At 73.4% G+C, this 57,449-nt stretch carries 49 protein-coding genes (1 of these 49 running past the window's edge); 27 read left to right on the top strand and 22 right to left on the bottom strand.

From position 1 onward, the window contains the following. Positions 1–120 precede the first annotated feature (120 nt). A complete protein-coding gene (locus tag ACSU53_RS23000; protein ID WP_362089104.1) occupies positions 121–522 on the top strand; it encodes a hypothetical protein in 402 nt (133 codons plus the stop codon). Between the two features lie 45 nt (positions 523–567). Here the strand turns inward: ACSU53_RS23000 and ACSU53_RS22995 are convergent, their stop codons facing one another. The 4 genes from ACSU53_RS22995 to ctaC form a co-directional block, all read right to left on the bottom strand. Then, the gene (locus tag ACSU53_RS22995) at positions 568–1,830 is read right to left on the bottom strand and encodes an Ig-like domain-containing protein (protein WP_437030546.1); all 1,263 of its coding nucleotides are present in this window, start codon (positions 1,828–1,830) and stop codon (positions 568–570) included. A gap of 139 nt (positions 1,831–1,969) precedes the next feature. Next, positions 1,970–2,368, bottom strand: coding sequence for a cytochrome c oxidase subunit 4 (locus ACSU53_RS22990; RefSeq protein ID WP_437030544.1), 399 nt, complete (start codon positions 2,366–2,368; stop codon positions 1,970–1,972). Next, positions 2,365–4,101, bottom strand: a complete 1,737-nt coding sequence (gene ctaD / locus ACSU53_RS22985) for an aa3-type cytochrome oxidase subunit I (RefSeq protein WP_437030542.1) — start codon at positions 4,099–4,101, stop codon at positions 2,365–2,367. The genes ACSU53_RS22990 and ctaD (ACSU53_RS22985) overlap by 4 nt, the downstream gene beginning before the upstream one ends. Beyond that, positions 4,098–5,090 (bottom strand): aa3-type cytochrome oxidase subunit II, encoded by a 993-nt coding sequence (ctaC, locus tag ACSU53_RS22980; RefSeq protein ID WP_437030541.1) that lies wholly within the window; start codon positions 5,088–5,090, stop codon positions 4,098–4,100. Before ctaC ends, ctaD (ACSU53_RS22985) begins: the two co-directional genes overlap by 4 nt. 291 nt (positions 5,091–5,381) lie before the next feature. Here ctaC and ACSU53_RS22975 point away from each other — a divergent pair, with 291 nt between their 5' ends. Next, complete coding sequence (locus ACSU53_RS22975) at positions 5,382–6,770, top strand: cysteine desulfurase/sulfurtransferase TusA family protein (RefSeq protein WP_437030539.1); 1,389 nt, start codon at positions 5,382–5,384, stop codon at positions 6,768–6,770. Between the two features lie 22 nt (positions 6,771–6,792). Here the strand turns inward: ACSU53_RS22975 and ACSU53_RS22970 are convergent, their stop codons facing one another. Beyond that, complete coding sequence (locus ACSU53_RS22970; RefSeq protein ID WP_437030537.1) at positions 6,793–7,767, bottom strand: carbohydrate kinase family protein; 975 nt, start codon at positions 7,765–7,767, stop codon at positions 6,793–6,795. Between the two features lie 129 nt (positions 7,768–7,896). On the opposite strand from ACSU53_RS22970, the gene ACSU53_RS22965 reads away from it, so the two are divergent. Together ACSU53_RS22965 and ACSU53_RS22960 are read left to right on the top strand one after the other, a co-directional pair. Further along, positions 7,897–8,106, top strand: a complete 210-nt coding sequence (locus ACSU53_RS22965; protein WP_437030535.1) for a hypothetical protein — start codon at positions 7,897–7,899, stop codon at positions 8,104–8,106. A gap of 195 nt (positions 8,107–8,301) precedes the next feature. Beyond that, positions 8,302–10,551 carry a hypothetical protein gene (locus ACSU53_RS22960; protein WP_437030534.1) on the top strand — a complete coding sequence of 750 codons (2,250 nt, stop codon included), beginning with the start codon at positions 8,302–8,304 and terminating at the stop codon, positions 10,549–10,551. A 130-nt stretch (positions 10,552–10,681) separates the two neighbouring features. Here ACSU53_RS22960 and erpA read toward each other — a convergent pair whose 3' ends face one another. Continuing rightward, positions 10,682–11,038: an iron-sulfur cluster insertion protein ErpA gene (gene erpA, locus ACSU53_RS22955; RefSeq protein ID WP_164332385.1), complete on the bottom strand. Its 357-nt coding sequence runs from the start codon at positions 11,036–11,038 to the stop codon at positions 10,682–10,684. A gap of 328 nt (positions 11,039–11,366) precedes the next feature. Between erpA and nadA the strand changes: the two genes are divergently transcribed. Beyond that, a complete protein-coding gene (gene nadA, locus ACSU53_RS22950) occupies positions 11,367–12,560 on the top strand; it encodes a quinolinate synthase NadA (protein ID WP_437030532.1) in 1,194 nt (397 codons plus the stop codon). 198 nt (positions 12,561–12,758) lie between these two features. Here the strand turns inward: nadA and ACSU53_RS22945 are convergent, their stop codons facing one another. The 5 genes from ACSU53_RS22945 to ACSU53_RS22925 form a co-directional block, all read right to left on the bottom strand. After that, entirely contained in the window at positions 12,759–15,902 is a 3,144-nt protein-coding gene (locus tag ACSU53_RS22945; protein WP_437030530.1) for an efflux RND transporter permease subunit, read from the bottom strand. Between the two features lie 156 nt (positions 15,903–16,058). Further along, positions 16,059–16,745 carry a response regulator gene (locus tag ACSU53_RS22940; RefSeq protein ID WP_437030528.1) on the bottom strand — a complete coding sequence of 229 codons (687 nt, stop codon included), beginning with the start codon at positions 16,743–16,745 and terminating at the stop codon, positions 16,059–16,061. A gap of 25 nt (positions 16,746–16,770) precedes the next feature. After that, on the bottom strand, positions 16,771–18,075 hold the full coding sequence (locus tag ACSU53_RS22935) for a sensor histidine kinase (RefSeq protein ID WP_437030526.1): 1,305 nt from the start codon (positions 18,073–18,075) through the stop codon (positions 16,771–16,773). 473 nt (positions 18,076–18,548) lie between these two features. Continuing rightward, positions 18,549–18,830, bottom strand: a complete 282-nt coding sequence (gene pspAA / locus ACSU53_RS22930; RefSeq protein ID WP_437030524.1) for a PspA-associated protein PspAA — start codon at positions 18,828–18,830, stop codon at positions 18,549–18,551. Between the two features lie 39 nt (positions 18,831–18,869). Next, positions 18,870–19,661, bottom strand: coding sequence for a PspA/IM30 family protein (locus ACSU53_RS22925; protein ID WP_437030522.1), 792 nt, complete (start codon positions 19,659–19,661; stop codon positions 18,870–18,872). A gap of 230 nt (positions 19,662–19,891) precedes the next feature. Between ACSU53_RS22925 and ACSU53_RS22920 the strand changes: the two genes are divergently transcribed. Both ACSU53_RS22920 and ACSU53_RS22915 read left to right on the top strand, forming a co-directional pair. Next, complete coding sequence (locus ACSU53_RS22920) at positions 19,892–20,569, top strand: DUF3043 domain-containing protein (protein ID WP_437033360.1); 678 nt, start codon at positions 19,892–19,894, stop codon at positions 20,567–20,569. 80 nt (positions 20,570–20,649) lie between these two features. Further along, positions 20,650–21,408 carry a class I SAM-dependent methyltransferase gene (locus ACSU53_RS22915; RefSeq protein ID WP_437033358.1) on the top strand — a complete coding sequence of 253 codons (759 nt, stop codon included), beginning with the start codon at positions 20,650–20,652 and terminating at the stop codon, positions 21,406–21,408. Between the two features lie 166 nt (positions 21,409–21,574). Here the strand turns inward: ACSU53_RS22915 and ACSU53_RS22910 are convergent, their stop codons facing one another. After that, the gene (locus ACSU53_RS22910; protein WP_437030520.1) at positions 21,575–21,787 is read right to left on the bottom strand and encodes a hypothetical protein; all 213 of its coding nucleotides are present in this window, start codon (positions 21,785–21,787) and stop codon (positions 21,575–21,577) included. Between the two features lie 115 nt (positions 21,788–21,902). On the opposite strand from ACSU53_RS22910, the gene ACSU53_RS22905 reads away from it, so the two are divergent. Beyond that, positions 21,903–23,102 carry a bifunctional adenosylcobinamide kinase/adenosylcobinamide-phosphate guanylyltransferase gene (locus tag ACSU53_RS22905; RefSeq protein WP_437030518.1) on the top strand — a complete coding sequence of 400 codons (1,200 nt, stop codon included), beginning with the start codon at positions 21,903–21,905 and terminating at the stop codon, positions 23,100–23,102. 50 nt (positions 23,103–23,152) lie between these two features. On the opposite strand, the gene ACSU53_RS22900 is transcribed toward ACSU53_RS22905, so the two are convergent. After that, entirely contained in the window at positions 23,153–24,277 is a 1,125-nt protein-coding gene (locus ACSU53_RS22900) for a class I SAM-dependent methyltransferase (RefSeq protein ID WP_437030516.1), read from the bottom strand. A gap of 255 nt (positions 24,278–24,532) precedes the next feature. Here ACSU53_RS22900 and cobT point away from each other — a divergent pair, with 255 nt between their 5' ends. Then, complete coding sequence (gene cobT / locus ACSU53_RS22895) at positions 24,533–25,714, top strand: nicotinate-nucleotide--dimethylbenzimidazole phosphoribosyltransferase (RefSeq protein WP_437030515.1); 1,182 nt, start codon at positions 24,533–24,535, stop codon at positions 25,712–25,714. A gap of 95 nt (positions 25,715–25,809) precedes the next feature. Here the strand turns inward: cobT and ACSU53_RS22890 are convergent, their stop codons facing one another. Next, positions 25,810–26,574: a hypothetical protein gene (locus ACSU53_RS22890; protein ID WP_437030513.1), complete on the bottom strand. Its 765-nt coding sequence runs from the start codon at positions 26,572–26,574 to the stop codon at positions 25,810–25,812. A gap of 60 nt (positions 26,575–26,634) precedes the next feature. Here ACSU53_RS22890 and ACSU53_RS22885 point away from each other — a divergent pair, with 60 nt between their 5' ends. Then, on the top strand, positions 26,635–27,435 hold the full coding sequence (locus tag ACSU53_RS22885) for an adenosylcobinamide-GDP ribazoletransferase (RefSeq protein ID WP_437030511.1): 801 nt from the start codon (positions 26,635–26,637) through the stop codon (positions 27,433–27,435). A 141-nt stretch (positions 27,436–27,576) separates the two neighbouring features. Here the strand turns inward: ACSU53_RS22885 and ACSU53_RS22880 are convergent, their stop codons facing one another. From ACSU53_RS22880 to ACSU53_RS22870, 3 genes are all read right to left on the bottom strand, one after another. Continuing rightward, positions 27,577–27,918 (bottom strand): hypothetical protein, encoded by a 342-nt coding sequence (locus ACSU53_RS22880; protein ID WP_437030509.1) that lies wholly within the window; start codon positions 27,916–27,918, stop codon positions 27,577–27,579. A gap of 30 nt (positions 27,919–27,948) precedes the next feature. Next, positions 27,949–29,685: an aa3-type cytochrome oxidase subunit I gene (gene ctaD / locus ACSU53_RS22875; protein ID WP_437030507.1), complete on the bottom strand. Its 1,737-nt coding sequence runs from the start codon at positions 29,683–29,685 to the stop codon at positions 27,949–27,951. A 226-nt stretch (positions 29,686–29,911) separates the two neighbouring features. Further along, complete coding sequence (locus tag ACSU53_RS22870) at positions 29,912–30,703, bottom strand: endo alpha-1,4 polygalactosaminidase (RefSeq protein ID WP_437030505.1); 792 nt, start codon at positions 30,701–30,703, stop codon at positions 29,912–29,914. Between the two features lie 283 nt (positions 30,704–30,986). Between ACSU53_RS22870 and ACSU53_RS22865 the strand changes: the two genes are divergently transcribed. From ACSU53_RS22865 to ACSU53_RS22835, 7 genes are all read left to right on the top strand, one after another. Continuing rightward, positions 30,987–32,525, top strand: a complete 1,539-nt coding sequence (locus tag ACSU53_RS22865) for a leucyl aminopeptidase (protein WP_437030503.1) — start codon at positions 30,987–30,989, stop codon at positions 32,523–32,525. Between the two features lie 224 nt (positions 32,526–32,749). Further along, complete coding sequence (gene lpdA, locus ACSU53_RS22860) at positions 32,750–34,138, top strand: dihydrolipoyl dehydrogenase (RefSeq protein ID WP_437030501.1); 1,389 nt, start codon at positions 32,750–32,752, stop codon at positions 34,136–34,138. A gap of 62 nt (positions 34,139–34,200) precedes the next feature. Then, complete coding sequence (sucB, locus tag ACSU53_RS22855; RefSeq protein ID WP_437030499.1) at positions 34,201–36,018, top strand: 2-oxoglutarate dehydrogenase, E2 component, dihydrolipoamide succinyltransferase; 1,818 nt, start codon at positions 34,201–34,203, stop codon at positions 36,016–36,018. Positions 36,019–36,256: 238 nt separating this feature from the next. Then, entirely contained in the window at positions 36,257–36,880 is a 624-nt protein-coding gene (locus tag ACSU53_RS22850) for a GntR family transcriptional regulator (RefSeq protein WP_432055293.1), read from the top strand. A 447-nt stretch (positions 36,881–37,327) separates the two neighbouring features. Beyond that, positions 37,328–40,030, top strand: coding sequence for a pyruvate dehydrogenase (acetyl-transferring), homodimeric type (gene aceE, locus ACSU53_RS22845; RefSeq protein ID WP_437030497.1), 2,703 nt, complete (start codon positions 37,328–37,330; stop codon positions 40,028–40,030). A gap of 100 nt (positions 40,031–40,130) precedes the next feature. After that, positions 40,131–41,105, top strand: a complete 975-nt coding sequence (locus ACSU53_RS22840) for a helix-turn-helix transcriptional regulator (protein WP_437030495.1) — start codon at positions 40,131–40,133, stop codon at positions 41,103–41,105. A gap of 201 nt (positions 41,106–41,306) precedes the next feature. Continuing rightward, positions 41,307–41,828 carry a DUF4240 domain-containing protein gene (locus ACSU53_RS22835; protein WP_437033356.1) on the top strand — a complete coding sequence of 174 codons (522 nt, stop codon included), beginning with the start codon at positions 41,307–41,309 and terminating at the stop codon, positions 41,826–41,828. Between the two features lie 386 nt (positions 41,829–42,214). Here ACSU53_RS22835 and ACSU53_RS22830 read toward each other — a convergent pair whose 3' ends face one another. Further along, positions 42,215–42,409 carry a hypothetical protein gene (locus ACSU53_RS22830; RefSeq protein WP_437030492.1) on the bottom strand — a complete coding sequence of 65 codons (195 nt, stop codon included), beginning with the start codon at positions 42,407–42,409 and terminating at the stop codon, positions 42,215–42,217. Continuing rightward, on the bottom strand, positions 42,393–43,223 hold the full coding sequence (locus tag ACSU53_RS22825) for a peptidoglycan recognition protein family protein (protein WP_437033354.1): 831 nt from the start codon (positions 43,221–43,223) through the stop codon (positions 42,393–42,395). The genes ACSU53_RS22830 and ACSU53_RS22825 overlap by 17 nt, the downstream gene beginning before the upstream one ends. Before the next feature lie 290 nt (positions 43,224–43,513). On the opposite strand from ACSU53_RS22825, the gene ACSU53_RS22820 reads away from it, so the two are divergent. Continuing rightward, positions 43,514–44,698, top strand: a complete 1,185-nt coding sequence (locus ACSU53_RS22820) for a MarP family serine protease (protein WP_437030490.1) — start codon at positions 43,514–43,516, stop codon at positions 44,696–44,698. Positions 44,699–44,724: 26 nt separating this feature from the next. On the opposite strand, the gene ACSU53_RS22815 is transcribed toward ACSU53_RS22820, so the two are convergent. Continuing rightward, complete coding sequence (locus ACSU53_RS22815; protein WP_437030488.1) at positions 44,725–45,216, bottom strand: N-acetyltransferase family protein; 492 nt, start codon at positions 45,214–45,216, stop codon at positions 44,725–44,727. A 73-nt stretch (positions 45,217–45,289) separates the two neighbouring features. On the opposite strand from ACSU53_RS22815, the gene ACSU53_RS22810 reads away from it, so the two are divergent. Together ACSU53_RS22810 and ACSU53_RS22805 are read left to right on the top strand one after the other, a co-directional pair. After that, the gene (locus ACSU53_RS22810; protein WP_437030486.1) at positions 45,290–46,192 is read left to right on the top strand and encodes a TIGR01777 family oxidoreductase; all 903 of its coding nucleotides are present in this window, start codon (positions 45,290–45,292) and stop codon (positions 46,190–46,192) included. Positions 46,193–46,404: 212 nt separating this feature from the next. After that, positions 46,405–47,802 (top strand): NAD(P)/FAD-dependent oxidoreductase, encoded by a 1,398-nt coding sequence (locus tag ACSU53_RS22805; protein ID WP_437030484.1) that lies wholly within the window; start codon positions 46,405–46,407, stop codon positions 47,800–47,802. Positions 47,803–47,993: 191 nt separating this feature from the next. Here the strand turns inward: ACSU53_RS22805 and ACSU53_RS22800 are convergent, their stop codons facing one another. Continuing rightward, positions 47,994–49,457: a regulator gene (locus tag ACSU53_RS22800; RefSeq protein ID WP_437030482.1), complete on the bottom strand. Its 1,464-nt coding sequence runs from the start codon at positions 49,455–49,457 to the stop codon at positions 47,994–47,996. Between the two features lie 223 nt (positions 49,458–49,680). Here ACSU53_RS22800 and lipB point away from each other — a divergent pair, with 223 nt between their 5' ends. From lipB to ACSU53_RS22780, 4 genes are all read left to right on the top strand, one after another. After that, the gene (gene lipB, locus ACSU53_RS22795) at positions 49,681–50,481 is read left to right on the top strand and encodes a lipoyl(octanoyl) transferase LipB (RefSeq protein WP_437030480.1); all 801 of its coding nucleotides are present in this window, start codon (positions 49,681–49,683) and stop codon (positions 50,479–50,481) included. An 86-nt stretch (positions 50,482–50,567) separates the two neighbouring features. Continuing rightward, positions 50,568–51,533, top strand: coding sequence for a lipoyl synthase (gene lipA, locus ACSU53_RS22790; protein WP_437030478.1), 966 nt, complete (start codon positions 50,568–50,570; stop codon positions 51,531–51,533). A gap of 446 nt (positions 51,534–51,979) precedes the next feature. Then, positions 51,980–52,180 carry an SCO2195 family GlnR-regulated protein gene (locus ACSU53_RS22785; protein WP_437030476.1) on the top strand — a complete coding sequence of 67 codons (201 nt, stop codon included), beginning with the start codon at positions 51,980–51,982 and terminating at the stop codon, positions 52,178–52,180. An 81-nt stretch (positions 52,181–52,261) separates the two neighbouring features. Then, positions 52,262–52,963, top strand: a complete 702-nt coding sequence (locus ACSU53_RS22780; RefSeq protein ID WP_437030475.1) for a DUF4191 domain-containing protein — start codon at positions 52,262–52,264, stop codon at positions 52,961–52,963. A gap of 516 nt (positions 52,964–53,479) precedes the next feature. Here ACSU53_RS22780 and ACSU53_RS22775 read toward each other — a convergent pair. Continuing rightward, positions 53,480–53,947, bottom strand: a complete 468-nt coding sequence (locus tag ACSU53_RS22775; RefSeq protein ID WP_362089145.1) for an RDD family protein — start codon at positions 53,945–53,947, stop codon at positions 53,480–53,482. Positions 53,948–54,157: 210 nt separating this feature from the next. Between ACSU53_RS22775 and glnA the strand changes: the two genes are divergently transcribed. The 3 genes from glnA to ACSU53_RS22760 all read left to right on the top strand — a co-directional run. Next, the gene (gene glnA / locus ACSU53_RS22770) at positions 54,158–55,567 is read left to right on the top strand and encodes a type I glutamate--ammonia ligase (RefSeq protein ID WP_437030473.1); all 1,410 of its coding nucleotides are present in this window, start codon (positions 54,158–54,160) and stop codon (positions 55,565–55,567) included. A 399-nt stretch (positions 55,568–55,966) separates the two neighbouring features. Further along, on the top strand, positions 55,967–56,224 hold the full coding sequence (locus ACSU53_RS22765) for a hypothetical protein (RefSeq protein WP_432058908.1): 258 nt from the start codon (positions 55,967–55,969) through the stop codon (positions 56,222–56,224). A gap of 73 nt (positions 56,225–56,297) precedes the next feature. After that, positions 56,298–57,449 carry the 5' portion of a hypothetical protein gene (locus ACSU53_RS22760; RefSeq protein ID WP_437030471.1) on the top strand. Its footprint extends 219 nt past the window's final position, so the window shows 1,152 of its 1,371 coding nt (coding positions 1–1,152); the start codon lies at positions 56,298–56,300; the stop codon falls past the right edge of the window.

Genomic DNA, 57,449 nt, shown 5'->3' with positions numbered 1-57,449 from the left:
ATGGCCCATCGAAGCCCTGTCCGAACCGGTGTTGACGAGCGTGCGGAAGGGGTAGCATCCGCGCCATCGGGGACCCGACGTCCCCGACGAGGCTGCCCTCTCTCGGAGTGTGGAGGAACCATGCAGGCGACCGCCACCGTGCTGGTCTACAGCGACAACGCCAACACGCGGGAGCAGGTGCGCCTCGCCACCGGCCGGCGGCCCGCTCCGGACGTGCCCGTCGTGGAGTTCGTCGAGTGCGCGACCCAGGCGGCCGTCATCAAGGAGCTGGAGCGCGGCGGCATCGACGTCTGCGTGTTCGACGGTGAGGCCACGCCCATCGGCGGCATGGGGCTGTCCAAGCAGATCAAGGACGAGATCTTCAACAGCCCGCCCGTGCTGCTGCTCATCGGACGGCCCCAGGACGCCTGGCTGGCCACCTGGAGCCGTGCGGAGGCCGCTGTGACGCTGCCGGTGGAGCCGGTGGAGTTCGCCTCGGCCCTGGCCTCCCTGCTGCGCCAGAAGCGGCTGCAGAGCGCCTAGGACGGCCGCGGGGCCCTCGCCCGGGCTTTCCCCCGCGGCCGGGCCTCAGACCGACTGGGGGCGCAGCCGGGCCTGTTCCTGCGGTCCGGCGGACTCCGGGTTGCCGGTGACCAGGGCGCTGCCCTCGCGCCACTGGGCCCAGGTGAGGTTCCAGTCGCCGAAGCCGTTGCCGAAGGGCTCCATGGTGTCGCCGTCGGAGTTCACGACCTCGACCAGGTCGCCCTCCCGCACGGTCTCGAAGAACCACTGCGCGTTGCCGGTGCTCATGCCCACGCAGCCGTGGCTGACGTTGGCGTAGCCCTGGGAGCCGACGGACCAGGGGGCGGCGTGCACGTACTCGCCGCTCCAGGTGACGCGGGTGGCGAAGCTGACGTTCAGGTCGTAGGACTCGGAGGAGCCCTCGGCGATGCCGACGGTGCTGCTGCGCATGCGCACGGAGCGTTCCTTGGCGAGGACCACCTTGACGCCGTTGCGGGTCTCGAAGCCCGGCTTGCCGGTGGTGACGGGGATCGACTTGACCGCCTCGCCGTTCTTGTAGACCGTCAGCCGGTGCGCGGCGGCGTCGGTCACGGCTATGACGCGGTCGCCGGTGCCGAAGGTCAGCGGCTCGGCCCTGCCGCCGCGCAGGCGGTCGTTGACCTTGATGCCCTCCAGGGTGCTGCGGACCCGGACGGTGGCGTTGGCGGGCCAGTAGTCCTTGGGCCGGTAGTGGAGCTTCTTGTCGTCCACCCAGTGCCAGGCGCCGCTCACCGCGGGCGTGGACTCGACCTTGAGGGCGCGTTCGACCACGGCCCGCTGGGCGGGGTCCTGGACGGGCGCGTCGAGTTCCGCGGTGACGGGCTGGCCGACGCCGTAGGTGCCGGCCTCGGGCCCGAAGGCGACCCCGAGGCGCTTGGTCGTGGAGGGCTTGCCGGTGGTGAAGGTGAGGACCTTGCGGCCGGGGGCCCCGTCCCCGTCCTCCGTGCTCACCCGCACCGTGTAGGCGGAGTCGGCGGCCAGCGGCGAGGTGCTGTGCCAGCGGCTGCCGTCGGCGGCGAGTTCGCCCGCCAGGTAGCGGCCGGAGGCGTCGACGGCGGTGACGTCCGTGATGCGCCCGTCGGAGTCCTCGGCGACGATCTCCAGCGGCTTGTCGGGGTCGGCCGGCCGGTCGTCACCGGTGGGGCCGTTGAAGGAGATCTGGTCCGCGGCGTCGTAGGGCTCGGCGGACAGCGGGTTGCCGTCGGAGGAGCAGCCGGTGACGCCCGCACCGAGTGCGATCACCAGCAGCGTGCAGCCGACGACGGTGCGGATGCGCGGGTCGTTTCTCATGACCTCACGCTAGGGAGCCGCGTCAACCGTGGCGCGCTGGGCGACTCGATCGAGTGAACGGGATTGCGGCAGACGCAGGGGCCCGGACGCTCCTGACGGAGTGTCCGGGCCCCTGGGTGTCTCGGGCGTGGTACGGGACCTACTGGGTGCGGTTCTCACCGCGGTAGTACTCGAAGGTCCAGCCCCAGATGCCCGCCGCGATCAGCGGGATGGAGAAGTACATCAGCCACCAGCCCACGGCGATGGCCGTGAAGGCGAAGGCACCGCCGAGCGCCAGGAACAGCGGCTGCCAGCTGTGCGGGCTGAAGAACCCGACCTCGCCGGCGTCGTCCGCGACGTCCGCCTCCTTGTTGTCCTGGGCGCCGACGTCGACCCGCTTGGCCGTGAAGCCGAGGTAGAAGCCGATCATGACGGCCAGGCCGAAGGCCAGGAAGAGGGCTGTGGTGCCGACCGCTTCCTTGGACCACACACCGTAGACGACCGCCACGATGAGCAGGAAGACGCTCAGCCACATGAACATCTTGCCCTGGATCTTCACTTGCCGGCCTCCTTGCCGCCGGAGAGGGCCTTCTCTCCGTGACCGACGTTCTCGAGCTCGTCGAGGGCGGCGATCTCCGGGTGGTGCAGGTCGAAGGCCGGGGATTCACTGCGGATGCGCGGCAGTGTGAGGAAGTTGTGCCGCGGCGGCGGGCAGGACGTCGCCCACTCCAGGGAGCGGCCGTAACCCCACGGGTCGTCGACACCGACCGGCTTGCCGTACTTGGCCGTCTTCCAGACGTTGTAGAAGAACGGCAGCAGCGACATGCCGAGCAGGAACGAGGCGATCGTGGAGACCGTGTTCAGGGCGGTGAAGCCGTCGGCCGCCAGGTAGTCCGAGTACCGGCGCGGCATGCCCTCGGCACCCAGCCAGTGCTGGACGAGGAAGGTGCCGTGGAAGCCGATGAACAGCGTCCAGAAGGTGATCTTGCCGAGCCGCTCGTCGAGCATCTTGCCGGTGAACTTCGGCCACCAGAAGTGGAAGCCGGCGAACATCGCGAACACCACGGTGCCGAACACCACGTAGTGGAAGTGCGCCACCACGAAGTAGGAGTCCGTCACGTGGAAGTCCAGCGGCGGCGACGCCAGGATGACGCCGGTCAGACCACCGAAGAGGAAGGTGACCAGGAAGCCCAGCGACCACAGCATCGGCGTCTCGAAGCTCAGCGAGCCCCGCCACATGGTGCCGACCCAGTTGAAGAACTTCACACCGGTCGGGACCGCGATCAGGAAGGTCATGAAGGAGAAGAACGGGAGCAGCACGCCGCCCGTGGCGTACATGTGGTGCGCCCACACCGTCACCGACAGACCGGCGATGGCGATCGTCGCGCCGACCAGACCCATGTAGCCGAAGATCGGCTTGCGGGAGAAGACCGGGACGATCTCACTGACGATGCCGAAGAACGGCAGCGCGATGATGTACACCTCGGGGTGACCGAAGAACCAGAACAGGTGCTGCCACAGCAGCGCCCCGCCGTTGGTCGGGTCGAAGATGTGCGCCCCGAACTTCCGGTCCACCTCCAGCGCGAGCAGTGCCGCCGCCAGCACCGGGAAGGCGAGCAGGACCAGGACACCGGTCAGCAGCACGTTCCAGGTGAAGATCGGCAGCCGGAACATGGTGAGTCCCGGTGCGCGCATGCAGATGATCGTGGTGATGAAGTTGACCGAGCCGAGGATGGTGCCGAAGCCCTGGAAGGCCAGGCCCATGATCCACAGGTCGGAGCCCATGCCGGGCGAGCGGATCGCGTCCGAGAGCGGGGCGTAGCCGGTCCAGCCGAAGCTGGCGGCGCCGTCCGGCGTGAGGAAGCCGGCGAGCGCGATCAGCGAGCCGAACAGGTAGAGCCAGTAGGCGAACATGTTCAGCCGCGGGAACGCCACGTCGGGCGCGCCGATCTGCAGCGGCATGATCCAGTTCGCGAAGCCGACGAACAGCGGGGTGGCGAACATCAGCAGCATGAGCGTGCCATGCATGGTGAACGCCTGGTTGAACTGCTCGTTCGACAGGATCTGCAGGCCCGGACGGGCCAGCTCGGCGCGCATGACCAGCGCCATGATGCCGCCGATGACGAAGAAGATGAACGACGTCGTCAGGTACATCGTGCCGATGGTCTTGTGGTCGGTGGTCGTCAGCCACTTCACCACGATGCTGCCCGGCCGCTTGGCGCGGACCGGCAGTTCGCTCTCGTAGGAGCCCTCGGCCGCCGTGACGCCCTGGGGTTCGTTGATGATGCTCACAGGACGTTCACCTCCCGGTTCTTCTCGGGACCCGACTGCTCGATGCCCGCGGGCACATAACCGGTCTGCCCCTTCTTGACGAGGTCGTTGAGGTGCTGTTCGTAGCGCTCGGGCGAGACGACCTTCACGTTGAACAGCATCCGGGCGTGGTCCACACCGCACAGCTCGGCGCACTTGCCGAGGAAGGTGCCCTCACGGCTGGGGGTCACCTCGAAGGCGTTGGTGTGGCCCGGGATGACGTCCTGCTTCATCAGGAACGGCACCACCCAGAAGGAGTGGATGACATCCCGCGACGTCAGGATGAAGCGCACCCGCTTGCCCTCGGGCAGCCACATGGTGGGGCCCGGGTTGTTGTTCTGCGGGTTCCTCGTCGAGGGGGTACCGCAGTCGTGGACACCGCCGGCGTCGGCCGGGAAGGCGTCCCTGTAGCGGTCCGGGATCGCGTCCAGTTCCTTGGCGCTCTTGGCGTCGCCGGTGGAACCGTCCACGTTCTCGACGTAGTTGAAGCACCAGCTCCACTGGAAGCCGACCACGTTGACCGTGACGTCGGGCTTGCTTTCGAGCTTCATCAGCTCGGATTCGTCACGGGCCGTGAAGTAGAACAGCACCGAGACGATGAGGAGGGGGACCACCGTGTACAGCGCCTCGAGAGGCATGTTGTACCGGGTCTGCGGAGGGACCTCCACCTTGGTGCGGCTGCGCCTGTGGAAGAAAGCACTCCACAGGATCAGACCCCACACCAGAACGCCCACGGCGAGCGCGGCCGCCCACGAGCCCTGCCACAGGGAGAGGATCAGGGGAGCCTCTTCCGTGGTCGGGGTGGGCATACCAAGGCGGGGGAAGTCCTCCCATGTGCAACCGGTGGCGGTCGCCAGGACCAGGCCCGCGGTCAGTGCCTGCAGCAGCTTCCGCCGCATCGGGCGCCGCGGCTTGGGGGTACCGCCCACGCCCTTCAGGCGGTGGGGGAGGTCGGAGCCGTTGGGACTCACGTAGCGCCTTCCCGAGAGTCTCGCCCGCGCTGTACGGCTGCGGCCTGGCCTTCTCGCTGGTCGGTCGCCGCCCTGCGTCGGGCAGGGGTTTGGATGTTTATGCGGACCAAACCCTAGCCGACGCCCTTCGGGGGGTCGCGGGGAGGGTGGCATACGCGCCGGGGGTCACCCTGAACGGGTGGGACGAGCCGCCTGCCGGGGCCCGTTCACAAGGCCGGACGGGGCCCGGCCGGGTCGATCCTACGACGCCCCGCGCTGCCGGGAGAGCCCCGCACGCTCTACCGTTGCCGTGTGGGTTACTTCGACGCCGCTTCCGCCGCTCCCCTCCATCCCGTGGCCCGTCAGGCGCTGTTGGCCTCCCTCGACGAGGGGTGGGCCGACCCCGCCCGGCTGTACCGGGAGGGGCGGCGGGCGCGGATGCTGCTCGACGCGGCCCGCGAGGCGGCGGCGGAGGCCGTGGGGTGCCGTCCCGACGAACTGACGTTCACCTCCTCCGGCACCCGGGCCGTGCACTCCGGCATGGCGGGCGCGCTGGCCGGGCGGCGGCGGACCGGCCGTCACCTGATCGTGTCGGCGGTCGAACACTCTTCGGTGCTGCACGCGGCGGACGTTCACCGGACCGGCGGCGGCGAGGTCACCGAGGTGGCGGTGGACCGCACCGGGGCCGTCGACGCCTCGGCCTACGCCGCCGCGCTGCGTCCGGACACCGCGCTGGCCTGTCTGCAGTCCGCCAACCACGAGGTGGGGACCGAGCAGCCGGTGGCCGAGGTGGCCGGGCACTGCCGGGCGGCGGGCGTCCCGCTGCTGGTGGACGCCGCCCAGTCGCTGGGCTGGGGTCCGGCGCCGGAGGGCTGGTCGCTGCTGGCGGCGAGCGCCCACAAGTGGGGCGGGCCGCCCGGGGTGGGCCTGCTCGCGGTGCGCAAGGGGGTGCGCTTCGCGCCCCAGGGTCCCGCGGACGAGCGGGAGTCGGGGCGGGCCGCCGGCTTCGAGAACATCCCGGCGATCGTGGCCGCGGCGGCCTCGCTGCGGGCGGTGCGGGCGGAGGCGGCCCAGGAGGCGGCGCGGCTGCGGGAGCTGACGGACCGGATCCGGGAACGGGTGCCGCGGCTGGTGCCGGACGCCGAGGTGGTGGGCGATGCGGAACGGCGGCTGCCCGGGATCGTCACCTTCTCCTGTCTCTACGTCGACGGGGAGACGGTGCTGCACGAGCTGGACCGTGCCGGTTTCTCCGTCTCGTCCGGTTCGTCCTGCACCAGCAGCACCCTGACGCCGAGCCACGTGCTGAAGGCGATGGGGGTGCTCAGCGAGGGCAACGTCCGCGTCTCGCTGCCGCCGGGGACTCCGGCGGAGGACGTCGAGCGGTTCCTGGCCGAGCTGCCCCCGGTGGTGGCCCGGGTGCGGGAGCGGCTGGGCGCCCCGGGCGCCGCCGGCCCCGCCCCGGTGGACGGCGGGGACGACGCGCTGGTGGTGGACGCGCTCGGGCGGCGCTGCCCGATCCCGGTGATCGAGCTCGCCAAGGTGATCGGGGACGTGCCGGTGGGCGGCACCGTCCGGGTGCTGTCCGACGACGAGGCGGCCCGGCTCGACATCCCCGCGTGGTGCGAGATGCGCGGCCAGGAGTTCGTCGGCGAGGAGCCGGCGGACCGGGGCTCGGCCTACGTGGTCCGCCGGCTGTCGTAGCGCCTTCCCGCGGGGGCGGGTGTCAGGAGAGGTGCTTCTGCACCTCGGCCGCGGCCTCGTCGCCGTAGGCCCGCGCGAAGCGGTCCATGAAGTGGGCGCGGCGCAGCTGGTACTCCTGGGTGCCGACGGTCTCGATGACCAGGGTGGCGAGCATGCAGCCGACCTGGGCGGCGCGCTCCAGGGAGACACCCCAGGCCAGGCCGGACAGGAAGCCCGCGCGGAAGGCGTCGCCGACACCGGTCGGGTCGGCCTTGCGCTCCTCCTCGGGGCAGCCGACCTCGACGGGCTGCTCGCCGGCCCGCTCGATGCGGACGCCGCGCGCGCCGAGGGTGGTGACCCGGTGGCCGACCCGGTCGAGGATCTCCGCGTCGCTCCAGCCCGTCTTGCTCTCGATGAGCCCCTTCTCGTACTCGTTGGAGAAGAGGTAGGTCGCCCCGTCCAGCAGTATCCGGATCTCCTCCCCGCTCATCCGGGCGATCTGCTGCGAGAAGTCGGCGGCGAACGGGATGTTCCGGGCCCGGCACTCCTCCGTGTGACGGAGCATGCCCTCCGGGTCGTCGGCGCCGATGAGGACCAGGTCCAGCCCGCCCACCCGGTCGGCGACGGTCTTCAGCTCGATGAGGCGGGCCTCGCTCATGGCACCGGTGTAGAAGGAGCCGATCTGGTTGTGGTCGGCGTCCGTGGTGCACACGAACCGGGCGGTGTGCAGGGTCTCGGAGATGCGGACGGAGTCGGTGTCGACGCCGTGCCGGTCGAGCCAGGCCCGGTACTCGTCGAAGTCGGCACCCGCGGCGCCGACGAGGATCGGCTCGGTGCCGAGCTGGCCCATGCCGAAGGCGATGTTCGCGCCCACACCTCCCCGGCGCACGTCCAGGTTGTCGACCAGGAAGGACAGCGAGACCGTGTGCAACTGGTCCGCGACGAGCTGGTCGGCGAAGCGGCCGGGGAAGGTCATGAGGTGGTCGGTGGCGATGGAGCCGGTGACTGCGATGCGCACGGCGTGGACTCTCCAGGGGGAGGGGGCTTGACACTTCACGCTACCGGGTGGGGACCGCCCGTAGAAGCAGCCAAAACTACCCGATAGTAGATCTTTCTTCGTGACCTTCGGCGTGCCTACGGTGCGAACATGACGAACCTCAAGGTCCACACGACCACGCAGGCCGATGTCGAGGGCGATCTGGCGTCGCTGCGCGGTGACTGCGCCCGGATGGCCCCCCACTGGGCGGTGCCCGACCGGGGCGCCCCCCGTCCGGTGTCCCCCTCCCTGATCCACGGTGTGTCGGTGCCGACCTCGTCGGCCCGGCTGCTGGACGCCATGTCGGACTACGGCGACTGAGGCGGTCCCCGCCGCGACGGCCCGTCCGTCCGGCACCCCGGGGCCTGCCCGCCGGGCCCCGGGGGAACCGTGCGCTCCCCCGCTGCGTCCCATCGCTGTCCCCCGTAAAGGGGATGCGGGATACGACCCCTCAGCAGTCCGGGCACGACCGGGCAGGGTCTTCCGGGACAGCTGTGCAGCCGAAGGAGCGATGCGGTGAACACCGAGCGACCCGACAACGACGACGCCGGCGCCGAGGCACGGGCCGCCGGCAACGCGCGCGACACCGGGGGCGCTCCGGCGGGCGGTGGCGGCGACGACGGGAACGCCGCCGCCCGGGAACGGGAGCAGAACGCACAGGGGGAGCAGAACGCACCAGGGGCGCCGGCGGAGCCCGGGGCGGGCGGAGGCGACGGGGAGCCCGCCGAGCGGCCGGAGGCCGGGAACGAGGCCGGGGCCGGGGCGCCGAGCGGTGCGGCCGGGGCCGGGGCGTCCGGTGAGGCGGGCGGCCAGGGCGGCCCCGGCGAGTCCGGTGACACCGGCGGATCCGACGTCTCCGTACCCTCCGGCGCGACCGGCGAGACCGGCGGCTCCGGTGGTTCCGGCGGCTCCGCCGACGACCCGGGCGACGTCCGGGCCGACGGCGGGCCGGACGACGGGGACGCGGACCGCGCGCCCGCCGGGGCGGAGCCCACCGGGTCGGAGACCACCGGGGCCGCGCCCACCGGGGCCGCGCGCACCGGGGACACCGGGGGCCCGGCGGTGGAGGGCGACGGCGGAAGCGGTGCGGCCGGGGTCTCCCCGCCCCGTCCCGCCGGTTCGTCCGAGCCGTCCGGCGCCGCAGACTCCCCCGGCTCCCCCGGCTCCCCCGGCTCCTCCCGCTCCCTCGGCTCGCCCGACGGCTCCGACGGCTCCGACGGCTCCGGTGACTCCGGCGGCTCCGGTGACTCCTCGCGGGCCGACGGCCCCGACGGGCCGGGGCACCGGCCCGGGGCGGGGCGGCGGACGCCCGTGCTGATCGCCTCCGTGGCCGCCGCCGTCCTGCTGGTCGGGGGCGGCGGGGCGTACCTCGCCACGAGCGTGGCCGGCGGTTCCGGTTCCGGTGGCGGCACGACCCCGGGGGCCAACGGCGACCCCACTCCCCCGCCGCTCGCCCTGGACGGCTACGCCGAGGGCGGCGTGCCCGGTATCGCGCCGGGCGAGCCCAACCCGTACGGGGCCGTCTACCGTGCCGATGGCCCGCTGCCCGAGGGCCCCGGCTCGGCCCCGGTGTACCGCACGCCGGGACAGGTCACGCAGGAGCAGGTCAGCGGCCTGGCGAAGGCGCTCGGCGTCGAGGGCAGGCCGGTGTCGGAGGGCGGGAGCTGGCGGATCGGCGGCAAGGACGGTTCCGGGCCCGTGCTCCGGGTGGAGCAGCGGGCGCCGGGCGCCTGGACGTTCAGCCGGAACGCCCTGACCACCGACAACTGCAAGGGGGACACCTGCAAGGCGCCCCCGGCCGACCGGCCGCCGGTGTCCGAGGAGGCCGCCGAGAAGGCCGCCCTGCCCCTGCTGAAGGCGCTCGGCCAGGACACGGCGAAGCTGGACGCGAGCCGTGCGGTGGGCACCGACCGGACGGTGAACGCCGCTCCGGAGGTCGGCGGGCTGCCGACCTCCGGCTGGGACACGGTGGTCACGGTCGGCGCCGACGGTGCCGTGGGCGGCGCCCGGGGCCGGCTGCTGAAGCCGGTGAAGTCCGACACCTACCCCGTGGTGGGCGCCGGGGAGGCGCTGAAGCTGATGAACGCGGCGCCGGGAGCCGACCGGCGCGGCGGCATCGGCGGCTGCGCCACTCCCGCGCCGCTGGACGAGGGCGCGGAGGGCCGGGAGGGACCCTGCGAGGAGACCTCCGCGGTACCGCCGAAGGACGGCGGGGGCGGCGCGGACGGCAAGGAGACGCTGACCGTCGACCGGGCCGTGTTCGGGCTGGCCTCGCACTCCGTGGACGGGAAGCCGGCCCTGGTGCCGTCCTGGCTGTTCGAGGTGCGTACGCCGGGCGTGCAGGAGACGTCGACGGTGACGTACCCGGCGGTCGACCCGGAGTACCTGTCCTCCGCCACCCGCTCCGGTGAGGGCAGTCCGGCGCCCTCGGGGCCGGGCGACGAGCCGACCTCGGCGCCCGCCGAGCGCCCCGTGGACGTGGAGGGCTACACCGCCGAGGGCGACGAGCTGACCGTGACGTTCACGGGCGGCGTGTGCGCGGACTACACGACGACGGCGCGCGAGAGCGGCGGCAAGGTCACGGTGACCGTCACGGAGAAGACGCGGCCCGGCGAGGTCTGCATCCTGATCGCCAAGCAGTACCAGCAGACGGTGAAACTGGACGCCCCGCTCGGCGACCGCGAGGTCGTGGACCGGGACGGCGAGGCCGTGCCGCTGCACAAGGACGGCGCGCGGCTCCCGGCGCCGTCCGGCGAGAGCCGCTGACGCGGGCCCGGCGTCCGGCGGCAGCACGAAGGCGGCGACCCCCGTGGAGGGGGCCGCCGCCTTCGTCGTACGCGTCGTGCGCGCCGTTCCGGGAGGTCCCGGCCCGGTCGTCGCCCGGCCGCGCTGCGGGTCAGCTGAAGGAGTCGCCGCAGGCGCAGGAACCGGTCGCGTTCGGGTTGTCGATGGTGAAGCCCTGCTTCTCGATGGTGTCCACGAAGTCGATGGTGGCGCCGCCGAGGTACGGGGCGCTCATGCGGTCGGTGACGACCTTCACGCCGTCGAAGTCCTTGACCACGTCACCGTCGAGGGAGCGCTCGTCGAAGAAGAGCTGGTACCGCAGGCCGGAGCAGCCGCCGGGCTGGACGGCGACGCGCAGGGCGAGGTCGTCACGGCCTTCCTGGTCGAGCAGGGCCTTGACCTTGCCCGCGGCGGCGTCGGTCAGAACGATGCCGTCGGTGACGGTGGTGGTCTCGTCCGATACGGACATCTACATCTCTCCCGGGTTGTACGGAGACTGCTTGCCGACGGTTGCAACCGGCGGGGCCGCGGATTCATTCCGGGCCGGGAGCTCGTTTTCCCGCTCCGTCTTCATGCTCGCACACCCCCGGCGTCGGGAGAACGGCCCCTTCCGCCCGTCCACGGGAATACCCGTACCCGCGGCCGGGATTCACGTCACATGGACGCTATGGCCGTCGTCAAAGTGACGTGAAGCGGTTATGATAGATAGCGTCAATCCGACGAAAAGTCGCAACGGTGTCCCGCATGTCCCGCCGGATCCGGTCCTGACGGGCCCGGCGAGCCGCAGAACAGAAAGGGTGCGTGTCGTGACCACCGCCCAGACCCAGGAGCTCGACGTACAGCCGACGCCCCTCGCCCTGCTGCTCCTCGGCCGTGAGGCCGACCCGAAGAGCGAGCGCGGTGTGGAGTGTCCCGGCGACCTGCCCTCGCCGTCCGACCCGGACCTGGTGGAACGCGCCCGCGCGGCCAAGGAGAAGCTGGGCGACAAGGTCTTCGTCCTCGGCCACCACTACCAGCGCGACGAGGTCATCCAGTTCGCCGACGTCACGGGCGACTCCTTCAAGCTGGCCCGGGACGCCGCCGCCCGCCCGCAGGCCGAGTACATCGTCTTCTGCGGTGTGCACTTCATGGCCGAGTCCGCCGACATCCTGACCGGCGACGACCAGAAGGTGGTCCTCCCGGACCTCGCGGCCGGCTGCTCCATGGCCGACATGGCCACCGCCGAGCAGGTCGCCGAGTGCTGGGACGTGCTGACCGAGGCCGGCATAGCCGAGCAGGTCGTGCCGGTGTCGTACATGAACTCGTCCGCCGACATCAAGGCGTTCACGGGCAAGCACGGCGGCACGATCTGCACCTCCTCCAACGCCCGCCGCGCCCTCGACTGGGCGTTCGAGCAGGGCGAGAAGGTGCTGTTCCTGCCCGACCAGCACCTGGGCCGCAACACCGCGGTGCGGGACATGGGCATGTCCCTGGAGGACTGCGTCGTCTACAACCCGCACAGGCCGAACGGCGGGCTGACCGCCGACGAGCTGCGCGCCGCGAAGATGATCCTGTGGCGCGGCCACTGCTCGGTGCACGGCCGGTTCAGCCTGGACTCGGTCAACGACGTGCGCGAGCGCATCCCGGACGTCAACGTGCTGGTCCACCCCGAGTGCCGGCACGAGGTCGTCGCCGCGGCCGACTACGTCGGGTCGACCGAGTACATCATCAAGACGTTGGAGGCGGCCCCGGCCGGCTCCAAGTGGGCCATCGGCACCGAGCTGAACCTGGTCCGCCGGCTGGCGAACCGGTTCGCGCCCGAGGGCAAGGAAGTCGTCTTCCTCGACCGCACGGTGTGCTTCTGCTCGACCATGAACCGCATCGACCTGCCGCACCTGGTGTGGGCGCTGGAGTCCCTCGCCGAGGGCAACCTGGTCAACCGCATCGAGGTCGACAAGGAGACGGAGTCCTTCGCCAAGCTGGCGCTGGAGCGCATGCTGGCGCTGCCGTAACGGCACGGGCCCCGTGCCCGGCCGCCCAGGACGAAGGCCCACCCGGAACCTCGATGCCGGGTGGGCCTTCTTCGTGGGCGGCCGGACGGACACGGCTTGGGCCCGGCCGTGCGCGGCCGGACGGACGCGGCCTCCCTGGTGCGATCCGGAGCGGCCCCGCACCGGATCGCACCGGTGCGGGGCCGTTCGTGCTCCGGGTCAGACCTGCGCCGGCGCCGCCTCGTCCGAGGAGGAGGTGTCCGAGGACGAGGACTCCGCCTCCTCCGGACCAGCCGCGCCCTTTCTCAGCGCCTTCCGCTTCGCACGCCGCTCCCTGGGGAGCTCCAGCATTGCGTAGAGCGTCGGCACCAGGAGCAGGGTGAGCAGCGTCGACGTGATCAGACCGCCGATCACCACCACGGCCAGCGGCTGGGCGATGAAGCCGCCCTCGCCGGTGACGCCGAGCGCCATCGGCAGCAGGGCGAAGATCGTCGCCAGCGCCGTCATCAGGATGGGCCGCAGCCGGTGGCGGCCGCCCTCCAGGACCGCCTCGATGACGCCGTGGCCCCGGGCGCGGTACTGGTTGATCAGGTCGATCAGGACGATCGCGTTGGTCACCACGATGCCGATCAGCATCAGCATGCCGATCATCGCCGGGACGCCCATCGGGATGCCGGTGACGAGCAGCAGACCCAGGGCGCCGGTCGCCGCGAACGGCACGGACACCAGCAGGATCAGCGGCTGGGCGAGCGACCGGAAGGTGCCCACCAGCAGCATGAAGACGATCGCGATCGCGGCGAGCATCGCCAGGCCCAGGTTGAGGAACGCCTCGTCCTGGTCCTCGGTGACGCCGCTGATCTCGGCGGAGGCTCCCGCCGGCAGCGTCAGCGACTTGATCTTCGCCTGGAGGGCCGACCCGACCGCGCCGGTGTTGTCGCCGGTCGGCGTCGCGGTGACGGTGGCCGACCGCTGGCCGTCGATCCGGGTCATGGAGACCGGGCCGTCCACCAGCTCGACGGTGGCGATGTCACCCAGCTCCACCGGGCCCAGCGGCAGCTTCTTCAGCTCGGCCAGGGTGCCGGCCGACCGGGCCGAGCGGATGACGACGTCGCGCTCGGCGTCGTCCAGGAGCACCTTGGCGGCCGGGGTGCCGCGCACCGCCTGGGCGACGACGCCGCCGAGGCTCTGGTCGTCGAAGCCCGCCGCGGCGGCCTTCTCGTTCGCCCGGACCGAGATGCGGGGCACGCTCTGCGCCAGGTCGCTGCTGACGTCGGTGACGTCGTCCAGGGAGGCCACGGCCTCCTGAACCTGGTCGGTCGCCTTGCGCAGCACCTGGGCGTCGGCCGCCTTGACGACGACGCCGAGGTCCTGGCTGGAGAAGCCGTCCCCGGCGGCCACGGTCGTGGTGCCGAGGCCGTCGAGACCGGCGAGGCCCTTCTTCAGGGCGTCCTGGACGTCGTCGGAGGACGCGGAGTCCTCCAGCATCACCTGGTAGGTCGCCTGGTTGGTGTCCGTACCGCCGCCGAAGGCCGCCATGAAGCCGGACGAGCCGACCGTCACCTGGAAGTCCTTGACGCCGTCGGTGTCACCGAGCAGCTTCTCGACCTTCTTCGCCTGGGCGTCGGTCGCCGCGAGGCTGGTGCCGGGGTCCAGCTCCTGCCGGACGGTGAGGACCTTCTGCTCGCCCTGGTCGAAGAAGTTGGTCTTGAGCAGCGGGGCCATGGCGAGCGTGCCGATCAGCACGACCACGGCGATGGCCAGACTGGCCAGCCGGCGCCGGGTGGCGAAACGCAGCACGGCGAGGTAGCCCTGCTGGAGACGGCTCCGGGCCTCCTTCTCCTCGGCCAGCCGGCGGGCCTCCGCCGCGTCCTCGGGGGTGCCCTTCGGGGGACGCAGGAACCAGTACGACAGCACCGGCACGACCGTCAGCGACACCAGCAGGGACGCCAGCAGCGCGGCCGTCACGGTGAGGCTGAAGGAGCCGAACAGCTCGCCCACCATGCCGCCGACCAGGCCGATCGGCAGGAAGACGGCGACGGTGGTGAGCGTCGCGGACGTCACCGCCCCGGCCACCTCGCGCACCGCCTTCATGATCGCCTCGTGGCGCTCCTCGCCGTAGCCGAGGTGCCGCTTGATGTTCTCCAGGACCACGATGGAGTCGTCCACGACGCGGCCGATGGCGATGGTGAGCGCGCCCAGCGTCAGCATGTTCAGCGACAGGTCACGCGTCCACAGCACGATCAGGGCGAGCACCACGGACAGCGGGATGGACACCGCGGTCACCAGGGTCGACCGGATCGAGGCCAGGAAGACCAGGATGACCAGGACGGCGAAGACCAGACCGAGGGCGCCCTCGGTGGTGAGGCCCTCGATGGCCTGGGAGACGGCCGGGCCCTGGTCGCTGACGACGGTGAGCGAGGCCCCGGACCCGAGGTCCTCGCGCAGCCCGGGCAGCTTGTCCTGGACGGCCTCCGAGATGGCGACCGCGCTGCCGTCGTGGTCCATGGTGACCATCACCGCGAGGCTGGGCCTGCCGTTGGTGCGGGTCAGGGAGGTGGCGCGGGCCTCCTCCTGCTTCACCTCGGCGACCGAGGCGAGCCGGACCGGCTTGCCCTTGCCCGGCTCGGCGGTGACCCGGAGGTCCTCGATCTGCTGCAGCGAGGTGAAGCCGCCACCGACCTGGACGGTGCGGTTGGCGCCGCCCTCGTCGAAGGAGCCCGCCGGGACGGTCGCGCCGCCGGCCTGGAGGGCCTGGGACAGCGACTGCGGGGTGAGCCCCGCCTCGGCCAGCTTCTTCGGGTCGGGGGTGACGGTGACCTGGAGGTCGCGCACGCCGTCGACCATGACCTGGCCGACGCCGTCGATGTCCTTCAGGGCGGGCACCACGGTCCGGTCGAGCTGGTCGGCGAGGGCCTGCTGGTCCTTGTCGGAGGTGACGGCGAGGACCACGGCCGGGATGTCGTCCGTGGAACCGGCCACGACCTGCGGGTCGACCGAGTCCGGCAGCATGACCCGGGCCCGGTTGACGGCCTGCTGGACGTCGGCGACGAGCTGCTTGGTGTCGTTGCCGTAGTCGAAGGACGCCATGATGACGGCGTTGCCCTCGCTGGCGGTGGAGGTGACGCCGGAGATGCCGTCGACGGCTTCGAGGTTGTCCTCGAGGGGCTCGACGACCTGCTTCTCGACGACCTCCGGGGAGGCGCCCTGGTAGGGCGCGAGGACGGACACCATCGGGAGTTCGATGGTGGGCAGCAGCTGCTGCTTGAGCTGGGGTATCGCGATCGCCCCGAAGACGAGCGCGACGATCGACATCAGTCCGATCAGCGCCCGTTGCGCGAGGCTGAATCTGGACAGCCAGGACATGGGTTACGGGTCTCTCTTCTGTGAGCGGCAGAAGTGCATGGACGGGCGTGGCGGCGCCCGCTGTACACACTGGGCCATCGGGGACGGGCGATCCGTCGCCCCGTGGTCCATTTCCTTCCACAGCCCCTACTCCCCCCGCAGTACACCGGGGTGAGGTCAGTCCACCCTCGGACGTACCAGACCGGACTCGTAGGCGATGACCACCAGTTGGGCCCGGTCGCGGGCGCCCAGCTTGCTCATGGCCCGGTTGACGTGCGTCTTCACCGTGAGCGGGCTCACCTCCAGGCGTTCGGCGATCTCGTCGTTGGAGTGACCCCCGGCCACCTGGACCAGCACCTCGCGCTCGCGCACGGTGAGCGAGTCGAGCCGTTCGGCGCGGGCCGGGTCGCGGTCGGTGCCGTCGGCCGGGTCGCGCTGGGCGAGGAAGCGGGCGATCAGGCCCTTGGTGGCGGCCGGGGACAGCAGGGCCTCGCCGTCGGCGGCGATGCGGATGGCGTTGAGCAGTTCCTCGGGTTCGGAGCCCTTGCCGAGGAAGCCGGAGGCGCCGGCGCGCAGCGACTGCACCACGTAGTCGTCGACCTCGAAGGTGGTCAGTATGACCACGCGGACCGCGGCGAGGCCGGGATCCGCGCTGATCAGGCGGGTGGCGGCGAGTCCGTCGGTGCCGGGCATCCGGATGTCCATGAGGACCACGTCGGCCCGCTGTTCGCGGGCCAGCCGCACCGCCTCCGCTCCGTCGGACGCCTCTCCCACCACCTCCATGTCCGGCTCCGAGTCGACGAGGACGCGGAAGGCGCTGCGCAGCAGGGCCTGGTCGTCGGCGAGCAGGACGCGGATGGTCATGCGGTCTCCCCCGGGGATGCGCGGTTCACGGGCCGTCGGCGGCCGTCGCGGTGGGCGGATGGGTGGTGGTGCCGGCGGTGGCCGTGGCCGCCGCCGGGCCGGTGCGGGCGGGCGTGGTGCCGGCGGCGGGCGTGGTGCGGGTCTGGAGGGGCAGGATCGCATGGACCCGGAAGCCGCCGCCGTAGCGGGGGCCGGTGGTCAGGGTGCCGCGCAGGGCGGTGACCCGTTCCCGCATGCCGAGCAGTCCGTGCCCGCCGCCGGGAGCCGGGGCGGGTTCCTCGTCGGTTCCGTCGTCGAGCACGGTGATCTCGATGTTCTGTCCGACGCGCACGATGCTGATCTCCGCCCGGGCCCCGGAGCCGGCGTGCTTCTGCACGTTGGTGAGGGCCTCCTGCACGATCCGGTACGCGGCCGAGTCGACGGTGGCGGGCAGCGTGGTGTCCCGCAGGTCGCGGGCCACCTCGACCCGGAGCCCCGCACTGCGGAAGGTGCCCGCCAGGTCGTCGAGGCGGTCCAGGCCGGGGGCGGGCTCGGTGGGCGCCTCGGGGTCGCCCGACTGGCGGAGCAGGCCGACGGTGGCGCGCAGCTCCTCCAGCGCGGACCGGCTGGCCTCCCGGACGTGCGCGAGCGCCTCCTTGGCCTGGTCGGGCCGCTTGTCCATGACGTGCGAGGCGACCCCGGCCTGGACGTTGACCAGGGCGATGTGGTGCGCGACGACGTCGTGCAGGTCCCGGGCGATGCGCAGGCGCTCCTCGGCGACCCGGCGCCGGGCCTCCTCCTCGCGGGTGCGTTCCGCGCGCTCGGCGCGTTCCCGGATGGCCCGGACGACCGCGCGGCGGCTGCGGACGGCGTCACCGGCGGAGGCCCCGATGCCGGTCCAGGCGAAGATCGCGAGGTTCTCCTGCGCGTACCAGGGCAGGGGTCCGGCGGCCATGGCGGTGCCGGTCAGGACCGTCATGGTGAGCAGTCCGAGGCGCCAGGTGGTGGGGCGGTCGGTGGCGGAGGCGACGGTGTAGAGCGCGATCACCGCGCACATCGCGACGGGGGCGCGGGGGTCACCGGTGAGGGAGTCGAGCACGGAGGCGGCGCCGGTGACGGCGAGGACGGTGCGCGGGGCTCGGCGCCGGAAGGCCAGGGCCACGGCGCCGAGCGCCATCAGCGCCAGTCCGAGCGGGCCGGGGGTGCGCAGGCTCCAGGTGACGCCGTCCGGGCCGTGCGGGTCGACGAAGGAGCCGGCCACCATGCAGACCAGGACGCCCGCGGCGAGGGCGGTGTCGAGGGCGAAGGGGTGGGCCCGCAGCCGGCACCGGGCGCGCGTCAAGGTGCTCACGGCCGTCTACGGTAGCCCGGCCGGCGCGGTACCCGGGCGGGCTCGGCCGCCGGGACGGAAGGCGATGGCGGCCGGGGCGGGCGGCACCGGCGGCCGGGGAGGCGGTCGGCGCGGCACCCGCGGTGCGGGCCTGCGGAGGCGGCACGGCAGCGGGCGCGGTGCCGTACCCGATCGGTGCGGGGAGGGCCGGGAGCCGCCGGGGAACGGCCGGGGCAGGGCGGCCGTAGGGGCCTGGAGCCCGGACGGCGGGAGGGCCCCGGGGGCCCGGGGGCCCTGGGAGCGCACGGAGCCGCCCCGGTGGTGCGGGGGCGGCTCCGTGTCGCGTGCGGACGCTGTCGAACGGCGTCGGGCGGCATCGCGCGGCTCGGGCGGCAGAGGAACGGCCCGGACGGCGTCGGAATGGCCCGGACGGGCGTCGCAACAGCCCGGACGGCGTCGGACGAGGCCGGGGGCCGGCGAGTCCGTCGGGGCCTTCAGACGCCGGGGATCAGACCGTCGTCGCTCAGCAGTTCCCTGACCTCCTCGATGGTGGCGTCCGGGGACGGCAGGATGAGGTCGGAGGGCTCCAGGGAGTCGTCCGGCAGGGGCTCACCGAGTTCGTGGACCCTGGCGAGCAGCGCCTGGAGCGTGGTCCGGAAGCCCGGACCGTCGCCGTTGTCCATCTCGGCGAGCAGTTCCTCGTCCAGTTTGTTGAGCTCGGAGAGGTGACTCTCGGCGAGAGCCACCTGCCCCTCCCCCATGATCCGTACGATCACGTCGCCCTCCTCAGGCGTGGATCCCGGCGGCCGGCGGTGCTACTGCTTGTCGAAGCGCGGGGTGTCCTGCGGCTGCTGCTGGGTCCGGGGGTCGGCCTGACCGGTGCCGCCCTCGATGGCCTGCTGCCCCGCGCTCGGGCCGCCCGCCAGCTCGGCCTTCATCCGCTGCAGTTCCAGTTCCACATCCGTACCACCGGAGAGCCGGTCCAGCTCGGCCTGGATGTCGTCCTTGTGCGTGCCGGACGGGTCGTCCAGGGCACCGGAGGCGAGCAGTTCGTCGATGGCACCGGCCCGCGCCTGGAGCTGGGCCGTCTTGTCCTCGGCCCGCTGGATGGCCAGGCCCACGTCGCCCATCTCCTCGGAGATGCCGGAGAAGGCCTCGCCGATCCGGGTCTGTGCCTGGGCGGCGGTGTACGTCGCCTTGATGGTCTCCTTCTTGGTGCGGAAGGCGTCCACCTTGGCCTGGAGCCGCTGGGCCGCGAGGGTGAGCTTCTCCTCCTCGCCCTGGAGCGTCGCGTGCTGCGTCTCCAGGTCCGTCACCTGCTGCTGGAGCGCGGCACGGCGGGACAGCGCCTCACGGGCCAGGTCCTCCCGGCCCAGCGCGAGCGCCTTGCGGCCCTGGTCCTCCAGCTTGGAGGACTGCGACTGGAGCTGGTTCAGCTGGAGCTCCAGACGCTTGCGGCTCGTCGCCACGTCGGCGACACCGCGGCGGACCTTCTGGAGCAGCTCCAGCTGCTTCTGGTACGAGTAATCGAGGGTTTCGCGCGGGTCCTCGGCCCGGTCAAGGGCCTTGTTCGCCTTCGCGCGGAAGATCATCCCCATACGCTTCATGACACCGCTCATGGGCTTCGCGCGCCCCCTTCTGACGGACTCCAGCTCACAGGTCTGCGACAGAACCCACAGTACGGGCCCTGCATCCATTACCGCACTGTCCGGGGACGGATGCGCTCCTCCCCAAGGACGACTGACCGCTCTCCCGATCCCGCGCAAGGAGTAGGTGATCCCCGGGTACCGGCCCGGTGACACACCCGGAGTTCGGGTACGACGTCCCCTCTGTCCCCATACAGACGTCCGGTGTTGCCGGATCGTTCCCCACCGGGCTGGGGTCCAACCCCGGGGACCCCGTACCCTTGGGTTTTGTGTTCCGAAGCCGTGCCAAGGATGAGAAGGCCCCGGCCGCCGACAAGGCGACGGTGACCGACTCCAAGCAGCCCCGTCACCCGGAGGCCCCCAAGGGGCGTCCCACGCCCAAGCGGAGTGTGGCCCAGTCCCAGCGCCGCAGCGTGGCCAACACCTCGATGACGCGCAAGGAGGCCGCCAAGCGGCAGCGCGAGGAGCGCCGAGCCGCGCTGGAGCGGCAGCGCCAGGCGCTGGCCACCGGCGACGAGCGTTACCTGCCCGCCCGTGACAAGGGTCCGGTGCGGCGGTTCGCCCGCGACTTCGTCGACTCGCGGTTCAACATCGCCGAGTACTTCCTGCCGATGGCCGTGATCATCCTGGTGCTGAGCGTGGTCCGGGTGCCGCAGGTCCAGAACGCGGCCCTGCTGCTCTGGCTGGTCGTCATCGTGATGATCGTGCTCGACTCGATCGTCACCGCCTTCCGGCTGAAGAAGCGGCTGGCGGAGCGCTTCCCGGACGACAACCGTCGCGGCGCCGTCGCCTACGCGCTGATGCGGTCGCTGCAGATGCGGCGGCTGCGGCTGCCCAAGCCCCAGGTGAAGCGCGGGGAACGGCCCTGAGCGCGACGCCGTTCGCGGACGGCGCCGCCCCCACCCGGCCGGCTCCGTCCGGGGGGCTGCGTGACGTCGTCCGGCAGGAGCTGGTCGCCCGCCAGCTGGAGGAGCAGATAGTCGCGCGCTTCCCGGTCGGCCGCCGGCTGCGCGTGCTGGACGTAGGCATGGGCCGGGGCACGCAGGCACTGCGGCTGGCCCGGGCCGGTCACCAGGTGACGGGGCTGGAGCGGGAGCCGGAGCTGATCGCCGCGGCCCGCGAGGCCCTGGCCGGGGAGCCCGAGGGCATCCGGGAGCGGATGCGGATCGTCGAGGGCGACGGCCGGGACACCGGCGTGCACTTCCTCCCGGGCAGCTTCGACGTGGTGCTCTGCCACGGGGTGCTGATGCACGTGGCGGAGCCGGACCCGCTGGTCGCGGGGCTGGCAAGAATGCTCGCGCCCGGCGGCCTGCTGTCGCTGCTGGTGCGCAACGGCGACGCGCTGGCGATGCGGCCCGGCCTGTCGGGCGACTGGTCCGGCGCGCTGGCCGCCTTCCGCGCCACCGCCCGGCTGCCGCACTCGCGCACCGGCTCCGACGAGGAGGCTCCGCCGCGCCCCGGGGCGGAGGGCCGGGCCGACCGGCTGCAGAAGATGACGGCGACCCTCGCGGGCATCGGAGCCCCGCTCCAGACCTGGTACGGCGTCCGGATCTTCACCGACACCGCCGCGGACGACGCGGACACCGCGGACGGCACCGGCCTCCCGGAGGACCTGGAGACACTGCTCGCGGTCGAGGAGAAGGCCGGCCGCACCGACCCCTACCGCGGGGTGGCGGCACTGCTGCACCTGTGCGGCGTGCGCGGCTGACCCCCACGCAGCACGGCCCGGCACAGAGACCGCCCGGTGCGGGCGGGGACCCTGAGCCGGGCAGGGCCGGGCGCGGGGAGCCGGGCGGTACGGGGCGAGGGCCCGGCGGCCCCCGCCCGCGGGCTCACACGTCCCGCCTCACGCGTCCCGGCTCACGCGTCCGGACTCACGCGTCCTGGGCGTGCAGGCTCATCGGCCCGTAGATCTCGGTGGAGTCCTCGAACAGCCGCACCTGGTCGGCGCCGCCCTCCAGCAGGGCCTTCCAGTTCTCCCCGATCCAGGACTCGGCGTCCCCCTGGGTGGTGAAGTCCTCCGGCTGCACCGCGGGCTCGACCTGCGTCCCGTCGGCCTTCTCGAACCGCCACGTCCATGCCGCCACGTACGCCTCCCATGGGTGTGAGCACACTGCACGACAGAAGCCGGATCCCGGTCCGGCTCCTGCCCGAAGCCTAGTCGGGCGGGCAGGGCCTGTGGGGAGGGGTGAAAATCGGGGCGTGGAACTCACTCTGCTCGGCACCGGTGCTCCCGCGGGCCTGCCCCGCCCCGACTGCCCCTGCGCGGCCTGCGCCCGCGCCCTCGGGCCGGACGCGCGCGCGGCCACCTCACTGCTTCTGGACGGCGCGCTGCTGCTGGACCTGACACCCGGCGCGGCGCTCACGGCGGCCCGGGCGGGCCGCTCCCTCGGCGGCGTGCGCCAGGTGCTGCTGTCGCACCCGCACGACGGTCCGGCCGTGGAGGTGCCCGCGGGGCTGCCGCAGCCCGGACGGGTGCCGGACGGACGCGAACTGGCGCTGATGACGGGCCACCGGGTCCGGGCGGTGGCCCTGGACGCGCCCGGTACCGGGTACGCGGTGACCGGCCCGGACGGCCACCGGCTGCTGTACCTGCCGCCGGGCGGGGCGCCGGCCGGGCTGGAGGAGCCGGCGGAGCCCTACGGCCTGGTGCTGCTGGACGTGGTGGGGCGCCCCGACGCGCTGGCCCGGCTGCGGGCGGTGGGGGCGGTCGGCGCGGCCACCGACGTGGTCGCCGTCCACCTCGGCCACGACCTGCCGCCGGGCCCGGAGACCCGGCGGCGGCTGGCGGCGGCCGGGGCCCGGGCGGTCCCGGACGGCACCACCCTGGAGGTGGGCGCCTACGAGGAGGTGCCGGACGTCCCGCAGCGCACCCTGGTGCTGGGCGGGGCCCGGTCGGGCAAGTCGGTGGAGGCGGAACGGCGGCTGGAGACCTTCCCCGAGGTGCTGTACGTGGCGACGGGCGGGTCGCGCAACGGGGACACCGAGTGGGCGGCGCGGGTGTGCGTGCACCAGGAGCGGCGGCCGGGTTCGTGGCGGACCGTCGAGACGTGCGACCTGGTGCCGCTGCTCAAGGACGACGGGCCGCCGCTGCTGGTGGACTGCCTGTCGCTGTGGCTGACCGACGCGATGGACGCGGTCGGGGCGTGGGACGACGCGGAGTGGGCGGGCGGCGGGGAGCGGGCACTGCGGGAGCGGGTGCGGGAACTGACGGACGCGGTCCGGGAGACCCGGCGGACCGTGGTCGCCGTGTCCAACGAGGTCGGGTCGGGCATCGTGCCCGCCACCGCGTCCGGCCGCCGGTACCGGGACGAGCTGGGGCGGCTGAACGCGGCGTTCGCCGACGAGTGCGAGCAGGTGCTGCTGGTGGTGGCGGGCCAGGCGCTCGTCCTGCGGGGCTGACCGCGCCCGGCCCGGGGGCGCGCCCCGGCCCGGGGGCGTGCTCCGGGCCGTCAGCCGGCCGTCCGGGCCGGTTTGCGGGCGATGATCCGGTGGCCGTTGGCGAACGGGGTGTGCCGCAGCAGGGGGGCGAGCACGAGGTCGGCCGCCAGGGCACCCGCCACCAGCGGTGCCCCGGCGCGCAGCAGCACCGTGCGCAGGTGCCGGTCGAAGGCGGCGGGCGGGACGGCGCGCCACGGGGTGTCCGGGGCGGGCAGGGAGTGGGCGAGGGCCAGGGCGGCCGCCCCGGCGAGGTCGTGCGGCACGTGGGCGGCACGGCGCGAGGCCTCGACGATCACGCAGCCGCGTTCCTCCAGGACGGCGCGGAGGTTGCGCGGCGGCAGCAGGTGGAGCCGGCGGGGCTGGTCGTAGGGCAGCCACCAGCGGCCGAGGAGGGCGGCGAACAGGCAGCGCGGGTCCAGGGTCTCGACGAGCAGGTGTCCGCCGGGGCGCACGGCGTCGAGGGCCGCGTGGAGTTCCGCGCGGGGGTCGGGGACGCGTTCCAGGTGGTGGAGCACGCTGACGACGTCGTACCGCCCGGCCAGCCGGGCGCGCAGGCGCGGGTGGGCCAGCGGGCCGACGTGGGCCTCCTCCACGCGGCCGAGGCCGCGGGCGCGTTCGACGCGGGCGGTGGGGTCGGTGCCGTCGAAGGCGGTGTAGGGGAAGAACTCCCGGGCGAGCGCGGGGAACCGGGCGTGGCCGGTGCCGACGTCCAGCCAGCTCTCCGGTTCGCCGAAGGGCAGCATGGCGCGCGCGGTGGCGCGGTGGCGGCGTGGGGCGGTGCTCAGCCTGAGGACCCACTCGGTGGCGGGGTCGCGGGGCGCGCCGCGCACGGCCCGCCGGTAGAAGGCCAGCCCTTCGGCGGTGAGCCGGGGGTTCTGGAAGGTGTGGCCGCAGTCCCGGCACGCGTCGACGGTGAACAGGCCCGGCCGGTGGCGTCTCAGGTCGCCGGTGCGCAGCCGGTTCCGCAGCCGCGCGGAACCGCACCAGGGGCAGTCGTCGCGGCGCGGCTCGTGCACCCGCGTGCTCGCCCCGGGCGCGGGGACCGCCGGGGACACGGGCGGGGGCGGCGGCGCGGGCCGCGCCGGGGGAACGGGCGGCGCGGCGGGCGCGGCGGCCGCCGGGGGGACGGTCGGCATCGGGGGGACGGGAGGTACCGGAGGCACCGGGGGCACGGGCGGCAGTACGGACATGGGCGGCTCCCGAGCGGTGGGCGTACGGCAATCCACCGCAAAGCATTGCGTACCGGGCACCCGTCCGGGGTGCAACGGCGCCGGGGCGGCGTGGTGGGCCGGCAGCGGGGCGGAGCGGGGCCCGAAGGGGGCGTGAAGGGCGGCTCGGGGCGGGCGGCCGGGGCTCGGCCCCGTTCGGCACGGGCCGGTACTGTTCGGCGAATGAGCTCGCTTAATCTCGACGACTTCACCGATCTGATCGAGCGCCCGGACGGCGGAGTGCGCCGTGACGCGGAGGCGCGCCGGGAGCGCCTGGCGGTGCCGCCCGGTTCCCTGGGGCGGCTCGACGACCTGGGCGAGTGGCTGGCGGCCGCCCAGTCCTCGGTGCCGGTGCGGCCGGTCGAGCGGCCCCGGGTCGTGCTCTTCGCCGGTGATCACGGCATCGCCGGGCTGGGGGTGTCCGCCCGCCCGGCGGGCAGCGCCGGGGAGCTGGTGCGGGAGGTGCTGGAGGGCGGCCGTCCGGTGGCCGTGCTGGCCCGGCGCCTCGGCGTGCCGGTGCGGGTGGTCGACATGGCCCTGGACTGCGAGCCCGGGTCGCTGCCCGCCGACGTCGTGCGGCACCGGGTGCGGCGCGGCAGCGGCCGGGTGGACCGGGAGGACGCGCTGACCCTCGAGGAGACCGAGGCGGCGTTCCGGGCCGGGATGGCGGTGGCCGACGAGGAGGCCGACTCCGGTACGGACCTGGTGGTGCTGGGCGACGTGAGCGTCGGCGGGACCACCGTGGCGGGCGTGCTCGTGGCGGCCCTGTGCGGGACGGACGCGTCGGTGGTGACCGGACGGGGCGGGCTGGCCGTCGACGACCTGGCGTGGATGCGCAAGTGCGCGGCGATCCGGGACGCGCTGCGGCGGGCCCGGCCGGTGCTCGGCGACCAGCTGCGGCTGCTGGCGACGGTCGGCGGTGCGGACTTCGCCGCGATGACGGGCTTCCTGCTGCAGGCGGCCGTGCGGCGGATGCCGGTCCTGCTGGACGGCGTGGTGACGGCGGCGTGCGCGCTGGTGGGCCAGCGGGTGGCGTTCCGGGCGCCGGACTGGTGGCTGGCCGCCCACGACAGCGGTGAGCCGGGCCAGGCCAAGGCGCTGGACCGGATGGCCCTGGAGCCGCTGCTCACCCACGGCGTCACCGTCGGCGAGGGCACGGGCGGCCTGCTGGCCCTCCCCCTGGTGCAGGCGGCGGCCGCGCTCGCCGCCGAACTGCCGGAGCGCCCGGAGCCGGCGGAGCGGTCCGGACGGACCGGCCCGGCGGAGGCAGGGCCAGAGGCGCAGGCGGGGGCAGAGGCCGGAGCGGGGAAGGGCGAGGCGGTCGACGCGGTGGAGGCGGCGGGAACCCCGGACGTCACCGCCTAGCGTCCCGCACCCGGGGGCCCGGGCCCGCCGGACATCGGCGCGGACCCCCGGCCCCCGGCCCCGGCCGCGGAGCCCGGCCGCCCCGGTGCGGCCCCTCAGCGGTGTTCGAGGGAACGCGGCGGATCGGGGTCGGGTTTGCCGCCGATCCAGTCCTGCACGGCGCGCCGGGGGCCGGACCACCGGCGGTCGTGGTGGTAGGCGCGCAGCACGGACCGGGCACGGGCCCGGTGACGGCGCCGGTAGAAGCGCTTGGCCCACGGGGAACCGGGCCGGGCCAGCCGGATCGCGCCGATCAGGGCGATGACGGGGACGACGACCCCGAGAACGGCGATCCTCGCCTTGCCCTTGCTGAGGGCGATCAGGGAGAAGAGGAAGTTCGCCGTGACGGTGCTGATGAGGTTCGCCCGGTTCTGCTGCTCGTCCGCGTCGAGGTCGTCGACACCGAACGGGGAGAAGCCGCCCAGCAGCAGGCCGACCAGGGCCGCGGTGAGGACGACCACCTCCACGCTCTGCCGTCCCGCTTCGCTCCAGTACACGTCGTCGAGGTGCAGGATCAGCGCGAACTCGTCCAGCACCAGGCCCGCGCCGATGCCGAAGACCACCGCGGCCACCGCCGAGCCGAAGCCGTGCCGTCCGCCCGCCACCGCGGCGAAGCCGCCGACGACGGTGAGGATGACTCCGGGCACGACGTGGTGGATGTGCAGGTCGCCGGCCTTGACGTTGCCGAAGGGGCCCTTGCCGGCCCGGATCATGCGGGTGATGACCCGGGTGATGACGAAGGTGAGGACGAAGGCGGCGAGCGCGAGGAGCAGCGGCAGCTTGCCCGGCTCGATGATGTTCCGCTCCAACCACTGTCCCATATGCGAACTTTATCCATGCCCGCCCGGGCTGCCCTGCTGACCGCCGGGTAATCTGCGCCGGTGCCCCCGCCCTCCTCCGCCTCCCCCGCCTCCCCCGCCGACGGCCTCCGTTTCGCCTTCGGCACCCTCACCGTGCTCCCGGTCCGGGTGACCCGCTGGGACCGCCCGGCCGCCCGGGCCGGCATGCTGTGCGCCCCGCTGACGGGGCTGGCGGTCGGTGCCGCGTCGGCCGCCGCCGGCCTGCTGCTGCTGTTCCTCGGCTCCGGGGCCACGCTCGCCGCCGTCGCCACCGTCGCCGTGCCCGCCGTGCTGACCCGCGGGCTGCACCTGGACGGGCTGGCCGACACGGCGGACGGGCTGGGCAGCGGGAAACCGGCCGGGGACGCGCTGCGGATCATGAAGCAGTCGGACATCGGGCCGTTCGGGGTCATCACCCTGGTCCTGGTGCTGGCGGCCCAGACGGCCGCCCTGGCCCGCGCCTACGACGACACGTGGACGCGCGGCGCGCTCGCCGCGGTGGTCGCGGGCGCCGCGGCCCGGCTGGTGATGACGCTGGCCGCCCGCACCGGCGTGCCGTCCGCCCGTCCGGACGGGCTGGGCGCGGCGGTGGCGGGGGCCGTGCCGGTGGCGGGCGCGGCGGGGGCCGCGGTGGCGGTGGCGCTCGCGGCGGCGGCCGGCGGCACGGCACTCGGGGCGGACGGCGTGGTCCGCGCGGTCCTGGCCGTCGCCCTGTCGGTGGCCGCCGCCGAACTCCTGCTGCGGCACTGTGTGCGCCGGTTCGGCGGCGTGACGGGGGACGTGTTCGGCGGGCTCGCGGAGACGGCGGCGACGACGGCGCTCGTCGTCCTCGCGCTGGGCTGACACCCTCCGGACGGCCGGCGGCGAGGCACCGGCCGCCGCCGCGACGCCGCCGCCCACGCCGGTCCGGCCCGCGGCACCCGGCGGCGGTGGCCACGGCAGCGGTGCCGCACGCCGCGGCGGATCAGCGGCGGGTCAGGGGCGTCAGTGGCGGGTGAGGACGGCGACGGCCGCCGTGAGGACACCGCTCGCCGCGGCCACCAGCGCGGCGGCCACGCAGCGGGCGCGCAGCCGCCGGTACCGCTCCTCGTACTCGAGCCGGAGCCCGGCCACCCGGTCGCGGATCCGCAGCAGGTACGCCCGGGACGCCTCCACCCGTTCGGCGGTGTAGACGCGTTCCACGTCCTCGCGCTGAGCGGTCGTCAGCCAGGGCAGCTGTTCGGCGAAGGCGGCGGCCCGCCGTCGGGCGTCCTCGAGTTCCGCGGCCCACAGGAGGTGGCCTTCCAGCCGGACCAGACCGCGGGCGCTCTCCTGACTGGGATCCACGGGCTTCCTCCACGCTCCGGTCGGTGGGTGTCAGCTCTGCTTGTCCCCGGGGGCCACCGTCGCGGAGGTGTCGGGCCGGTTGTCCGCCCAGTCGATCGCGGCGATCTGCGGGTGGTGCAGGTCGAAGGCCGGGGATTCGCTGCGCACCCGGGGCAGGGTGACGAAGTTGTGCCGGGGCGGCGGGCAGGAGGTGGCCCACTCCAGGGAGCGGCCGTAGCCCCACGGGTCGTCGACGCCGACCGGCTTGCCGTACTTGGCCGTCTTCCAGATGTTGTAGAAGAACGGCAGCAGGGACGCGCCGAGGAGGAACGCGGAGATCGTGGAGACGGTGTTCAGGGCGGTGAAGCCGTCGGCGGCCAGGTAGTCCGCGTAGCGGCGGGGCATGCCCTCGGCGCCCAGCCAGTGCTGGATCAGGAAGGTGCCGTGGAAGCCGATGAACAGCGTCCAGAAGGTCATCTTGCCGAGCCGCTCGTCGAGCATCTTGCCGGTGAACTTCGGCCACCAGAAGTGGAATCCGGAGAACATCGCGAAGACGACGGTGCCGAAGACGACGTAGTGGAAGTGGGCGACCACGAAGTAGGAGTCGGTCACGTGGAAGTCCAGCGGCGGCGAGGCCAGGATGACGCCGGTCAGGCCGCCGAAGAGGAAGGTGAGCAGGAAGCCCAGCGACCACAGCATCGGCGTCTCGAAGCTGAGGGAGCCCTTCCACATGGTGCCGGTCCAGTTGAAGAACTTCACGCCCGTGGGGATGGCGATGAGGAAGGTCATGAAGGAGAAGAACGGCAGCAGCACGCCGCCGGTGGCGAACATGTGGTGCGCCCACACGGTGACCGACAGGCCCGCGATGGCGATGGTGGCACCGATCAGCCCGAGGTAGCCGAAGATCGGCTTGCGCGCGAAGACCGGGATGACCTCACTGACGATGCCGAAGAACGGCAGCGCGATGATGTACACCTCGGGGTGGCCGAAGAACCAGAACAGGTGCTGCCACAGCAGGGCCCCGCCGTTGCTCGCGTCGAAGACGTGGGCGCCGAACTTGCGGTCCACCTCCAGGGTCAGCAGCGCGGCGGCCAGCACCGGGAAGGCGAGCAGGACCAGGACACCGGTCAGCAGCACGTTCCAGGTGAAGATCGGCATGCGGAACATCGTCATGCCGGGCGCCCGCATGCAGATGATCGTGGTGATGAAGTTGACCGAGCCGAGGATGGTGCCGAAGCCCTGGAAGGCCAGGCCCATGATCCACAGGTCGGAGCCGAGACCCGGCGAGCGCGTCGCGTCGGACAGCGGGGTGTAGCCGGTCCACCCGAAGCTGGCCGCACCGTCCGGCGTGAGGAAGCCGGCGAGCGCGATCAGCGAGCCGAACAGGAACAGCCAGTACGAGAACATGTTCAGCCGCGGGAACGCCACGTCGGGCGCGCCGATCTGCAGCGGCATGATCCAGTTCGCGAAGCCCACGAACAGCGGGGTGGCGAACATCAGCAGCATCAGCGTGCCGTGCATCGTGAACATCTGGTTGTACTGCTCGTTCGACACGATCTGCAGGCCCGGACGGGCCAGTTCGGCACGGATGACCAGCGCCATGATGCCGCCGAGGACGAAGAACGAGAACGCCGTGCCGAGGTACAGGGTGCCGATCGTCTTGTGGTCGGTCGTGGTCAGCCACGAGACGACGATCCGGCCGGGCCTTCTGCTGCGGACCGGCAGCTCGTCCTCGTAGGACTCCGTGGACTCCTTGTCGAGGGAGCCCACCGTGCTCTCGTTCGCCACTGTTCCGCTCCTCGCTGAGGGCTCGGGATGCTTCCGGGAGGCAGCATGGCGCGACCGCGACCGACTCTGTCAGACCTCCGGGCGGAACGGCGCGTCGTGGCGCGCGTCCAGTTGACTGGCGTACGGCGTTCGAGTGACGAGGCCTACCGCACGTGACGCAGCCGTGGACAGTGGCCGGAATTCGCCCCTGCCGCGGGACCTCGGCGGCCAGGGGGTGCCCGGCGGCTCAGCAGGCGCGGCGCCAGGCCCCCAGGTCGTACTTCTTGAGCAGCGAACTCAGGCCCAGGCGCCGGGAGTCGGCGCAGAAGCGGTCGGTGGGCAGTTCGTACTCGACGTGGAAGACGGCCTTGCCCGCCGCCACGAACGGGGTCAGCTCGGCGCACTCCCCGTACTGGGCGCACTGCTCGTTGACCGCGAAGTCGAAGTCGCCGACCAGTTCCGGGATCTGGTCCAGGTCGTTCTTCAGGCCCACCGACAGGCCGCGGGCGTGGGCGAGCCGGGCGATCAGGCGGTTGTAGCGGAGCTGGTCGCCGGCGGTGAGGGGGAAGCCGGTGCGGTTGCGGTAGCCGTCCATGTTGTCCGGCTCCACCGCGTCGAAGCCCTTGTCGCGGCACATGTCGAGGCGCTCGGCCATGAGCGGCTCCAGGACGTCGGTGCGGCGGATGTCCAGCCAGCGCTCGCCCTCCCAGCCGTTGCCGCGGCCGATCACCGCCTCGGGGAAGGCCTCGGCGTCCGGCCGGAAGTCCTCCCAGGCGCCGGTGGAGAGGTAGCAGACCACCTTCCGGCCGTCGCGGTGCAGGGCGGCGACGGTCTCCCGGGAGTGGTCGAAGCCGTCGATGTCGTAGACCGGCACGTCGACGGCAGTGTCCAGCCGTCCGCTGAGCTGCCACTGCCAGCCGGTCCCCGGCCGGGGCCGCCAGCGTCCGTCGTCCTGGGGCGCCGGCCGGCCGGGCGCCGAGCCGCAGCCCGCCAGGAGGAACAGGACGAGCAGGAGGGCGGGGAGGGCGGGGCGTCTCACCGGGAGGGCCTTTCGTGCCGGAGGGGTGAACACGGGGAAGGAGGCCGGAGGAACACGGCGGGCGGGCGGAGGGAACGGCGGGCGGGAGGGGCGCCGGGGATCGGGGACCGCAGGAATGAGCGAGCGTACATACGCGCGTAGTCTCGTCCCGGGTGTCCGCCGTACCGGGGAAGGCCCCGCCGTGACCGCGCCCTCGGGTCGCAACTAGGGTCGGCTGCCGGGCCCGGTCGACCCACACCTTTCGGCCACAGCAACTTCACATCGGAAGCGAGAATTCACCACCGTGACTGCTCTCACTCTCAGCACCGCCGCGGTGCCCGGCCTGCGGGCCGACGCGATCGTGATCGGTGTCGCCAAGGGCACCGCGTCCGGGTCCGGGACGCCGGTCGTCGCACCGGGCGCCGAGGCCGTGGACCACGCGTACGACGGCGGGCTCGCCGGCGTCCTGGAGACGCTCGGCGCGTCCGGTGCCGAGGGCGAGGTGACGAAGCTCCCCGCGCCGTCCGGCTTCAAGGCCCCCCTCGTGGTGGCGGTGGGCCTGGGCGCCCAGCCCGAGAAGGACTCCGGCTACGCCCCGGACGCCCTGCGCAAGGCGGCCGGTGTCGCGGCCCGGACCCTGGCGGGTGCCAAGAAGGCCGCCTTCGCCCTTCCCCTGTCCGACGCCGCCGACGCCGGCGCGGTCGCCGAGGGCGCCCTGCTCGGCGCGTACTCCTTCGACGCGTACAAGGACAAGGCCGACACCAAGGACGCCAGGAAGGGCAAGGCGCCGCTCGCCGAGGCCGTCCTGCTCGGCGGCAAGCCGCGCGACCGCGCCTACAAGGCCGCCCTGGAGCGGGCCACCGCGGTCGCCGAGGAGCTGAACCGGGCGCGCGACCTGATCAACACCCCGCCGAACGACCTGAATCCGGAGGCGTTCGCGGCGGTCGCGCAGGCGGCGGCCAAGGAGCACGGCATCAAGGTGCAGGTGCTCGACGAGAAGGCCCTCGCCAAGGGCGGCTACGGCGGCATCCTCGGCGTCGGCGCCGGTTCCGCCTCCGGTCCGCGGCTGGTGAAGCTGTCCTACACCTCCAGCAAGGCCAAGAAGCACCTCGCCTTCGTCGGCAAGGGCATCACCTACGACTCGGGCGGCATCTCGCTGAAGCCGGCCGGTCACAACGAGACGATGAAGTGCGACATGAGCGGGGCCGCCGCCGTGTTCGCCGCGGTCGTCGCCGCCGCCCGCCTGGGCCTGGACGTCAACGTCACCGGCTGGCTGGCGCTGGCCGAGAACATGCCCTCCGGCTCCGCCACCCGCCCCGGTGACGTGCTGCGCATGTACAGCGGCAAGACGGTGGAGGTGCTCAACACCGACGCCGAGGGCCGCCTGGTGCTCGCGGACGCCCTGTGGGCCGCCTCCCAGGAGAAGCCGGACGCCATCGTGGACGTGGCGACCCTGACCGGCGCCATGATGCTGGCGCTGGGCAGCCGCACGTTCGGGATCATGGCGAACGACGACGCCTTCCGCACCGCCGTGCACGAGGCCGCCGAGGAGGTCGGCGAGCCGGCCTGGCCGATGCCGCTGCCCGAGCACCTGCGCAAGGGCATGGACTCGGCCACCGCGGACATCGCGAACATGGGCGAGCGGATGGGCGGCGGCCTGGTCGCCGGCCTGTTCCTGCGCGAGTTCGTCGGCGAGGGCATCACCTGGGCCCACCTCGACATCGCGGGCCCGGCCTTCAATGAAGGCGGCCCCTTCGGGTACACGCCCAAGGGCGGCACGGGCACGGCCGTCCGCACGCTGGTCCGGCTCGCGGAGCTGACCGCGTCCGGCGACCTGGCCTGATGTCCGGCCGCCGGGGCCTCGCACGCGGGTAGGGCGGGGCCCCGGCGGCGGACGTGGGACGTCTCACACCACGGCCCCACGTCTCGTACGGCCTCGACAAGTGCGAGGATAGGGCTCGGCAGGACAGGGCCCCACCGAAGGGCCGAAAACCTAAAAGCGGCCGGACACCAGCCGCCGACCGGTCACTGGAGACCGGCGTGGCGCACATGCATGGAGGACGTGACGTGGCGAACGACGCCAGCACCGTTTTCGACCTAGTGATTCTCGGCGGTGGCAGCGGTGGCTACGCCGCGGCGCTGCGCGGGGCTCAGCTGGGCCTGGACGTCGCCCTGATCGAGAAGGGCAAGGTCGGCGGTACCTGCCTGCACAACGGTTGCATCCCCACGAAGGCCCTGCTGCACGCGGGCGAGATCGCCGACCAGGCGCGCGAGAGCGAGCAGTTCGGTGTGAAGGCCACCTTCGAGGGCATCGACATGGCGGCCGTCCACAAGTACAAGGACGACGTGATCGCCGGTCTGTACAAGGGCCTGCAGGGGCTGATCGCCTCGCGCAAGGTCACCTACATCGAGGGTGAGGGCCGGCTGTCCTCGCCGACCTCGGTCGACGTGAACGGCCAGCGCGTCGAGGGCCGCCACGTCCTGCTGGCGACCGGTTCGGTGCCCAAGTCGCTGCCCGGCCTGGAGATCGACGGCAACCGCATCCTCTCCTCGGACCACGCCCTGGTGCTGGACCGCGTGCCGAAGTCCGCGATCGTGCTGGGCGGCGGCGTCATCGGCGTCGAGTTCGCCTCCGCGTGGAAGTCCTTCGGCACCGAGGTCACCATCATCGAGGGCCTGAAGCACCTCGTGCCGGTCGAGGACGAGAACAGCTCGAAGCTGCTGGAGCGCGCCTTCCGCAAGCGGGGCATCAAGTTCAACCTGGGCACCTTCTTCGAGAAGGCCGAGTACACCCAGGACGGCGTCAAGGTCACCCTCGCCGACGGCAAGGAGTTCGAGGCGGAGGTCCTGCTCGTCGCCATCGGCCGCGGCCCGGTCTCCCAGGGCCTGGGCTACGAGGAGGCCGGGGTCGCCATGGACCGCGGCTTCGTCCTGGTCGACGAGTACATGCGCACCAACGTCCCGACCATCTCCGCCGTCGGTGACCTGGTCCCCACGCTCCAGCTCGCGCACGTCGGCTTCGCCGAGGGCATCCTGGTGGCGGAGCGTCTGGCCGGCCTGAAGACCGTTCCGATCGACTACGACGGTGTCCCGCGGGTGACGTACTGCCACCCCGAGGTCGCCTCCGTGGGCATCACCGAGGCCAAGGCCAAGGAGATCTACGGCGCGGACAAGGTCGTCGCCCTGAAGTACAACCTGGCGGGCAACGGCAGGAGCAAGATCCTCAAGACCGCGGGCGAGATCAAGCTGGTCCAGGTCAAGGACGGCGCCGTGGTCGGCGTCCACATGGTCGGCGACCGCATGGGCGAGCAGGTCGGCGAGGCCCAGCTGATCTACAACTGGGAGGCGCTGCCGGCCGAGGTCGCGCAGCTGATCCACGCCCACCCGACGCAGAACGAGGCGCTCGGGGAGGCCCACCTGGCGCTGGCCGGCAAGCCCCTCCACTCCCACGACTGACGCCTTCCGTCTTCGGGCGCGACGACACAGACTTCCGCAATTCGTAAGGAGCAACCGAAACCATGGCGGTTTCCGTAACCCTTCCGGCGCTCGGCGAGAGCGTCACCGAGGGCACTGTCACCCGCTGGCTGAAGGCCGAGGGTGAGCGCGTCGAGGCCGACGAGCCGCTGCTCGAGGTCTCCACCGACAAGGTCGACACCGAGATCCCGGCGCCCGCCTCCGGCGTGCTGTCCTCCATCAAGGTCGCCGAGGACGAGACGGTCGAGGTCGGCGCCGAGCTGGCCCTGATCGACGACGGCAGCGGCGGTGGTAGCGCGGCCGAGGCGCCCGCCGCCGAGCAGGCCCCGGCGGCCGAGCAGGCCGCTCCCCCGGCCCCGGCCCCCGAGCCGCAGGCCCAGCCGTCCACCGAGCAGTCCGCCCCGGCGCCGGCCCCCACCGCCGACGCCTCGGCGGGCGGCGGCTCCGCCGAGGGCACGGACGTGGTCCTGCCCGCGCTCGGCGAGTCCGTCACCGAGGGCACCGTCACCCGCTGGCTGAAGTCGGTCGGTGACAGCGTCGAGGCCGACGAGCCGCTGCTGGAGGTGTCGACGGACAAGGTCGACACCGAGATCCCCGCCCCCGCGTCCGGCACCCTGCTGGAGATCGTGGTCGGCGAGGACGAGACCGCCGAGGTCGGCGCCAAGCTGGCCGTCATCGGCGAGGCGGGTGCCGCTCCGGCGGCCGCTCCCGCTCCGGCCGCGCCCGAGGCCCCGGCCCAGCCCGAGCCCGCCCCGGCCCCGCAGCAGCAGGCCCCGGCCCAGCCCGAGCCCGCTCCGGCCCCGGCTCCGGCGCCCACCCCGGCTCCGGCTCCGCAGCAGGCCGCCCCGGCTCCCGCTCCCGCTCCCGCTCCGGCGCCCGCACCTGCCCCGGCCCCGCAGCAGCCCGCTCCGGCCGCCGCCAAGCCGGCGGACGAGGGCGCCTACGTGACCCCGCTGGTGCGCAAGCTGGCCGCCGAGAAGGGCGTCGACCTGTCCACCGTCAAGGGCAGCGGCGTCGGCGGCCGGATCCGCAAGCAGGACGTGGAGGCCGCCGCCGAGGCCGCGAAGGCCGCCCCGGCTCCGGCCCCGGCCGCCGCCGCTCCGGCCGCCGCCCGGAAGACCCCGGTGCTGGAGGCGTCCCCGCTGCGCGGCCAGACCGTGAAGATGCCGCGGATCCGCAAGGTCATCGGCGACAACATGGTCAAGGCCCTGCGGGAGCAGGCCCAGCTGTCCTCGGTCGTCGAGGTCGACGTCACCCGTCTGATGAAGCTGCGCGGCCAGGCCAAGGACGCGTTCGCGGCGCGCGAGGGCGTCAAGCTCTCCCCGATGCCGTTCTTCGTCAAGGCCGCCGCGCAGGCGCTGAAGGCCCACCCGGTCATCAACGCCAAGATCAACGAGGCCGAGGGGACCATCACCTACTTCGACACCGAGAACATCGGTATCGCGGTGGACTCCGAGAAGGGCCTGATGACCCCGGTCATCAAGAACGCCGGTGACCTGAACATCGCCGGCATCGCCAAGGCCACGGCCGAGCTGGCGGGCAAGGTCCGCGGCAGCAAGATCACTCCGGACGAGCTGTCCGGGGCAACCTTCACCATCAGCAACACCGGTTCGCGCGGCGCGCTGTTCGACACGATCATCGTGCCGCCGGGCCAGGTCGCCATCCTCGGCATCGGTGCCACGGTCAAGCGTCCGGCCGTCATCGAGACGGAGGAGGGCACGGTCATCGGCGTCCGCGACATGACCTACCTGACCCTCTCCTACGACCACCGTCTGGTGGACGGCGCCGACGCGGCCCGTTACCTGACGGCCGTCAAGGCGATCCTGGAGGCGGGCGAGTTCGAGGTCGAGCTCGGCCTGTAGCCGGCGCCGTACAGCGGAACAGGTGCCCCCGTCCGGAGTCTCCGGGCCGGGGGCACCTGCCGTGCGGGGGGCGGGAGACGGGCGGCGCGGGCCGGGCGACGTCACAGTCGTCGTGTAAGTCTCGTCTCACCTGGGCGAAAGCGCCCCCGTGCGCCCCACCGGTTCGGCGCGGCGGCCGTATTGTCTAAGCGTCGAACGCCCTCAGGGGACCGGTGGGGCCCCCGCGTAAGGAGCTCTCATGACCGCGCCCGTCGTCCACTCGCTGCGCGAACAGATCCGCGAGCACATCCTGGAAGGGATCATCAGCGGGCGCTGGCAGCCGGGTGAGCGGATCGTGGAGCGGCGGATCGCGACGGAGCTGGAGGTCAGCCAGACTCCGGTGCGCGAGGCGCTGCGGGAGCTGGAGTCGCTGCGGCTGATCGAGTCGGCGCCGAACAAAGGCGTACGGGTCCGCAATCTGACGGCCGCCGACCTGGAGGAGAGCTACCCCGTGCGGGCCGGCCTGGAGGCGATCGCGGCCGAGCTCGCCGCGGACCGGCTGGCCGAGGACTGCTCGGCGCTGGAGCCGCACGTGGCGGCCCTGTACGAGGCGGACCGCCTGGCCGACGGCACGGGCCAGGTACGGCACACGGTCGCCTTCCACCGCGAACTGGTGCGCGCGGCCGGGAACTCGGTGCTGCTGCACACCTGGGAGGGCCTGGGCATCGAGGTGTTCACGGCGCTGTCGATCCGCTGGCTGGGCACCGTCCAGCAGTCCTACGCGGAGGAGCACGAGGAACTGGTGGCGGCGTTCCGGCGCCGGGACCCGCGCATCGCCGAGATGGTCAAGGCCCACGTGCTGGGGTGCGCCCCGCGGGCATGAGCCCCGGCGGACCGACCGCGGGCTCGCGGACGCTGGCTCGCGGGCGCGGGCCGGGTCGCGGGCGCGAGCCCGATCCGTGCTCAGGGCGGGTCGTGGGCGCGAGCCCGATCCGTGCTCAGGGCGGTTCGTGAGCGCGAGCCCGATCCGTGGGCTCGGGGCGGGTCGTGGGTCCGGGTCGCCGCCTCGGTCCGAGGGCGCTCATATGCGCTCCCACCTGCGAGAACGGAGCGCTTTCAAGGTCACCGAGTGCCAGGCCGCGAGGCACCGCGTGCCGACTTTCTCGTCATCAAGAGATTTTGCCCGGGAACCTTTGATCGATCATCGATCAGCGGGTTATTGTCGCCAGCGGGCTTGCACCCGAGCCCCCAGCCCTGTCCTGCCAAAGACCTAGGGCACCCCCGAACCCTTGCTGTGAGGGAACCCCCTTCGACTGAGGAAGGCGGCGACATGACCGACCCCAAGGCTGTCCGTCCGAGCGAGCTCGACCAGCTTCCGGACCGCGACCCCGAGGAGACCGCCGAGTGGCGGGCCTCCCTCGACGCCGTCACCGAGGCGGCAGGCCCGCACCGTGCCGCGTACCTGATGCGCCGCACCCTGGAGCGTGCCGAGGGCGCCGGCGTGCCGCTGCCGAAGCTGCTGGAGACCGACTACGTCAACTCCATCCCCACGTCCGCCGAGCCCGCCGTGGACGGTGACGAGGAGCTGGAGGCCAGGATCACCGCGTGGAACCGCTGGAACGCGGCCGCGATGGTCACCCGCGGCAGCAAGTACGGCGTCGGCGGCCACATCGCCACCTTCGCTTCCGCCGCCTGGCTCTACGAGACCGGCTTCAACCACTTCTTCAGGGGCAAGGAGGCGGACGGCTCCGGCGACCAGCTCTACATCCAGGGCCACGCCTCCCCCGGCATCTACGCCCGCGCCTTCCTCGACGGCCGGCTCACCGAGGCCCAGCTGGACAACTTCCGCCGCGAGGCCGGCGGCGACGGCCTCCCGTCGTACCCGCACCCGCGGCGCCTGCCCTGGCTGTGGGAGTTCCCCACGGTGTCGATGGGCCTCGGCCCGATCTCCGCGGTCTACCAGGCGCGGTTCAACCGCTACCTGACCAGCCGCGGCATCAAGGACCTGTCCAACTCCCACGTATGGGCGTTCCTCGGCGACGGCGAGATGGACGAGCCGGAGTCCACCAGCGCGCTGACCCTCGCCTCCCGTGAGGGCCTGGACAACCTGACCTTCGTCGTCAACTGCAACCTGCAGCGCCTCGACGGCCCGGTCCGCGCCAACTTCAAGATCGTGCAGGAGCTGGAGGCGCAGTTCCGCGGCGCCGGCTGGAACGTGATCAAGACGCTGTGGGGCACCGCCTGGGACGAGCTGTTCCAGCTGGACACCACCGGCGCCCTGGTCCGCCGCCTGCGCGAGGTGCCGGACGCGCAGGTGCAGACGTACCAGACGCGCGACGCGGCCTACATCCGCGAGGACTTCTTCGGCAAGGACCCGGCGCTCGCCGAGATGGCGAAGCTGCTGAGCGACGACAAGATCCTCGAGTGCTTCCACGTCTCGCGCGGCGGCCACGAGGCCCGCAAGGTCTACGCCGCCTACCGGGCCGCGGTCTCCCACAAGGGCGCGCCGACGGTGATCCTGGCCCAGACGGTCAAGGGCCACACCCTGGGCGAGGGCTTCGCGTCGAAGAACGCCAACCACCAGATGAAGAAGCTCTCGGTGGACGAGTTCAAGGCGATGCGCGACCGCCTCGGCCTGCCGATCAGCGACAGCGCCTTCGCCGACGGCGAGGTCCCCTACGCCCACCCGGGCGCCGACTCCCCCGAGGTCCGCTACCTCCAGGAGCGCCGGGCCGCCCTCGGTGGTCCCGCCCCGGCGCGCAGGGTCCACCCGGTCGCGCCGCTGCCCCAGCCCGCCGACAAGGCGTTCACCGCCTTCGACAAGGGCTCCGGCTCGCAGAACGTCGCCACCACCATGGCGTTCGTCCGCCTGGTCAAGGACCTGGTGCGCGACAAGGAGACCGGCAGGCGCTGGGTGCCGATCGTGCCCGACGAGGCACGCACCTTCGGCATGGAGTCGCTGTTCCCGTCGCTGGGCATCTACTCGCCCGCGGGCCAGACGTACGAGCCGGTCGACCGCGACCAGCTGATGTACTACAAGGAGGCCAAGAACGGCCAGATCCTCAACGAGGGGATCACCGAGGCCGGGGCCATGGCCGAGTTCATCGCCGCCTCGACGTCCTACGCGACGCACGGCGAGACGATGATCCCGTTCTACATCTACTACTCGATGTTCGGTTGGCAGCGCACCGGCGACCAGATGTGGCAGCTCGGCGACCAGCTGGGCCGCGGCTTCCTGGTCGGCGCCACGGCGGGCCGCACCACGCTGACGGGCGAGGGCCTGCAGCACGCGGACGGCCACTCGCCGGTCATCGCGGCGACCAACCCGGCCGCGCTGACCTACGACCCGGCGTTCGCGTACGAGATCGCGGTCGTCGTCAAGGAGGGTCTGCGCCGGATGTTCGGCGAGGGCCGGCCGGACGAGGACCAGAACGTCTTCTACTACCTGACGGTCTACAACGAGCCGCTGCCGCAGCCCGCCAAGCCGTCGGTGCCGGGCATCGACGAGGGCATCGTCAAGGGCCTGTACCGCTTCAACACGGCCGAGTCGGCCGGGCTCACCCCGGCGGCGAACGCCCCGCGGATCCAGCTGCTGGGCTCCGGCACGGCGATCCACTGGGCGCTGACGGCGCAGAAGCTGCTCGCCGAGGAGTGGGGCGTGGCCGCCGACGTCTGGTCCGCCACCTCCTGGACGGAGCTGCGCCGGGACGCCATGGAGGCGGACGAGGCGCTGCTGCGCGGCGAGGAGCGGGTGCCGTACGTGCGCCAGGCGCTCCAGGGTGCCCAGGGCCCGGTGCTGGCGGTCTCCGACTACATGCGCCAGGTGCCCGACCAGATCGCGCAGTGGGTCGAGCAGGACTACACCTCGCTGGGTGCCGACGGCTTCGGCCTGTCGGACACCCGGGAGGCCGCCCGCCGTCACTTCGGCGTCGACGCCGAGTCGATCGTCGTCGCGGCGCTCGCCCAGCTCGCCCGGCGCGGCGAGGTCCGGGCGACCGCCGTGAAGGAAGCGCGCGAGCAGTACGGTCTGTGACGGCCGGCGGAAGGCCGTGTGACCGCGGCCGTCCGACGGCGTGACCGTGACCTGTGGGAAGGCCCCCGCCGAGGCGGGGGCCTTCTTGCATGATGGGCGCATGCGTGCTGCCCGGCTGATCAAGATGGTGCTGTTGCTCCAGTCCCGCCCGTCCATGACCGCGGCCGAACTGGCGCGGGAGCTTCAGGTGTCGGAACGCACCGTCACCCGGGACGCGCAGGCCCTGTCGGAGGCGGGGGTCCCGGTGTACGCGGACCGGGGGCGAGCCGGCGGCTACCGGCTGATCGGCGGCTACCGCACCCGGCTGACCGGGCTGGCCCGCGGGGAGGCGGAGGCGCTGTTCCTGTCCGGGGTGCCGGGCGCGCTGCGGGAGATGGGGCTTGAGGACGCGGCCTCGGCGGCCCGGCTGAAGGTGTCGGCCGCGCTGCTGCCCTCGCTGCGGGACGCCTCCCGGACGGCGGCGCAGCGCTTCCACCTGGACGCGCCGAACTGGTTCCGCGAGCCGTCGACCCCCGGGCTGCTGCCCGCCGTCGCCGACGCGGTGTGGGACGACCGGACGGTCACCGCCCGCTACCGGCGCGGGGAGGCCGAGGTCGAGCGGCACCTGGAGCCGTACGGCCTCGTGCTCAAGGCGGGCGTGTGGTACCTGTGCGCGCGGGTGGCGGAGCAGGGGGCGTTCCGGGTGTACCGGATCGACCGGTTCACGGCGGTGGAGGCGTCCGCGGAGCGCTTCGAGCGGGCGGCGGACTTCGACCTCCCGGCGTTCTGGGAGGAGCGGGCGGAGCAGTTCGCGCGCTCGATCCTGCGGGCGGAGGTGGTGGTGCGGCTCTCCGCGGAGGGGGTGCGGCGGCTGCCGCACGCCGTGGATCCGCTGTCCGCCCGGGAGGCGCTGTCGGAGGCGGACGCCCCGGACGCGGCGGGGTGGGTGCGGGTGACCCTGCCGGTGGAGTCCGAGGACGTCGCGCACGCGCAGCTGACGGCCCTGGGGGCGGAGGCGGAGGTGCTGGCCCCGGCGTCGCTGCGGGAACGGTTCGCCGAGCAGGCGGCACGGCAGGCGGACCTGTACCGGCGCTGAGGGGCGCCCTGCCGGGCCGGGAGCACGACCGGGGCGGCAGGAGCCCCGGGCCCCACCTGTTTCCCGGGCCCGCCCGCTCCCCGGGCCCGCCCCGGTGCCTGCGCGTGCCCCGGGCCGGGCGGCCCGGTTGTCCGGGGCGTGTCCCGGCGTGGCGCACTGCGGGTGCGTCGGTGGGGCGCAGGGCCGATGCTGGACAGCGTGATGGACGAGACGGAGTTCTGGGAGCTGGTGGACGCCGCCCGGGAGGACGCCGAGGGCGACCCGGAGGAGCAGGCCGACCTGCTGGTCGAGCGGCTGCTGCGGCTCGATCCGGACGCGGTCGTGGACTTCGCCCGTCACTTCGAGGCCCGCTACCACCGCGCCTACCGCTGGGACCTGTGGGGCGCGGCCTGGGTGCTGCTGGACGGGGCGAGCGACGACGCGTTCGACTACTTCCGCTGCTGGCTGATCGGGCAGGGCCGGGAGGTCTTCGAGGGCGCCCTGCACGACCCGGACGCGCTGGCCGACCTGCTCGACGACGACTTCGACGAGGAGGTCGACGGCGACGGCGAGGAACTGGGCTACGCGGCGGACGAGGCGTACGAGCAGCTCACCGGTTCCGTCGCGCCCGACCTCGGACTGCCCCCGGGTCCCGCCGAACCGGAGGGGGCCCCGCTCGACTTCGAGAACGAGAAGGTCCTGGCGGAGCGCTACCCGCGCCTGTGGGCCCGCTTCCGGGACTGAGGCCGCCCGCCCGCCGACGCGGGCACGGTGTGAGGTGAAGGCCCCTCCGGGCCCCGTGCGTGGTGGGGTCCGGAGGGGCCTTCGCATGTCGAGCGCGTCAAGCGCGTCAAGCGCGTCGAGCGCGTCGAGCGCGTCCGGTTCCGGGGCGCTCGGACCACCGCGGGCGCCCGGACCACCCCCGAGCGGTCCGGGCCGGTCCTCACCGGAACCCGGCGGCGCCGGTCGGGGCCCGTCGGGGGAGCCGGTGAGGGCCGGTGAGGTCCGTAGCGGGGCCGGTGAGGGCCCCGGGAGCCGGTGAGGGCCCCGGGAGCCGGTGAGGGCCCCGGGAGCCGGTGAGGGCCCCGGGAGCCGGTGAGGGCCGGGGACGGCCGTCCCCGGCCGGGGGGTCAGGGCACCGGATGCCGGTGGCGGGCCGGGACCGGGGTGAGGGCCGGGTGGCGGGGCGCGGCGTTGGCCTGGGTGAGTGTGGAGGCGGTGTGGGCCGGGGGGCCCAGGATGACGGCCGCGGCTGCGCACAGGACCGTCCAGGGGGCGCGCAGGGCGCCGGTCCGGACGGTACTTCGATCATGACTGTCGTTCATCGGCCCTTCTCCGGTCTGCTTGCGTGCCGGACGGCAGGGCGGCGGACGCCTCCCCGATCCGGCGGGTCTCCCGTCGCGCGTCGGACGCGCGCCCCTGCATCTCGGCCGCCATCTCCCGGATCTGCGGGAGTCGGGCGTGCAGGGCGGCGCCCGGGCAGCTGGTCTCGTAGCCGTCGTTGTGACCCGCGACGGCGGGCAGGGTGGCGGCGGTGCCGGCCGCGTACCGGCTGCCGCCGTTGCTCGACACCAGCCGCACCTCGGCCCGCGGGTCGGTGTCGGAGGGGCCCAGCTTCCAGGCCGCCAGGGTGGCGATGGCGTGCAGCATCGGCTTGGGCACCGGGGTGCCGGCGGTGAAGGTGCCGATGGCGGCGATGCCGACGGTGCGGTGGTTGAAGCCCTGGGTGTGGGCGCCGGTGACGGGCCGGTCGGTGCCGCCCGCCCGGCCCTCGTAGACCACGCCGCAGCGGTCGACGAGGAAGTTGTAGCCGATGTCGTCGAAGTCCCGGCCGAGGATCTGTCCCTCGTACAGGTGGCGGATGACCTCGGGCGTCTCGGCGCAGGCGTAGTCGTTGGGCGAGTCGGTGTGGTGGACGAAGACGGCGACGATGCCGTCGTCGTAGCGCGGCGGCGGCTGCTCGCGCGCGTCCTCGCCCACCCAGGTGGCGCGCGGCAGGATGTGCGGCCGGGGCGCCGTGTGGACGGGCGCCCCGCGTGCGGCGGGCCGCGCGGTGGCCTCGGCGGCGCGTTCGACGCCGTGGGCGCACAGCACCAGGGCGACGGCGGCTGCCACGCCCGGCAGACAGCCGAGCGGCACCGTGACCGCCCTGGGCAGGCCCGGGGTGCCGGGCCGGCCGGGTATCCGGGAGGCGCGGCGCTTCCGCGCCCCTCGCGGTCTCCTGGGGACACGCATGGGTCCACTGTGGGACCGATCGGCTCCGCCCGCGATGTGTACTGTGCCACCCGGTGGAACCATCGTCCGGGTCCGCGGCGTTTTCCCGGGTGTACGCGCGCGGACCGGCCCCTTTCCGACGGCCGACGGCGCGCGTGGCTGATCACCGGGCCCCTCCCCCACGTATGAGGGGGTCCGAGAGAAAGGCGGCGTGCGTGGACCTGCTCGACATCCTGCTGTTGCTGATCGTCCTGGCCTACGCCGCGTCCGGCTACCGGCGCGGGCTGCTGGCGGGCTGTGTCTCGCTGGCCGGCTTCGTGGGCGGTGCGGTGATCGGCGTGTGGATCCTGCCCTGGGTGATGGACCTGGTGACGCCGGGGACGACCCGGGCGACGGTGACGGCGGTGCTCACGGTGCTGCTGCCGGCCGTGGTGGGCCACGAACTGGCCGGACGGCTCGCGCTGCGGCTGCGGCGGGAGCTGGACCGGGGCCCGCTGCGGGTGGCGGACGGGATCGGGGGCGCGGCGGCGAACGCGGTGGCGGTGCTGATCGTGGCGTGGGTGGCCGCGTCGGTGCTGGGCGCCTCCTCGTCACCGCTGGTCACCTCGGCGATCCGGGACTCCCGGCTGCTCGGCGCGGTGCAGGACGCGATGCCGGACACCACCCCGGGCTGGTTCTCGCGGGCCACCTCGGCGCTGACCGAGGCCGGGTTCCCGCAGGTGTTCAACCCGTTCGAGAACGAGTCGACCGCCGAGGTCGCCGAGCCCTCCGGGGACAGCGTGACGGCCGCCGCCACCCGTGCCGCGCAGCGCAGCACGGTGAAGGTCGAGGGCGTGGCCGGCACGCAGGGCCGCGAGGGCAGCGGCTTCGTGTACGCGCCGGAGCGGGTGATGACCAACGCGCACGTGGTGGCGGGCATCGACCGTCCGACGGTGCAGGTGGGCGGCGTCGGGCGGGCGTACCGGGCGCAGGTGGTGCTGTTCGACCCGGCGAAGGACGTCGCGGTGCTGGAGGTGCCGGGGCTGCGGGCGCCGGTGCTGCGGTTCGAGGACGACGCCCGGCGCGGCGACTCGGCGGTCGTGGCGGGCTACCCGCAGGACGGGGACCTCAACCTCCAGGCGGCGACGGTCGCCAACCGTGTGCAGGCCCGGGGCCGCACCATCTACAACGACGCGACCGTCACCCGCGAGATCTACTCGATCCGCTCCACCGTCCGTCCGGGCAACTCCGGCGGACCGCTGCTGACCACGGACGGCAAGGTGTACGGGGTGGTGTTCGCCCGCTCGACGTCCGACGCGGAGACCGGCTACGTGCTCACGGCGGCGGAGGTCGCCGAGGACGCGGAGCGGGCGGCGGAGGCGACGGCGCCGGTGGACACCGGCGAGCTGGTCACGTCGTAGGGCCCGTCGTCCGGAGCACGCTGGCCTCAGACCAGGGACCGCCCCATCATGACGTCGTCGACGTAGGCGCCGCCCACGAGGAACTCCTCCGGCTGGACGCCCTCGACGACGAAGCCCTCGGAGGCGTAGAGCGCGCGGGCCGGGGCGTTGTGGCCGAGGACGCGCAGGGTGATGCGGCGGGCGCCGCGGGCCCGGGCCTCGGCGACGGCGGCCCGCACCAGGGCCCGTCCGACGCCCAGGCCGCGGGCGTCCTCGGCGACGGCGAGGCCCGCGATCTGACGGACGTGCGCGTTGGAGGCGAGGGGCGTGGGGAAGCCGAGCCGCACGTAGCCGACGACCCGGCCCGCGTACTCGGCGACGAGGTGGTCCGGCGGGCCCCACCGCTCGGTGAAGAAGGGCCCGTACGGCGGCTCCGGCCGCGGCGTGACGGCGTGCAGCGGGGACCAGGTGTCCCGGTCGAGGCGGGCGAGCGGCTCCTCGTCGTCGGGGCTGGCGGGGCGTATGTGCACCTCGGGCATGGGGGCCACTGTACGTCCGGGACGCGCCGCCGCGGTCGCCCGTTCCGGTGCCCGGGACGGCAGGATGGGCGGCATGGAACAGTCGCGAGTCGCGGTGGCCGGTGCGTCCGGTCTCATCGGTGGTGCCCTGGCGCGGTCGCTGGCCGCGGACGGGCACGAGGTGGTCCGGCTGGTGCGCAGGGCGCCCCGGGGCCCGGACGAGGTCCGGTGGGACCCGGAGGCGGGCGCGGTGGACGCGCCCGGCCTGGCCGGGTGCGACGCCGTGGTGAACCTGGCCGGGGCGGGGGTCGGCGACCGGCGCTGGACGCCCGCGTACAAGGAGCGGATCCGGTCGAGCCGGGTGCGGGGCACGGCGGCGCTCGCGTCGGCGGTGGCCGGGCTGGCGGAGGCCGGACGGCCGCGGGTCCTCGTCAACGGGAGCGCGATCGGCTACTACGGCGAGACCGGTGACCGGGAGGTCGACGAGAGCGCCCCGGCCGGGGAGGGCTTCCTGCCGTCGGTGTGCCGGGAGTGGGAGGGCGCGGCGGCACCGGCCGAACGGGCGGGGGTGCGCACGGTGTTCCCGCGGACCGGGCTGGTGGTGTCGCGCGACGGCGGGGCGTGGGGCCGTCTCTTCCCGCTGTTCCGGGCCGGGCTGGGCGGCAGACTGGGGGACGGGCGGCAGTACTGGTCGTTCGTGGCACTGCACGACGTGGTGGCCGCGCTGCGCCATCTGCTGGAGCACGAGGGGCTGTCGGGGCCGTTCAACGTGACCGCGCCGCGGCCGGCGACCAACGCGGAGATCACCCGGGTGATGGCCCGGGTGCTGCGCCGCCCCGCGGTGTTCGCGGTGCCGGCCCCGGTGCTGCGGACGGTGCTGGGGGAGATGTCCGGGGACGTGCTGGGCAGTGCGCGGGTGCTGCCGAAACGGCTGCTGGAGTCGGGCTTCCGGTTCGCCTTCCCGGACGTCGAGGGGGCGGTGCGGGCGGCCCTGTGAGCGGGTGCGACCGCTTGTCCCCGGGTCCGCGCCCCCTGTGACCTCTTTCCGTCCGGGTGCGGTCGGCATGCGACCGTCGTGCGCCCGTGCCCTGTCGATGCGCGACTGTCCGGGACCGATCACGGGCCTAACCTCGACCTGAACTCGGGTATCCCTGGGGCCTGTTGAGGGCATGACGTCTCCAGCGCCCGCGCAACCTCGAGGAGGGGCACGTGCTTGAGCCCACGCACCAGGCGGACGTCGTCGTCGTGGGGGCCGGTGTCGCCGGCCTCGCCGCGGCGCGTCGGCTGACCAGCGCAGGAGTCGGCACCCTGGTCCTGGAGACCGCCCGGCAGGTGGGCGGCCGCATGGCGACCGAGAAGACCGACGGCTTCCGGCTCGACCGGATCGGGCAGCTGCTGTCGACGGCGTATCCCGAACTACGGCTGAACGCAGGCCTGGACGGACTCGTCCTGCACCCCTTCGCGCCCGGTGTCCTGCTGCACAGCGACGGACGGCACCACCGGGCGGGCGCTCCGTCCGGCGCCGGGGGCGCGAGGGGCGCACTCCATGCAGTGCGCGCCTTCGCGAGCGCCCCCCATCCCCGGGGCGTGCCCCGGCGGCCGGCCGCGGTGCCCGGCCGTCAGGTCTCGGTCCCCCGCAGCCGCACCGGCGCCCCGCTGGGCACCGCGGTGGACCAGGCCCGGCTGGGGGCCGCGTTCACCCGGCTCGCGGGGACGCCCGTGGAGCGGCTGCTGGCACGGCCGGAACTGACCGCCGCCGAGGCGCTGGTGGCGCGGGGCCTGCCCGCCCGCACCATCGACGGCTTCCTGCGTCCGCTGCTGGCCGCGCTGTTGTGCGACCCGGACCTCACCACGTCGAGCCGGTGCGCGGACCTCGCCCTGCGCTCCTTCGCGCGGGGACGGCTGTGCCTGCCGGAGGGCGGCGCCGAGGCGCTGCCGGAGCTGCTGCTGCGGGGGCTGCCGCCGGGCACCGTGCACACCGGCGTGCGGGTCACGTCCGTCTCCACCACCTCGGTGACCACCGCCGAGCACGGCGAGTTCCGCTGCCGGGCGGTGCTGATCGCGACCGACGCCCGCTCCGCGGCCGACCTGCTGCCCGGACTGCGGGTGCCGGACTTCCACCCGGTGACCGTGGTGCACCACGCGACCGACGACCCGCCCGCGACCGGCACCGCGCTGCTGCTCGACGCGGACCGGGGCGGCCCGGTGAGCCACACCGCCGTGGTCAGCCGGGTGGACCCCACGCGGGCACCGGCCGGGCGCGCGCTGGTCGCCTCGACGGTGCTCGGCACTCCCCCGGCCCAGGTGGACACCGCCGTCCGCCTGCACCTGAACCGGCTCTACGGCACGTCGACCGCCCGCTGGGAGACGCTGGCCGTGCACCACACCCCGCACGCCGTCCCGGCCATGCGGGCCCCGCACGACCTGCGCCGGCCGGTGCGGCTGCTGGCGGGGCTGTACGTGTGCGGCGACCACCGGGACACCAGCACGGTGCAGGGCGCGCTGCACTCCGGCCGCCGGGCGGCCACCGCCCTGCTGACCGACCTCGGCGCGGGCCGCCCCCTGCACACCGCGGACCCCCTGCCGACGGCCCCGCGGGCGGCCTGACGGTGCGGTGACCGACCTCCGCGGGCCCGGAGCCGCGACCCGGCTCCCGGCCCGCGGGCCAACCCGAGCGGCGCGGACGCTCCCCCGACGCGCGCGGGCGGCCCCCGGCGGCTCCCGGGCGGCTCCCCGGGGCACGGGCCGTCCGGCGGCTCCCGGTCCCCGGGCCGTGCGGATGCGGCCAGGGGGCCCCGCTATCCGAGGGCCGCCACCTTGTCCCGGTAGGTGCGCACCGGGCCCGCGTCGCGGTACGGCTCCAGACGGCGCTCGAAGTCGCGCACGTACTCCACGGCCCGCACCGACCGCATCTCCGCCGCCTGGCCGGCCGCCTCCACCGCGAGCTGGCACGCCTGGTCGAGTTCGCCGAGGCCGAGGCGGGCGGTGGCCAGGACGACCCGGCTGAACAGCCGGCTGCGGGCGTACGCCGGCGCGCGCAGTTGCAGGGAGCGCTCGGCGTGCTGGGCGGCGGCCCGGAACTGCTGGAGGTCGCGGTGGCAGTGGCCGAACTCGTCGGCCAGCTGCGCCTCGTCGAAGAACCGCGCCCAGTGCGGCACCTCGTCGCCGGGCCGGGCGCCCGCCAGGGCGCGTTCGGCGCGCACCAGCGCGGTGGTGCAGGCGCGCACCTCGCCGAGCACGCCGTGTCCGCGGGCCTCGGCCGCGTGCAGCAGCGCCTGCACGGCCGGCGGGACGGAGCCGCCCGCGCCCTGCTGGGCGACGCGGGCGAGCTGCACCGCCTCGCGCCCGTGCCCGAGGTACACGGCCTGGCGGCTCATCGTCACCAGGACGTAGGCGCCGTAGGCCCGGTCCCCGGCGGCCTGGGCGAGCCGCAGCGCCTGCACGAAGTAGCGCTGGGCGAGCCCGTGCGCGGCGATGTCGTACGAGGTCCAGCCGGCCAGCCGGGTCAGGTCGGCGGCGGCCGCGAACAGCCGGCGGCCGGTCTGCTCGCCGTAGGTGCCGCGCAGCATCGGTTCGCACTCGTGCTCCAGGTAGCGCACCAGTGCCTGCCGGGCGTGGCCGCCGCCGTAGGCGTCGTCGAGGGTGCGGAACAGCTCCCCGACGGAGCGCAGGGCGGCGATGTCGCCGCCGCTGACCCGCTGGCCCGGCCCGCGTTCGGCGCCGCGGGCCCGGCGGGGGACGAGTCCGGCGGCCCCGGGGGGCCGGACGGCCGGGCGTCCCTGGGCGGGGACCCGGACGGGGGGTTCCGCGCGGGCGACCTTCTCGTCGGGGCGGCCGATCAGCCAGTCCCGGCTGGGCACGACGAGCCCCGCGGAGGTGAAGGCGATCTTGCGGAGTTCGGCGTGGCTGCCGGAGTCCTTGCGCCACAGCCCGCTGACGATGTCGACGGCCTCCTCGGGGGTGGCCGCGAACTCCAGGCCCGCGTAGACGGGCGCGCAGGCGTCCAGGCCGAGGTCCTGGGCGGTGAGCCGGCGGCCGAGCCGGCGGGTGAAGACCTCGGCGATCAGGGCGGGGGTGGTGCCCCGGGGCTGCTGTCCGCGCAGCCAGCGGGTGACGGAGGTCTTGTCGTATCTCAGGTCGAGCCCGTGTTCGAGACCGAGCTGGTCCACGCGACGGGCGAGCCCCGCGTTGGAGAACCCCGCTTCTGCGATGAGCGCGGCGAGCTGGCGGTTGGGGGTGCGCTGCGCGGGTCGTTCCGTCATCTGCTGTGCGGTCTCCTGCCTTCCGGGCGAACTGTGAGCCGGGGTGCCTGTGAGCAGCCCGAATGGCCTCACGGTCGGCGCGAATGTAGCGGAGAGTAAGCGGGCGGTCGCACATTCCGTCAGGCATTCATCCGATCGTGTGAGGATTGGCCGGAAGGCTGACGGACGTACAGTGGCGTGGGCGCGTTGCGTGCCTTACGAGCTTTCTAGGGAGGCGCTTGCCGTGGGTGACGTGCGGTTCGTCCGGATGGGCTTCGGGGCCGAGGCCGTGGACTATCAGGTGGCCTGGGACGAACAGCGCCGGGTGCACGCCGCCCGCTTCGCCGACGAGGTGCCGGACACCGTGCTCCTCCTGGAGCACCCCCCGGTCTACACGGCGGGCCGCCGGACCGAGGAGAGCGAACGCCCCCTGGACGGCACCCCCGTGATCGACGTGGACCGCGGCGGCAAGATCACCTGGCACGGCCCCGGCCAGCTGGTGGGCTACCCGATCCAGAAGCTGCCCCGCCCCGTGGACGTGGTCGCCCACGTGCGCCGCCTGGAGGAGGCCCTGATCCGTACCTGCGCCGACTTCGGCCTGACAACCACCCGGGTCGAGGGGCGCAGCGGCGTGTGGGTGCTGGGCGACCCGGTCGAGCAGCGGCCCGTGCTCGGCGGGCTCTCCCTCGACTTCGACCCCCGGCTGCACGACGAGGAGTTCGACCCCCGGCTGAACGGCCCGGAGTACGCCCCGTCCAACGCCGGACAGCGGCGCGAGGACCGCAAGATCGCCGCCATCGGGATCCGGGTGGCCAAAGGCGTCACCATGCACGGCTTCGCGCTCAACGTGAACCCGGACAACGTCTGGTTCGACCGCATCATCCCCTGCGGCATCCGCGACGCGGGCGTGACCTCCCTGGCGAACGAGCTGGGGCGTGACGTCACCCTGGACGAGGTGCTGCCGGTCGTGGAGCGGCACCTGCGGGACATTCTGGAGAACGCGGACCTCAAGCCGCGGGAGATCGAGAGGACACCGGCGGCCTGACCGGCCCGGCCGGACGCCGCCTCCGGCCACCAAATCAACGGGCGTACCCTGGGGAACGCCGAAGAATCAAACGCTAGGGAGCCGATGTGTCCGCAGTCGCACCCGACGGACGCAAGATGCTGCGCCTGGAGGTCCGCAACAGCCAGACCCCCATCGAGCGCAAGCCCGAGTGGATCAAGACCCGGGCCAAAATGGGCCCCGAGTACTCCAAGATGCAGAACCTGGTCAAGAGCGAGGGTCTGCACACGGTCTGCCAGGAAGCCGGCTGCCCGAACATCTACGAGTGCTGGGAGGACCGCGAGGCCACCTTCCTGATCGGCGGCGACCAGTGCACCCGGCGCTGCGACTTCTGCCAGATCGACACCGGCAAGCCGGAGGCGCTCGACCGTGACGAGCCCCGCCGGGTGGGCGAGTCCGTGGTCACCATGGACCTGAACTACGCCACCATCACCGGCGTCGCCCGCGACGACCTGGAGGACGGCGGCGCCTGGCTGTACGCGGAGACCGTGCGCCAGATCCACGCGCAGACCGCGCAGCGCGCCGACGGCCGCACCAAGGTCGAACTGCTGGCCCCCGACTTCAACGCCGTGCCCGAGCAGCTGGCCGAGGTCTTCTCCTCCCGGCCCGAGGTGTTCGCGCACAACGTGGAGACGGTGCCCCGGATCTTCAAGCGGATCCGCCCCGGCTTCCGCTACGAGCGCTCGCTGAAGGTCATCACCGAGGCCCGCGACGTCGGCCTGGTCACCAAGTCCAACCTGATCCTCGGCATGGGCGAGACCCGTGAGGAGGTCAGCGAGGCACTGAAGCAGCTGCACGACGCCGGCTGCGAGCTGGTCACCATCACCCAGTACCTTCGCCCGTCCGTGCGGCACCACCCGGTGGAACGCTGGGTCAAGCCGCAGGAGTTCGTGGAGCTGAAGGAGGAGGCCGAGCAGATCGGCTTCTCCGGCGTCATGTCCGGCCCGCTGGTCCGCTCCTCCTACCGCGCGGGGCGGCTCTACCAGATGGCCGTCGAGAAGCGCGGCAGCTACGTGGCCGCCCAGGCGGTCTGACGGCTCCGGCGCCCCGGCCCCGCCCCGGCGGCGGGGCACCCGTCCCGCTCGCCGGGCCCGTCCCGCGCCGGCGGGGGCCGGTCCGGGAGTCCGGCGGGGCGGAGGGGCAGTCGAGCGGGGCGGAACGGCAGTCGAGCGGGGCGGAACGGTCCGGGAGTCCGGCGGGGCGGCGCGCCCCGGTTCTCCAACGGCCCGGGTGCGCGCCTGTGAAATGACGCACAAGAGACTACTGGCCAGTAATGGCCGAGAGCGCGCGGTCCCGCACGTCCTCGCAGATGAGGGCGCACGACGGGGCCGCGTCCTCGTTCGTGGGCCCGGTACCGGGCCTTCATGGGTGTTTGACCGGCGGGTCACGTCCTGGTAACACCAAGCAGTGACCCTGGAACGACAGCACGTACACCCGCACGTGCAACGACCGCGGAACCGTACCGAGAGGGACACCCGTCATGCAGGCCGCGCCCGTCCGCGCCAACGCCCTCCCCTCCTTCACCACCGCCCTGCGGGCCGTCGAGTCGCTGCTGATGAGCAGCGGCCAGCGCACCGCCCGCCGCAACGCCTGGACCTCCGTCCTGGAGGACCGCCGCCGCGCCAAGGACCGGGTCGAGACCGAGCGCGCGCTGCAGCAGTCGCTGCTCACGCGCCCCTGACCCGCCCGCACCCCGTCGCGTGCGCGTCCCGGCCGGGCACTGCCGTCGATCGCGCTCGCGGGGCCACGTAGACTTCGGGGCATGGCGAGGAAGGAAACCGCAGCGGACGCTGCGAACCCCGGGCGACTGAAGCAGATCGCCCTGACCTACAAGATGACCCGCAGGGCCGACAAGAAGATCGGTCTTGTACTCGCGGCTGTCGGAATCGTCACCTTCGGTGTCTTCCTCGCGATCGGTTTCTTGATCGGGCACCCCATCTATCTCGGCATCCTGGGCTTCCTGCTCGCCTTCCTCGCGACGGCGATCGTGTTCGGGCGCCGGGCCGAGCGGGCCGCGTTCGGTCAGATGGAGGGCCAGCCGGGCGCCGCCGCGGCCGTGCTGGACAACATCGGCCGGGGCTGGACGACCACCCCGGCGGTGGCCATGAACCGCAACCAGGACGTGGTGCACCGCGCGGTCGGCAAGGCCGGCATCATCCTGGTCGCCGAGGGCAACCCGAACCGGGTGAAGACCCTGCTGGCGGCGGAGAAGAAGCGGATGAACCGCATCGTCGCCGACGTGCCGGTGCACGACCTGATCGTCGGCACGGGCGAGGGCCAGGTCCCGCTGAAGAAGCTGCGCACCACCATGCTGAAGAAGCCCCGCGTGCTCACCGGCCCCCAGGTCACCGCGACCAACGACCGGCTGCGCGCGCTCGGCGACCTGATGAACAACATGCCGCTGCCGAAGGGTCCGATGCCCAAGGGCATGAAGCTCCCGAAGGGCGGCCCGCGGCAGCGCTGAGCTCCCACCGCGACGACGGACGGCAACGCGCCGAGGGGCGCCCGGACCACTCCGGGCGCCCCTCGGCGTTGTGCGTTGCCCGTGGGTGCGGTGCCGCGCGGGAGTGCGGTGTTGTGGTGCGCGGTGCGGTGTGTGGTGGGCGCTGCGCCTCGGGTGACGGATGCGCGGTGCGCCTCGGGTGACGGATGCGCGGGACGCCGCGTGTGCCGGTTGTGCGGTGCGGTCACGCGTACCGGTCGCGCGGGGGCAGTTGCGCGTGACGGTCGTGCGGGGCCGTCGCGTGGGAGTCGGGCGCCGCGGCGCTCCGTCGCGTTCCGTGTCCTTGCCCTGCCCTGTACGTTCCCTGCCCTGCCCCGCCCTGTCGTATACGGCACCCCGGCGCGTCGGGCTGTGGCCACGGCGTCACCGGGCCGTGCCCGTCGGGTGGGCAGTCGGGGGTGCGAGGGGTCTGGGGTGAGGAGGCCAGGGGACGGTCCGTACCGGACCGTCGAAGCCGCACCCGGTCCGCCGGGAGCCTCAGATCCGCACCTCGACCGTGCCGGCCATCCGGTCGTGCAGCCCCCGGCCGTCGCGGTCCCAGATCAGGGCGGGCAGGGCCAGGCAGAGCAGCAGGCTGCGCAGCAGCGCTCGCGCCGGCTGGACGCCCCCGGTGTTCAGGGCGACCACGCGCAGCCCGAACAGCCGCTTGCCGGGCGTGCAGCCGATCGTCCCGACGGTGAGCACGCTCATGACGAAGAAGATGAGCAGCGCCCAGTTGGACGACGTCTGGCCGTAGCTGCCGGTGATCAGCTGGGACGCGATCAGAGCACACATCGCCCAGTCCACCGCCAGCGCACCGAGCCTGCGGCCGGGGCGGGCGATCGAGCCCGGCCCGTCCTCGGGAAGCCCGAGCTGCTCGCCCCGGTACCCGAAGTCCGCACCGGCGTCCTCCATGGCCGCACGGGGGCCGGAGAGCCATGATCCGATTGCTTGCCTGTTGTCCACCCGTCCACGGTACTGCGCCCGCATATGACCGGAGGGGGGCGGGGTGTGTCCGGGACCTCGCAGGCGGGCGCGCGGTTAACTTGTGCGAAACAAATGGGTCACGCCCGAGAAATCACCCGTCCTTAGGGTCGAACACAGCGTGTGCCACCCGCACTGGCCGCACGAACGATCTACCACCCCGGCGGGACGGTCGGGAGTAGGAGGAGCTGGATGTTCCAGAACGCCGACGAGGCCAAGAAGTTCATCGCGGACGAGGACGTCAAGTTCATCGACGTCCGGTTCTGCGACCTCCCGGGTGTGATGCAGCACGTCACGGTCCCCGCCGAAGCGTTCGACCCGGACGAGGAGCTGGCCTTCGACGGATCCTCGATCCGCGGGTTCCAGGCCATCCACGAGTCCGACATGTCGCTGCGCGCCGACCTGTCCACGGCCCGCGTCGACTCGTTCCGCCGCGACAAGACGCTGAACATCAACTTCTTCATCCACGACCCGATCACGGGCGAGCAGTACTCCCGCGACCCGCGGAACGTGGCCAAGAAGGCCGAGGCGTACCTGGCCTCCACCGGCATCGCGGACACCGCGTTCTTCGGTCCCGAGGCCGAGTTCTACGTCTTCGACAGCGTGCGTTTCAAGACCTCCGAGAACGAGTCCTTCTACCACATCGACTCCGAGGCCGGCGCCTGGAACACCGGTGCGCTGGAGGACAACCGCGGTTACAAGGTCCGCTACAAGGGCGGCTACTTCCCGGTCCCGCCGGTCGACCACTTCGCCGACCTGCGCGCCGAGATCTCCCTGGAGCTGGCCAAGGCCGGCCTGAAGGTCGAGCGCCAGCACCACGAGGTGGGCACCGCCGGCCAGGCCGAGATCAACTACAAGTTCAACACGCTGCTCGCCGCGGCCGACGACCTCCAGCTCTTCAAGTACATCGTGAAGAACGTCGCCTGGCGCAACGGCAAGACGGCGACGTTCATGCCGAAGCCGATCTTCGGTGACAACGGCTCCGGCATGCACGTCCACCAGTCCCTGTGGGCGGGCGGCGAGCCGCTGTTCTACGACGAGCAGGGCTACGCCGGCCTGTCGGACATGGCCCGGTACTACATCGGCGGCATCCTCAAGCACGCCCCGTCGCTGCTGGCGTTCACCAACCCGACGGTGAACTCCTACCACCGTCTGGTGCCGGGCTTCGAGGCCCCGGTCAACCTGGTGTACTCGCAGCGCAACCGCTCCGCCGCGATGCGCATCCCGATCACCGGTTCCAACCCGAAGGCCAAGCGCGTCGAGTTCCGCGCCCCGGACGCCTCCGGCAACCCGTACCTGGCGTTCTCCGCGCTGCTGCTGGCGGGCCTGGACGGCATCAAGAACAAGATCGAGCCGGCCGAGCCGATCGACAAGGACCTCTACGAGCTGGCTCCCGAGGAGCACGCCAACGTGGCACAGGTCCCGACCTCCCTCGGCGCGGTGCTGGACCACCTCGAGGCCGACCACGAGTTCCTCCTCCAGGGCGACGTCTTCACGTCCGACCTGATCGAGACCTGGATCGACCTCAAGCGCACCAGCGAGATCGCCCCGCTGCAGCTGCGCCCGCACCCGCACGAGTTCGAGCTGTACTTCGACGTGTGACACCGCCCCGGGCCGGAGCGGGTAACCGCTCGCCTGGGCCGTCCGTGGGCCGTCGGCCGTGCTCTTCCCGCTGGGGAGAAGCACGGCCGACGGCCTGTTTCGTGGCGGCTGGTCAGGCCGGCAGGTCGCCCTCTGCCGGGCCGTCGCCCGCTTGGCGGCCGCCGATCGTCGGCCGGCCACCCGTTGAGGGAGCAGTACGTCGAGATCAAGTGCCCCGCCCGGGTCGTCGGAGGAACAGGCGCATGTGTCTGGCGTGGTGCGGCCGGCGGTGGTGGGGGGCGGGCGCGCGGGGGTGGGAGGACCGCTCTCCGGGCGCTCCGGTGGCCGGAACACTTCCGCCGGGGGCGGCCTTCAGGGGACCATGGGACCTGACACGGTTGTTCGAGAGAGGTCACGGGGATGTCCGAGAGGGACGAAGAGGAGCGGGAGTTCGACATCAGGTGGGCCGACGACGCCCCGCACAAGGAGCCGTCGGCGCGGGCCCGGATGCTCGCCGCCCGGTGGAAGGACAACCCTCCCGGGCCGGTCCCGTTCCGCCCCGAACCGGAGCACCGCGGGTCGGCCGGGCGCTCCCGCTGGACGTCGACCGTGCTGGTCCTGGGCGGGATCGTCGCGGTGATCCTGCTGCTGGGGTACATCGGCTTCCAGCCGTACTGATTCTCCCGCGACAGCCGCTCCCCCTCACGCCTATGGTCGGCGGGAACAACAGCTCGCGGGGGGCGTGGTGGACGTGGGGCGTGGAGAGAGCGCGGCGGTGCGGCTGCTCGGCGGGCCGTTCCCGGCCGAGGGCCTGGACGGCGGTGATCCAGGGGCCTGGACGGCCTTCGACCTGAGGCTCCGGTGGGACATCCGGTACGGGGCGGCGCCGCCCGACGGCCCGGACGCGCCCGGCCCGGACCCGGTGGCGCGGGCCGCGCGGGCGCTCTGTCATCCGGGCGGCCGCGTGCGCGAGGCGGCGCTCGGCAAGGCCGTGGCGCACCCGGTGCTGCTGCCCCTGCTGGTCCTGCGGGCGGCCGACTGGGTCGCACCGGTGCGGGAGCGGGCCCGCCGGCTGCTGACCGGGGTGCTCGACGTGGGGTCGGCGTTCGCCCTGGCACCGGTGGTCCTGCGCACCGGGGAACGTGAGCGGGGGGCGTTCGCGGTCGAGCTGCTGGGCTCCGTGCTGCGCCGGGCGCCGCGCGAGGAGGTGCTGCGGCTGTGCGCCCACCCGGAACGGGCCGTGCGCCGGTTCGCCGTCCGGCTGGCCGTCGGGGAGGGGCGGTTCTCCCCCGCCGAGCTGGCCCGTCGCGCCCACGCGGACCACGACGTCGTCGTCCGGTCGGTGTGCGCCGACGCCGCACTGGCGGCCCTGGCGCGCGGGGCCGACCGGGAGGGGGTGCTGGAACCGCTGCTGACCGCCCGCGGTCCGCGGGTCCGGGCGGCCGGGGTCACGGCGCTGCGGCGGGCGGGGCTGCCGGAGCGCGCCCAGGGGTTCCTGGCCGACCGGTCGGCGCTCGTGCGGGCCTGCGCGCGGTACGTGGTGCGGCAGGACGGCCGGGACCCGCTGTCCTGGTACCGGGAGCGGTGCGCCGGCCCGGAGGTGCCGCCGGACGCGGTGATCGGGCTGGCGGAGTGCGGGCAGCGGGGGGACGCCGCCGTGCTGTGGCCGCTGCTCGGCCATCCGGTGCCGCGGGTCCGGGCGCGGGCGATGGCCGGACTGCGTCTCCTGGACGCGGTCGACCCGGCACGGCTGCTGCCGCTGCTCGACGACCCGGCGCCGGGTGTGGTGCGGGAGACGGTGGCCGCGCTGCTGCCGTCCGCCCGGTCGCTGCCGGACGGGACGTTGACGGACCGCCTGGCGGGTCACCGGCCCCGGGCGACGCGCGTGGGCGCGTTCCGGCTG

The organism is Streptomyces sp. enrichment culture (assembly GCF_964273255.1).
In the GTDB taxonomy this organism is placed as follows: Bacteria; Actinomycetota; Actinomycetes; order Streptomycetales; family Streptomycetaceae; genus Streptomyces.
The sequence above is the reverse complement of the archived record's forward strand: the minus strand, read 5'-3'. Positions and strand labels throughout refer to the sequence as shown.

Coding starts and splice junctions, on each gene's coding strand:
- ACSU53_RS22995 (WP_437030546.1), bottom strand. CDS start 1,830: ATGAGAAACGACCCGCGCATCCGCACCGTCGTCGGCTGCACGCTGCTG.
- glnA (WP_437030473.1), top strand. CDS start 54,158: ATGTTCCAGAACGCCGACGAGGCCAAGAAGTTCATCGCGGACGAGGAC.
- ACSU53_RS22785 (WP_437030476.1), top strand. CDS start 51,980: ATGCAGGCCGCGCCCGTCCGCGCCAACGCCCTCCCCTCCTTCACCACC.
- cobT (WP_437030515.1), top strand. CDS start 24,533: ATGAGCTCGCTTAATCTCGACGACTTCACCGATCTGATCGAGCGCCCG.
- ACSU53_RS22840 (WP_437030495.1), top strand. CDS start 40,131: ATGCGTGCTGCCCGGCTGATCAAGATGGTGCTGTTGCTCCAGTCCCGC.
- ACSU53_RS22940 (WP_437030528.1), bottom strand. CDS start 16,745: ATGACCATCCGCGTCCTGCTCGCCGACGACCAGGCCCTGCTGCGCAGC.
- ACSU53_RS22850 (WP_432055293.1), top strand. CDS start 36,257: ATGACCGCGCCCGTCGTCCACTCGCTGCGCGAACAGATCCGCGAGCAC.
- ACSU53_RS22965 (WP_437030535.1), top strand. CDS start 7,897: ATGACGAACCTCAAGGTCCACACGACCACGCAGGCCGATGTCGAGGGC.
- ACSU53_RS22765 (WP_432058908.1), top strand. CDS start 55,967: ATGTCCGAGAGGGACGAAGAGGAGCGGGAGTTCGACATCAGGTGGGCC.
- ACSU53_RS22815 (WP_437030488.1), bottom strand. CDS start 45,216: ATGCCCGAGGTGCACATACGCCCCGCCAGCCCCGACGACGAGGAGCCG.
- ACSU53_RS22925 (WP_437030522.1), bottom strand. CDS start 19,661: ATGAAGCGTATGGGGATGATCTTCCGCGCGAAGGCGAACAAGGCCCTT.
- ACSU53_RS22800 (WP_437030482.1), bottom strand. CDS start 49,457: ATGACGGAACGACCCGCGCAGCGCACCCCCAACCGCCAGCTCGCCGCG.
- aceE (WP_437030497.1), top strand. CDS start 37,328: ATGACCGACCCCAAGGCTGTCCGTCCGAGCGAGCTCGACCAGCTTCCG.
- ACSU53_RS22890 (WP_437030513.1), bottom strand. CDS start 26,574: ATGGGACAGTGGTTGGAGCGGAACATCATCGAGCCGGGCAAGCTGCCG.
- ACSU53_RS22945 (WP_437030530.1), bottom strand. CDS start 15,902: ATGTCCTGGCTGTCCAGATTCAGCCTCGCGCAACGGGCGCTGATCGGA.
- ACSU53_RS23000 (WP_362089104.1), top strand. CDS start 121: ATGCAGGCGACCGCCACCGTGCTGGTCTACAGCGACAACGCCAACACG.
- erpA (WP_164332385.1), bottom strand. CDS start 11,038: ATGTCCGTATCGGACGAGACCACCACCGTCACCGACGGCATCGTTCTG.
- ACSU53_RS22900 (WP_437030516.1), bottom strand. CDS start 24,277: ATGCCGACCGTCCCCCCGGCGGCCGCCGCGCCCGCCGCGCCGCCCGTT.
- sucB (WP_437030499.1), top strand. CDS start 34,201: ATGGCGGTTTCCGTAACCCTTCCGGCGCTCGGCGAGAGCGTCACCGAG.
- ACSU53_RS22780 (WP_437030475.1), top strand. CDS start 52,262: ATGGCGAGGAAGGAAACCGCAGCGGACGCTGCGAACCCCGGGCGACTG.
- ACSU53_RS22830 (WP_437030492.1), bottom strand. CDS start 42,409: ATGAACGACAGTCATGATCGAAGTACCGTCCGGACCGGCGCCCTGCGC.
- ACSU53_RS22810 (WP_437030486.1), top strand. CDS start 45,290: ATGGAACAGTCGCGAGTCGCGGTGGCCGGTGCGTCCGGTCTCATCGGT.
- ACSU53_RS22835 (WP_437033356.1), top strand. CDS start 41,307: ATGGACGAGACGGAGTTCTGGGAGCTGGTGGACGCCGCCCGGGAGGAC.